The sequence below is a fragment of the Bradyrhizobium sp. LM2.9 genome, from assembly GCF_054056555.1.
Genome location: NZ_JBSRYJ010000001.1, coordinates 115,343 through 173,013 on the forward strand (window position 1 = coordinate 115,343; position 57,671 = coordinate 173,013).

The 57,671-nt window shown below is 59.6% G+C and carries 40 protein-coding genes, 15 pseudogenes and 1 other annotated feature (2 of these 56 running past the window's edge); of the genes and pseudogenes, 34 read left to right on the forward strand and 21 right to left on the reverse strand.

The genetic code is table 11. The features are described from left to right. The 9 genes and pseudogenes from ACVWW3_RS00485 to ACVWW3_RS00525 all read left to right on the forward strand — a co-directional run. On the forward strand, positions 1-1,304 hold the 3' portion of the coding sequence (locus tag ACVWW3_RS00485; protein WP_456647551.1) for an ABC transporter substrate-binding protein. The gene continues 298 nt to the left of window position 1, outside the view; 1,304 of the gene's 1,602 nt are visible here — the last part of the coding sequence; its start codon lies off the left edge, out of view; its stop codon occupies positions 1,302-1,304. A gap of 8 nt (positions 1,305-1,312) precedes the next feature. Beyond that, positions 1,313-2,254, forward strand: coding sequence for an ABC transporter permease (locus ACVWW3_RS00490; protein ID WP_456647419.1), 942 nt, complete (start codon positions 1,313-1,315; stop codon positions 2,252-2,254). A 1-nt stretch (position 2,255) separates the two neighbouring features. Continuing rightward, entirely contained in the window at positions 2,256-3,137 is an 882-nt protein-coding gene (locus ACVWW3_RS00495) for an ABC transporter permease (protein ID WP_456671801.1), read from the forward strand. Position 3,138: 1 nt separating this feature from the next. Then, positions 3,139-4,146 carry an ABC transporter ATP-binding protein gene (locus ACVWW3_RS00500; RefSeq protein ID WP_456647420.1) on the forward strand — a complete coding sequence of 336 codons (1,008 nt, stop codon included), beginning with the start codon at positions 3,139-3,141 and terminating at the stop codon, positions 4,144-4,146. Next, on the forward strand, positions 4,143-5,171 hold the full coding sequence (locus ACVWW3_RS00505) for an ABC transporter ATP-binding protein (protein ID WP_456647421.1): 1,029 nt from the start codon (positions 4,143-4,145) through the stop codon (positions 5,169-5,171). Before ACVWW3_RS00500 ends, ACVWW3_RS00505 begins: the two co-directional genes overlap by 4 nt. Before the next feature lie 63 nt (positions 5,172-5,234). Continuing rightward, positions 5,235-6,644 (forward strand): CapA family protein, encoded by a 1,410-nt coding sequence (locus tag ACVWW3_RS00510; protein WP_456647422.1) that lies wholly within the window; start codon positions 5,235-5,237, stop codon positions 6,642-6,644. A 107-nt stretch (positions 6,645-6,751) separates the two neighbouring features. Further along, entirely contained in the window at positions 6,752-8,059 is a 1,308-nt protein-coding gene (locus ACVWW3_RS00515; protein ID WP_456647423.1) for a serine hydrolase domain-containing protein, read from the forward strand. Between the two features lie 225 nt (positions 8,060-8,284). Then, positions 8,285-8,779 (forward strand): annotated as a pseudogene (locus tag ACVWW3_RS00520) (aminotransferase class III-fold pyridoxal phosphate-dependent enzyme); the annotation flags it as partial. Positions 8,780-8,977: 198 nt separating this feature from the next. After that, on the forward strand, positions 8,978-10,477 hold the full coding sequence (locus tag ACVWW3_RS00525) for a M81 family metallopeptidase (protein WP_456647424.1): 1,500 nt from the start codon (positions 8,978-8,980) through the stop codon (positions 10,475-10,477). Between the two features lie 555 nt (positions 10,478-11,032). Here ACVWW3_RS00525 and ACVWW3_RS00530 read toward each other — a convergent pair. Beyond that, a protein-coding gene (locus tag ACVWW3_RS00530) for an IS3 family transposase (protein WP_456647380.1) occupies positions 11,033-12,165 on the reverse strand; the annotation gives its coding sequence in 2 pieces (ribosomal slippage) (positions 11,033-11,910 and positions 11,910-12,165; 1,134 coding nt in all). 913 nt (positions 12,166-13,078) lie between these two features. Between ACVWW3_RS00530 and ACVWW3_RS00535 the strand changes: the two are divergent. From ACVWW3_RS00535 to ACVWW3_RS00565, 7 genes and pseudogenes are all read left to right on the forward strand, one after another. Continuing rightward, positions 13,079-14,684, forward strand: a pseudogene (locus ACVWW3_RS00535) (ABC transporter substrate-binding protein). 1,175 nt (positions 14,685-15,859) lie between these two features. Continuing rightward, on the forward strand, positions 15,860-17,056 hold the full coding sequence (locus tag ACVWW3_RS00540; protein ID WP_456647426.1) for an IS256 family transposase: 1,197 nt from the start codon (positions 15,860-15,862) through the stop codon (positions 17,054-17,056). 418 nt (positions 17,057-17,474) lie between these two features. Further along, positions 17,475-18,564, forward strand: a pseudogene (locus ACVWW3_RS00545) (ABC transporter ATP-binding protein). Between the two features lie 88 nt (positions 18,565-18,652). Continuing rightward, complete coding sequence (locus ACVWW3_RS00550; RefSeq protein ID WP_456647428.1) at positions 18,653-18,814, forward strand: hypothetical protein; 162 nt, start codon at positions 18,653-18,655, stop codon at positions 18,812-18,814. Positions 18,815-18,950: 136 nt separating this feature from the next. Beyond that, complete coding sequence (locus ACVWW3_RS00555; protein ID WP_456647429.1) at positions 18,951-20,201, forward strand: ABC transporter permease; 1,251 nt, start codon at positions 18,951-18,953, stop codon at positions 20,199-20,201. Positions 20,202-20,206: 5 nt separating this feature from the next. Beyond that, a pseudogene (locus tag ACVWW3_RS00560) lies at positions 20,207-21,038 on the forward strand (ABC transporter permease). A 703-nt stretch (positions 21,039-21,741) separates the two neighbouring features. After that, entirely contained in the window at positions 21,742-22,806 is a 1,065-nt protein-coding gene (locus ACVWW3_RS00565) for an ABC transporter substrate-binding protein (protein WP_456647431.1), read from the forward strand. 269 nt (positions 22,807-23,075) lie between these two features. On the opposite strand, the pseudogene ACVWW3_RS00570 reads toward ACVWW3_RS00565, so the two are convergent. From ACVWW3_RS00570 to ACVWW3_RS00580, 3 genes and pseudogenes are all read right to left on the reverse strand, one after another. Continuing rightward, positions 23,076-24,169: pseudogene (locus tag ACVWW3_RS00570) on the reverse strand (IS5 family transposase). A gap of 147 nt (positions 24,170-24,316) precedes the next feature. Continuing rightward, positions 24,317-25,053 (reverse strand): annotated as a pseudogene (locus tag ACVWW3_RS00575) (IS5/IS1182 family transposase); the annotation flags it as partial. 354 nt (positions 25,054-25,407) lie between these two features. Next, positions 25,408-26,454 (reverse strand): ABC transporter substrate-binding protein, encoded by a 1,047-nt coding sequence (locus ACVWW3_RS00580; RefSeq protein WP_456647432.1) that lies wholly within the window; start codon positions 26,452-26,454, stop codon positions 25,408-25,410. Positions 26,455-26,756: 302 nt separating this feature from the next. Between ACVWW3_RS00580 and ACVWW3_RS00585 the strand changes: the two are divergent. After that, positions 26,757-26,954 (forward strand): annotated as a pseudogene (locus ACVWW3_RS00585) (IS3 family transposase); the annotation flags it as partial. On the opposite strand, the pseudogene ACVWW3_RS00590 reads toward ACVWW3_RS00585, so the two are convergent. Further along, positions 26,952-27,115: pseudogene (locus tag ACVWW3_RS00590) on the reverse strand (IS110 family transposase); the annotation flags it as partial. The pseudogenes ACVWW3_RS00585 and ACVWW3_RS00590 overlap by 3 nt on opposite strands. A 224-nt stretch (positions 27,116-27,339) precedes the next feature. Here ACVWW3_RS00590 and ACVWW3_RS00595 point away from each other — a divergent pair. Both ACVWW3_RS00595 and ACVWW3_RS00600 read left to right on the forward strand, forming a co-directional pair. Continuing rightward, positions 27,340-28,215, forward strand: a pseudogene (locus ACVWW3_RS00595) (IS3 family transposase); the annotation flags it as partial. A 140-nt stretch (positions 28,216-28,355) separates the two neighbouring features. Then, positions 28,356-29,441, forward strand: coding sequence for an IS5 family transposase (locus ACVWW3_RS00600; protein ID WP_456647433.1), 1,086 nt, complete (start codon positions 28,356-28,358; stop codon positions 29,439-29,441). 274 nt (positions 29,442-29,715) lie between these two features. Here the strand turns inward: ACVWW3_RS00600 and tnpC (ACVWW3_RS00605) are convergent, their stop codons facing one another. Genes tnpC (ACVWW3_RS00605) through tnpA (ACVWW3_RS00615) form a run of 3 tightly spaced genes read right to left on the reverse strand, consistent with a single transcriptional unit; the run spans position 29,716 to position 32,161 of the window. Then, a complete protein-coding gene (gene tnpC / locus ACVWW3_RS00605; RefSeq protein ID WP_456647434.1) occupies positions 29,716-31,368 on the reverse strand; it encodes an IS66 family transposase in 1,653 nt (550 codons plus the stop codon). A 47-nt stretch (positions 31,369-31,415) separates the two neighbouring features. Then, positions 31,416-31,736, reverse strand: coding sequence for an IS66 family insertion sequence element accessory protein TnpB (gene tnpB, locus ACVWW3_RS00610; RefSeq protein ID WP_430642467.1), 321 nt, complete (start codon positions 31,734-31,736; stop codon positions 31,416-31,418). A 23-nt stretch (positions 31,737-31,759) separates the two neighbouring features. Then, on the reverse strand, positions 31,760-32,161 hold the full coding sequence (tnpA, locus tag ACVWW3_RS00615) for an IS66-like element accessory protein TnpA (RefSeq protein ID WP_247442931.1): 402 nt from the start codon (positions 32,159-32,161) through the stop codon (positions 31,760-31,762). Positions 32,162-32,247: 86 nt separating this feature from the next. Here tnpA (ACVWW3_RS00615) and ACVWW3_RS00620 point away from each other — a divergent pair. Then, positions 32,248-32,421 (forward strand): annotated as a pseudogene (locus ACVWW3_RS00620) (IS3 family transposase); the annotation flags it as partial. A gap of 431 nt (positions 32,422-32,852) precedes the next feature. Here the strand turns inward: ACVWW3_RS00620 and ACVWW3_RS00625 are convergent. The 4 genes and pseudogenes from ACVWW3_RS00625 to ACVWW3_RS00640 all read right to left on the reverse strand — a co-directional run bounded on the left by ACVWW3_RS00625 (position 32,853) and on the right by ACVWW3_RS00640 (position 36,793). Further along, positions 32,853-33,614 carry a class II aldolase/adducin family protein gene (locus ACVWW3_RS00625; RefSeq protein ID WP_456647435.1) on the reverse strand — a complete coding sequence of 254 codons (762 nt, stop codon included), beginning with the start codon at positions 33,612-33,614 and terminating at the stop codon, positions 32,853-32,855. A 573-nt stretch (positions 33,615-34,187) separates the two neighbouring features. Next, a complete protein-coding gene (locus tag ACVWW3_RS00630; protein ID WP_456647436.1) occupies positions 34,188-35,324 on the reverse strand; it encodes an acyl-CoA dehydrogenase family protein in 1,137 nt (378 codons plus the stop codon). A 4-nt stretch (positions 35,325-35,328) separates the two neighbouring features. After that, a pseudogene (locus tag ACVWW3_RS00635) lies at positions 35,329-36,512 on the reverse strand (acyl-CoA dehydrogenase family protein). Beyond that, positions 36,509-36,793: a hypothetical protein gene (locus ACVWW3_RS00640; RefSeq protein ID WP_456647438.1), complete on the reverse strand. Its 285-nt coding sequence runs from the start codon at positions 36,791-36,793 to the stop codon at positions 36,509-36,511. Before ACVWW3_RS00640 ends, ACVWW3_RS00635 begins: the two are co-directional and overlap by 4 nt. A 348-nt stretch (positions 36,794-37,141) precedes the next feature. Between ACVWW3_RS00640 and ACVWW3_RS00645 the strand changes: the two are divergent. The 3 genes and pseudogenes from ACVWW3_RS00645 to ACVWW3_RS00655 all read left to right on the forward strand — a co-directional run. Then, positions 37,142-38,335, forward strand: a pseudogene (locus ACVWW3_RS00645) (IS3 family transposase); the annotation flags it as partial. Next, positions 37,425-37,541: a sequence feature (AL1L pseudoknot), on the forward strand. Its footprint overlaps the pseudogene before it by 117 nt. Positions 38,336-38,351: 16 nt before the next feature. Next, positions 38,352-39,332, forward strand: coding sequence for a CoA transferase (locus ACVWW3_RS00650; protein WP_456647439.1), 981 nt, complete (start codon positions 38,352-38,354; stop codon positions 39,330-39,332). A 392-nt stretch (positions 39,333-39,724) separates the two neighbouring features. Further along, positions 39,725-41,281 (forward strand): ISL3 family transposase, encoded by a 1,557-nt coding sequence (locus tag ACVWW3_RS00655; RefSeq protein WP_456647552.1) that lies wholly within the window; start codon positions 39,725-39,727, stop codon positions 41,279-41,281. Between the two features lie 52 nt (positions 41,282-41,333). Here the strand turns inward: ACVWW3_RS00655 and ACVWW3_RS00660 are convergent. Together ACVWW3_RS00660 and tnpA (ACVWW3_RS00665) are read right to left on the reverse strand one after the other, a co-directional pair. Continuing rightward, positions 41,334-41,543: pseudogene (locus ACVWW3_RS00660) on the reverse strand (transposase domain-containing protein); the annotation flags it as partial. Between the two features lie 131 nt (positions 41,544-41,674). Further along, on the reverse strand, positions 41,675-42,085 hold the full coding sequence (gene tnpA, locus ACVWW3_RS00665) for an IS66-like element accessory protein TnpA (protein ID WP_407062495.1): 411 nt from the start codon (positions 42,083-42,085) through the stop codon (positions 41,675-41,677). Between the two features lie 126 nt (positions 42,086-42,211). Between tnpA (ACVWW3_RS00665) and ACVWW3_RS00670 the strand changes: the two genes are divergently transcribed. The 4 genes from ACVWW3_RS00670 (at position 42,212) to ACVWW3_RS00685 (ending at position 45,195) form a co-directional block, all read left to right on the forward strand. Then, positions 42,212-42,475: a transposase gene (locus tag ACVWW3_RS00670; RefSeq protein ID WP_456647440.1), complete on the forward strand. Its 264-nt coding sequence runs from the start codon at positions 42,212-42,214 to the stop codon at positions 42,473-42,475. 174 nt (positions 42,476-42,649) lie between these two features. After that, positions 42,650-42,979 (forward strand): IS66 family insertion sequence element accessory protein TnpB, encoded by a 330-nt coding sequence (tnpB, locus tag ACVWW3_RS00675; RefSeq protein WP_456647553.1) that lies wholly within the window; start codon positions 42,650-42,652, stop codon positions 42,977-42,979. A gap of 51 nt (positions 42,980-43,030) precedes the next feature. Further along, complete coding sequence (gene tnpC, locus ACVWW3_RS00680; RefSeq protein ID WP_456647441.1) at positions 43,031-44,596, forward strand: IS66 family transposase; 1,566 nt, start codon at positions 43,031-43,033, stop codon at positions 44,594-44,596. Then, positions 44,593-45,195, forward strand: coding sequence for a plasmid pRiA4b ORF-3 family protein (locus ACVWW3_RS00685; protein WP_456647442.1), 603 nt, complete (start codon positions 44,593-44,595; stop codon positions 45,193-45,195). The genes tnpC (ACVWW3_RS00680) and ACVWW3_RS00685 overlap by 4 nt, the downstream gene beginning before the upstream one ends. 53 nt (positions 45,196-45,248) lie before the next feature. On the opposite strand, the gene ACVWW3_RS00690 is transcribed toward ACVWW3_RS00685, so the two are convergent. Both ACVWW3_RS00690 and ACVWW3_RS00695 read right to left on the reverse strand, forming a co-directional pair. Next, the gene (locus ACVWW3_RS00690) at positions 45,249-45,530 is read right to left on the reverse strand and encodes a hypothetical protein (protein ID WP_456647443.1); all 282 of its coding nucleotides are present in this window, start codon (positions 45,528-45,530) and stop codon (positions 45,249-45,251) included. A 38-nt stretch (positions 45,531-45,568) separates the two neighbouring features. Next, a complete protein-coding gene (locus tag ACVWW3_RS00695) occupies positions 45,569-45,727 on the reverse strand; it encodes a hypothetical protein (RefSeq protein ID WP_456647444.1) in 159 nt (52 codons plus the stop codon). Between the two features lie 146 nt (positions 45,728-45,873). Between ACVWW3_RS00695 and ACVWW3_RS00700 the strand changes: the two genes are divergently transcribed. The 5 genes from ACVWW3_RS00700 to ACVWW3_RS00720 all read left to right on the forward strand — a co-directional run bounded on the left by ACVWW3_RS00700 (position 45,874) and on the right by ACVWW3_RS00720 (position 52,994). Beyond that, complete coding sequence (locus tag ACVWW3_RS00700; protein WP_456647445.1) at positions 45,874-46,203, forward strand: hypothetical protein; 330 nt, start codon at positions 45,874-45,876, stop codon at positions 46,201-46,203. 302 nt (positions 46,204-46,505) lie between these two features. Then, on the forward strand, positions 46,506-48,584 hold the full coding sequence (locus tag ACVWW3_RS00705; protein WP_456647446.1) for a 3-hydroxyacyl-CoA dehydrogenase NAD-binding domain-containing protein: 2,079 nt from the start codon (positions 46,506-46,508) through the stop codon (positions 48,582-48,584). A 60-nt stretch (positions 48,585-48,644) separates the two neighbouring features. Beyond that, on the forward strand, positions 48,645-49,850 hold the full coding sequence (locus tag ACVWW3_RS00710; RefSeq protein WP_456647447.1) for an acetyl-CoA C-acyltransferase: 1,206 nt from the start codon (positions 48,645-48,647) through the stop codon (positions 49,848-49,850). A gap of 524 nt (positions 49,851-50,374) precedes the next feature. Further along, a complete protein-coding gene (locus tag ACVWW3_RS00715) occupies positions 50,375-51,877 on the forward strand; it encodes an AMP-binding protein (protein WP_456647448.1) in 1,503 nt (500 codons plus the stop codon). 404 nt (positions 51,878-52,281) lie between these two features. Beyond that, positions 52,282-52,994, forward strand: a protein-coding gene (locus tag ACVWW3_RS00720; RefSeq protein ID WP_456647449.1) for an IS5 family transposase whose coding sequence is annotated in 2 segments (ribosomal slippage) — positions 52,282-52,573 and positions 52,573-52,994 — 714 coding nt in all. Because the reading frame shifts where the segments join, the coding sequence is not laid out codon by codon here. A 232-nt stretch (positions 52,995-53,226) separates the two neighbouring features. Here the strand turns inward: ACVWW3_RS00720 and ACVWW3_RS00725 are convergent. After that, a pseudogene (locus ACVWW3_RS00725) lies at positions 53,227-53,441 on the reverse strand (IS3 family transposase); the annotation flags it as partial. Positions 53,442-53,632: 191 nt separating this feature from the next. Between ACVWW3_RS00725 and istA the strand changes: the two are divergent. Both istA and istB read left to right on the forward strand, forming a co-directional pair. Next, positions 53,633-55,165, forward strand: a pseudogene (istA, locus tag ACVWW3_RS00730) (IS21 family transposase); the annotation flags it as partial. A gap of 21 nt (positions 55,166-55,186) precedes the next feature. Then, positions 55,187-55,930, forward strand: a complete 744-nt coding sequence (gene istB, locus ACVWW3_RS00735; RefSeq protein WP_456647451.1) for an IS21-like element helper ATPase IstB — start codon at positions 55,187-55,189, stop codon at positions 55,928-55,930. A 220-nt stretch (positions 55,931-56,150) separates the two neighbouring features. Here the strand turns inward: istB and ACVWW3_RS00740 are convergent, their stop codons facing one another. The 4 genes from ACVWW3_RS00740 to ACVWW3_RS00755 all read right to left on the reverse strand — a co-directional run. Then, on the reverse strand, positions 56,151-56,732 hold the full coding sequence (locus ACVWW3_RS00740) for an IS3 family transposase (RefSeq protein ID WP_456647554.1): 582 nt from the start codon (positions 56,730-56,732) through the stop codon (positions 56,151-56,153). Further along, complete coding sequence (locus ACVWW3_RS00745; protein ID WP_456647452.1) at positions 56,639-56,851, reverse strand: hypothetical protein; 213 nt, start codon at positions 56,849-56,851, stop codon at positions 56,639-56,641. The genes ACVWW3_RS00740 and ACVWW3_RS00745 overlap by 94 nt, the downstream gene beginning before the upstream one ends. Next, a complete protein-coding gene (locus tag ACVWW3_RS00750; protein WP_456671802.1) occupies positions 56,848-57,168 on the reverse strand; it encodes a transposase in 321 nt (106 codons plus the stop codon). Before ACVWW3_RS00750 ends, ACVWW3_RS00745 begins: the two co-directional genes overlap by 4 nt. A gap of 236 nt (positions 57,169-57,404) precedes the next feature. Then, a protein-coding gene (locus ACVWW3_RS00755) for a MaoC/PaaZ C-terminal domain-containing protein (protein WP_456647454.1) crosses the window boundary here: on the reverse strand, positions 57,405-57,671 show its 3' end. Its footprint extends 639 nt past the window's final position; 267 of the gene's 906 nt are visible here — the last part of the coding sequence; the start codon falls outside the window, past its right edge; the stop codon is at positions 57,405-57,407.

The window sequence follows — 57,671 nt, forward strand, 5'->3', positions numbered from 1 at the left end:
ATGGACTTGGCTGGCACGATGGCACCCCGGTCAACGCGGCAGACTGTGTCGCCTCGATCCGTCGCTGGGGCCAAGTGGACTCCGGCGGCCAACTGCTTATGGAGCGGACCAAGGATATCTCGAAGAAGGACAACATGACTTTCGCGATCACTCTCAGGGAGCCGTACGGGTTGTTAATCGATCAGCTGGCGAAAGTGTCCGAGCCATGCTTGTTCATTATGCGTGAGAAGGATGCGAATCATCCTGCAACGGAGCAAGTGATCGCGAACATCGGATCCGGGCCGTTCAGGTTCAATGAGTCTCTCGCTAAGCCCGGCGCGAGCTTTACCTACGACCGCAATGAAGAATATGTTCCCCGCAGTGAGGCAGCCGATGGCTTCGCCGGCGGTAAAACCGTTAAGGTCGAGCGCGTCATTTGGGACAATATCGCCGATGAGCAGACTGCCTTTGCCGCCCTCCAAGCGGGAGAGGTCGATTTGCTAAAGGCACCACCGGCCGATCTTTACCCAATGATTGAAGGCGATCCCAGCCTTGCACTCGAAGTGCTCGACAAGGGAGGCAACGACATGTGTCTGCGGATGAACTGTCTGCAGAAGCCGTTCGATAACGCGAAGGCGCGGCAAGCGATGCTTTACCTAGTCGACCAGGAGGCGTTCCTGCGAGTTATGTGTCCCGATCCAAAATACAGGCGCACCCTCACTACTATCTTTGGAAATAGTACCCCATACTCAAATCATGAAAATACTGAATGGTACAAGAAGGGTGGTGACGTAGAAAAGGCCAAACAGCTCTTCAAGGAGGCTGGATATGCCGGCGATAGGGTCACCATTCTCCAACCCGCGGACTGGCCGGCGGTCAGAGACGCCGCACAGCTTCTCGCGGCCACTCTGCATAAGATCGGCGTTAATGCTGAGCTTGCCCCAAGCGACTGGGGCGGAATTGCCGCTCGTCGCGCGAACAGGGGCTCAGTTGAGAAGGGTGGCTGGAGTATCTTCATCACGAGCGACGCCGATTACGTGCAAAGCGATCCCATTGCTGCGCCTTTCCTGACTGCCGCGGGCGAAAAAGCCTGGTTCGGTTGGCCGCACAACACCGAATATGAAGCTCTCCGAGCGCAATGGGCCGATGCGGAAACACTCGACGACCGCAAGTTGCTGGCCCACAAGATGCAGTGGGCGTGGTGGGATTTTGTGGGCGATGTAAGACTGGGCCAGATAGTCTCGCCGATTGCCCGCCGCAAGACGCTCAGAGGTCTCATTGGAATGCCGCAGCTGCTTCCAATGTGGAACATGCAGAAGGGCTAAAGCTCGCAATGGCCACTTATATGTTGCGTAGGATGGTCTCGACCATCGCCGTCATGGCGATGGTCGGAATCTTCGTTTTTCTGCTTCTCAGGCTCGCGCCTGGTGACCCAGCATCCATCATTGCCGGCGACACGGCGACCCCACAGATGATCGCTGGCATTCGCGAGAAGCTCGGCTTAGACGACCCGCTACCAGCCCAGTTCGTACGTTGGGCGCTGGCCATTCTTGGCGGGGATTTCGGAACATCAATTTTTGCTGGTCGACCGGTTCTCCACCTGATCTCACAGCGGTTGGAGCCGACGATATCCCTCTCGATCTTGACGCTAGTTTTTTCGGCCACGATTGGAGTTACTTTTGGCGTACTTGCCGCATGGCGAACTGGCGGCATCGTTGATCGCGTCCTTACGGCCTTCGCAGCAGTTGGCTTCTCTGTCCCGGCGTTTGTTATCGGCTATTTTCTTATATACTGGTTCGCTATCAGCGCTCATTTGTTACCAGTCCAAGGATACCAACCGATAGACCACGGCCTCTCGGCCTGGTTTGTGCACTTGATCTTGCCGGCCGTGACTTTGAGCTTTGGCTATATAGCTCTCATCGCACGGATAACGCGGGCGAGCATGCTTGAAGTTTTGTCAGAAGACTATATGCGAACGGCCGCCGCAAAGGGTGCCTCGTCATTTTCCCTACTTTTCCACCACGCTCTGAAGAATGCGGGTGTCCCAATCCTTACAGTGATCGGCCTTGGCTTCGCATATCTGATCGGTGGAGTCGTAATCACAGAAACGGTGTACAATATACCTGGTGTCGGCCGCTTGACTGTCGACGCTATCAACAATCGCGACTATCCCATCATCCAGGCCGTGCTGATCCTCAGTTCGGGCATGTACGTCCTTGTCAACCTTGCGATCGATCTTGCCTACACCATGATCGATCCCCGCATTCGGTATTGATATGACTCTCCTCTCTGCTCCGGCCGCAACCGTGCCGATGGGCCTGCCGCGGGCGTCCGCTTTTTCTCACGTGGCAAGGCGGCACCCTCTGGTTTTGGTGGGCGGTGGCCTATTGACGCTCCTGATAGTTCTGGCCCTCGCCGCACCACTTTATGCTGGCGATCCACTGAATATGGATCCATTCAAACGGCTGCAGCCGCCTTCCGCCGAGATGTGGCTCGGTACCGATAATCTAGGCCGAGACGTGTTTGCGCGAACAGTGTTCGGTGCCTGGATCTCTTTGGCGGTCGGATTGACGTCGGCGGCAGGAGCGGTTTTCGTGGGGCTACTGATTGGTGTCCTCGCCGGCTACAATCGCCGCTTCGATAATATCGTGATGCGCATTATGGACGGGCTGATGTCGATCCCAACAATTCTGCTGGCCATCGCCCTAATTTCTCTGACGCGCCCTGGCGTCGGTATACTTATAGTCGCAATCACCATCCCGCATACACCAAGCACCGCGCGGCTGGTCCGTTCGGTGGTGCTAAGCGTCCGGGAGCGTCCTTATGTAGAGGCAGCGCTGTGCGGTGGTGCACGCCTGCCGAAGGTGTTGTGGCGGCACATCCTCCCAAGCACCATTCCGGCGCTCATGGTCCAAAGCGCCAATCTCTGTGCCAGCGCCATTCTGACCGAGGCCGGGCTGAGCTTCCTGGGGGTTGGCGTACCGCCCGAGATCCCAAGTTGGGGCAACATGATCGCAACTTCACGCTTGTATCTCGCTATTGCCCCGTGGTCGGTCTTTGCACCTGGCATTTGCCTTGCGGTAACGGTCCTTGCCGTCAACTTGCTTGGCGATGGGATGCGCGACCTGTTCGATCCACGCTCAAAGCGGAGGCTCTGACATGGAAACGCAGAAACCTGCAGCAGATGAGGTGCTTCTAGATGTCCGAAATCTTGAGACGCATTTTTATGGCGAAGAAGGGATTGCCCGCGTTCTGGGCGGCATCAGCTTTCAGGTAAAGAGTGGCGAAATACTTGGCATTGTCGGCGAATCCGGATGCGGCAAGAGCGTCACCGCCCTCTCCATTCTTCGCTTGTTGCCGAAATTAACTGGCAAGACCATCGGCGGGGAGATCCACTTTCACGGGCGGGACCTCCTGAAACTCTCAGCACGGGAGATGAGAAAGATCCGCGGTGGCCAGATCGCCATGATCTTCCAGGAGCCGATGACGAGCCTGAGCCCGGTGCACACCGTCGGTCGCCAGATTGCTGAAGCGGTGCAAATCCACACAAATGCCTCCCGATCAGAAGCAATGGCAAGATCGCGAGAGATGCTCCATCTCGTCCGCATCGCGGATCCGCACCGACGTGTGAACAATTATCCCCACGAAATGTCGGGCGGCATGCGTCAGCGTGCCATGATCGCCATGTCCCTTGCCTGCTCACCGAAGTTGCTTATTGCAGACGAGCCAACGACCGCGCTTGATGTCACGATCCAGGCTCAGATTTTGCGGCTGATCGTCGATCTGAAAGAACGCATGGGGACGGCCGTGATGCTCATCACGCATGATCTGGGCGTCGTAGCTGAGACATGCGAACGAGTGATTGTAATGTATGCCGGCCGAATCGTAGAGCAGGCAACCGTAAGAGATCTGTTCGCGCGTCCCACGCATCCTTACACTCAAGGACTTATGCGTTCGGTGCCCGATCCGCGAAAGGGCCGGCCACGGCGGCTTCCCGAAATTCCAGGCATTGTACCAAACCTACGCGAGCCCATCATCGGATGCAGCTTTGCCCCTCGTTGCGCGTTTGTCCAAGACATCTGCCGTCAACGAACGCCTACCTTGGATGACGTCGCTCCAGGCCATGCCGCGGCATGCTGGCGCTCTGAAGAGGTGGCAGGCGCATGACAGGTCCTCTGCTAAAAATCGAAAATCTCACCAAATACTATTCGCTCGGTTCTGGCTTCCTGAAGAAGACCATCCCAGTAGTGCGAGCGGTTGAGGATGTATCCTTTTCCGTCGAGCCGGGTGAGACGCTCTGCATCGTCGGCGAATCGGGCTGCGGCAAGTCTACCATTGCTCGGCTTTTGATGCGGATCGTGGAACCGACGCGCGGACGTGTCTTAATCGACGGAATCGACATCGCTGGTCTTACAAGGCACGCGCTGCGTACGTGTCGCCGTCGAATGCAGATGGTCTTTCAGGATCCTTACTCGTCGCTAAATCCACGCCTAACCGCCGAACAGATTATTACCGAACCCGTCGAAAACTTCGAGCGCCTTTCCCGGAAGCAGCGCCAAACGCTTGCCACAGATCTTTTGCGAAAAGTCGGAATGTCGCCCGAGATGATGCATCGGCTTCCCTCCGAGCTGTCGGGAGGCCAGCGCCAGCGGCTTGGCATCGCGCGAGCGCTGGCGCTTCAACCCTCGATCATCATCGCCGACGAAGCTGTCTCAGCGCTTGACGTCTCCGTGCAGGCACAGATCCTGAATCTGCTTTTGGATCTCCAGCAACAGTTGGGCATCGCCTTCGTCTTCATTTCTCATGACCTCAGCGTAGTCCAGTATATCGGCCATCGCGTGGCAGTCATGTATTTGGGGCGGATCGTGGAACTCTCCGCATGTGAGACTCTCTTCGCTAAGCCCGTCCACCCCTACACCGAGGCACTGATCGCAGCAGCTCCGCGGCCAGATCCGATGTGGGTGCGTCATGAGGCGCCCGTGGAAGGTGAGGTGCCCAGTCCTATCAATCCGCCGAGCGGGTGTGCATTTCATCCACGCTGCCCCCTCGCTGTCGAGCGTTGCCGCATCAAAGTCCCCCCTTTGGTGCCGATGGCGGACGGCCGCTTGGTGGCCTGCCATGTGCGCGCTCCGGCGACAGAGACTCCGCTTCAGCCCATTGCGGCGCACGCTCGAGTGGCTCACCTTCTTTAGGCCAGCTCGGCGCCCTATAGGCGCTTCAACAATGACCCTTAAATTCGAAACGTCGGGGATAAGATGAACAAAGAGTTGTGCGACAATGGAGAGCATCAGCGTCGGGACGAGGGTGGCTTTGATAGGGTAGGCTCAACTGCCACAAACGTCCAAGACGGCTTCACTATGGCGGCAGTTGGTGACCTTCTCTTAGCACGACCGGTGACCAGAGGCCGACATCCTGGATTCCATGAAGTGGTCAAGATCCTGCACAATGCCGATGTCACGTTCGGCAACATGGAAACCAACATCTTCGACATTCGGTCGTTCAAGGGAAGTCCGCAGGCTGAGTACGGTGGTGCGTATTGCATCAGTGTCCCGGAGTTGGGACCTGATTTGAAGGCCATGGGCTTTAATATGGTTAGTCGAGCGAACAACCATACCCTCGACTGGGGCCTTGAAGGTATGCGCGAGACGACCCGGGCGCTCGATGAAAACGGGATCATCCATGCGGGTGCAGGCGAGAATCTTGCACAAGCCGGAGCCGCTCGGTTCTTGGAGACCCCTCGCGGTCGCGCGGCCCTGGTATCGTTTGCTACGACGTTCAGCCCCATGGCTCGCGCGTGCGATTCTGCTGGCGAGGCGCCAGGCAGACCAGGACTCAATGCTCTTCGATTGGCCAACAGCATCGTGGTCCCGCCGGAAATGCTCGAACATTTGAGGCGAGTACGCCAAACGTTACCAAACTACAATCCAGCCGACCAGAATCCTAGCCGGGTTACCCTAGGCGGGATGACATACAAAACGGGCGGCAAAGCAGGTTATTGCTTCGAAGCTGACCCACGCGATGTCACAGAGATTGTGCGAAACGTTCGTCGGGGCAAGCAGTTCTCCGATTTCTGCATCGTCACAAACCACGGGCACGAGCCTGGCAATTGGAGCTCTGAGCCGCCTGACTACGAACAGTTGTTTGCCCGCAGCCTAATTGATGCGGGAGCGGACGCATATGTTGCGCACGGCCCGCATCAATTAAGAGGCATAGAAATTTATAAAGGGCGGCCCATTTTTTACAGCTTAGGAAATTTCTTCTGTGAGGACCTTCGGACGCCTATGGGCGCCGATATGTTCGCCGTTTACGGTAAGGACCCAAGAGTAGACACGGAAGCAGAGGTGACGGTCGAGGAGGTATTCAATGGATATCCGTCGGCGGAAGGCTTTGTGGGAGCTCTCTCCGACCCAGTCTACTATGAGAGCATTGTCTCAATCAGCCGTTTTGAGAAGAACACACTTGCTGAATTACGGCTGTATCCAATAGAGCTCGGTCACTCGAAGAGATTCGCCAATCGGGGCGTGCCACGACTCGCTCCCGCACCGCAAGCAAACGCCGTTCTCGCGCGTTTGCAAAAACTCTCCAAGCCATTTGGCACTGAGATTGAGATTGAGAATGACGTTGGATTGATCCGGTTGCAACCCGCTCCTGCTACCCATTTCTGACGCTCTACCCATTCAAAGAACGTAGTGAGGCCCGACCTAAACGGTCGGCTCGGGCCTTACGCCCGATGGCCGTAACAAAGTAGCAAATCGAACGGAAGGACTCGCCTATGATAGAATTCGAAGCGCATGCGTTCGGCGCAACTCTTAGTGCGGAGAGGCTGTCGGCGGGCATCCTCGAATTCGATGGAAAGCGCTACCCCGACGGCCGCGCGTCCGATCCCCGTGAACTCAGGTGGATGTGCGATGCGCCACCCCCGGCGGACAAGTGCATCACGTTCGAGAGCGACAACTTTCTCGAGTTCCCGCAGATGCGCTGGGCGCTGTCACACAAGCGCGAGCTTACGCGGACCGTCAATGTGTGGCGCGGGCGGGGCGGCCCATCCCCGCTCGATCGCAGCGACAAGGCCGCCGACATCGACGCGCTCACTTTTTGCGACCTAAACGGGCGTATGCGCCGGTTTGACGAGGCGCTTTTTGACACCTACACAGATGGGATCGTGGTGCTGCATCGTGGACGTATCGTATACGAACGCTACTTCGGCGCGCTCGAAGCTCACCTGCCGCATGCCTGCTTCTCGGTCACGAAGTCATACGTTGGCACGCTCGCCGCAGCATTTGTGGACGAGGGTGTGCTCGACGACGCAAGAACAATCGCGCACTACCTGCCGGAACTGCGCGGGAGCGCATTTGAGGATGCGACGTTGCGTCAGGTGATGGACATGCAAACTGGTCTCGCGTTTACGGAGGACTATGATGACGAGCGCTCCAGCGTTAGGCAATATGTGCGCGCCTGCGGCCGACGGCCAAAGCCGCCCGGCTACACCGGGCCGGCGACGATGTGCGACTTCCTGCGCACAGTGCGCAAGGACGGGGCGCATGGCGAGACCTTCAGCTACAAATCCGTAAACACCGACGTTCTGGGCTGGGTGATCGCGCGCGCGACCGATCGCTCCTTAGCTCAGCTGCTGCATGAACGCCTTTGGAGTCCGCTCGGCTGCGAAGAGGACGGCTACATCGAGATTGATCCTGTAGGCATGCCGGCGGCCGGCGGAGGCTTGTCAGCTTCGCTGCGCGACCTCGCGCGCTTCGGTGAACTGATGCGGCGCGAAGGCGAATGGAACGGAAGGCAGCTCGTTCCTGTCTCCGTGATAGAGGATATCCAAAGGGGCGTCGACCCCACTAAATGCCCCAACATGTCGCAACCCGGTTACTCGTACCGCAGCATGTGGTGGGTGACCGGCAACGAGTTGGGGGCCTTCGAAGGCCGCGGCATGCACGGCCAGCGCCTGTATGTCGCGCCGAAGGCGGGAATGGTGGTTGGGCGCTTCTCGTCGCATCCGGTGGCGGCCAGTACAGGCAACGATCCGATCACGGTACCACAGATGTTGGCGCTTGGCAGGATGCTGCGCGAATAGCCTGAACGATCGAACCAGCGCGCCACTTTAGAATGGAGACGTACGCCGGTCAGACGTACTTAAGGCGCCCGAGAGCCACCGGGCTGGACTTGCGTTTTGTGGCTATCATGTCAGCTACGGGCAACAGGAAGGACTTTAGAAGAACCAATGTTTCGCGCTGCTCATGAGCAGCAGCTTGGAGCTGCGGTTATTTCAATGGGGACCGAACGACGAACCGGAGCTAAGATGAGTAAAATCCTTCACCGTTTCACAGGAACTCCACTGAGGAAGGCCGTGGCTGGTCACGGTATCTACATCACTGACAGTCAGGGCAAGAGCTACATTGACGCGTCGGGAGGCGCCGCAGTCTCCTGTCTGGGCCACGGCCATGTGGACGGGCTCGACGCGATGCGTGCTCAGATGAACCGGATCGCCTATGCCCACACTTCGTTCTTCACAACAGAGATTGCGGAATCGCTTGCCGAGAGCGTCACCGCGCTGGCACCAGAAGGCCTCAATCACACCTACCTGGTCTCTGGCGGCTCAGAGGCTGTCGAAGCGGCGCTCAAGATGGCCCGCCAGTATTTTGTCGAGGTCGGCCAACCCCGGCGTCGCCACATCATCGCGCGCCGCCAGAGTTACCACGGCAACACGATTGGCGCACCCGCTGTTGGCGGCAATGCGTGGCGAAGAGCGCAGTTCCAACCAATCCTGCGGCAGACCTATCACGTATCCCCCTGCCGCATCCACGCTAGGATCAAGAGAGAGGCGATGGCGCTGGGCCTCTTGTGCTACCCAATGGGCGGCACCATCGACGAAATTCACGGTGATCCCGTGCTGCTCGCCCCACCTTACATCGTTAGTCCAGAGGAGATCGATGTTATTGTCGATCGCCTAGCCCCAGCAATCGAAGCCGCGCTTCGACGGTAAGATACCCAAATGCGCCTTCGAATCGCCTTTGCGGGCTTTAATCTCGAATCCGTAACAGCCGTTCCGACATCTGTCGGCCTGCATGAATTCGAACGCGTCTGTGTGCGTGAAGAACAGATCGTTACCCGCTTCCGCGGCACCAATACGGTGCCTGGCGGCTGCATCAAGGTATGCGAAGAGATTGGCGCTGACTTCGTGCCTCTATTCCACACGTTGCTAGGTGCTCTAGGGCCTGCCACTGACGAGGCGATCGAACACTATGCCCGGGAGATCGTCGACGGCCTCCGCCGCTCGGGTCGCTTCGACGGCGTGATCCTGTTCCTGCACGGTGCCTGCTCGGCTCCAAACCACACGGACGTCGAGCGCGACATGATTGACATGGTGCGCAGCGCCGTTCCGTCGGTGCCCATCGCCGTCGCGCTCGATTACCATGGCAATGTCGACGAAATGACCCTGCGTTCGGCGGACGTCGCCGTTGCCTATCGCCACTCTCCACACATCGACATGGGCGAAACCGGCGAGCGCGCGACACGAGCGCTGCTTCGGATGATCCGCGAGTGCCGCCGGCCGGGGCTTGCTGTGGCGCGGCCGGGGATCGTCATCCCTTCGATCCTCTCGGCAACGGCGCTCGAACCGCTCGCATCGATCATCGCCGAAGCTAGAGCGTTTGAGGCAGCCGGAGACTGCGACATCTCGGTGTTGGCCGGCTTCGCTTATGCCGACGCTCCCAACACTGGCATGGCAGTTGTCTGCGTCGACTGGACAGGGCAAGAGGCGGCGGAAGAGAAGGCGACTTTTCTCGCCTCGAAGCTCTTCGAGAACCGGAAAGCGATCGCCTCGGCGCTTCCGGTCCTGACGGTAGGAGAAGCGATCGCCAACCTTGAGATGCGGCCGGCACAGGGACGGCCGATCGTCCTCCTCGAGCACGCCGATCGAATGAACGACTCGACGCATCTCCTGCGCGCCTTACTTAATCACGACGTGGGAGATGTGAACGTGCCGTTCCTACTCGACCCCGAAACGGCGGATCAGGCGCACGCGGCCGGCGTCGGTGCGGAGATCCAGATCGCACTCGGCGGCAAATCGGCGCCCGAGACAGGTGGTCCGGTGGAGACTACGGCGCGTGTTCTGTGGACGGGGCACAAGACATTTACTGTCTCTGGCAGTTATCAGCACGGCGGTTTCGTCGACCTGGGACTCACCGCTCTCCTCCAATTGCGCCGGATTCGCGTGTCAGTGGTCTCATACTTTGCGTTTGCGGTGGACGGAGATCCCTTTTACGTCTTTGGCGAACGCCCTCAAGATTACGATGTAATCCTGTTGCGCTCAAAGACCCACTTCCGCGCCTTCTATGAACCGCTCGCCGACCGCATTCTGGTGGTCGACACCCCGGACCTGGGACCGGCTGACGTGCGCCTGCTCCACTACCGGCAACTCGATACCACCAATGTATATCCCTGGTGTGCACATGAAATTATCAGGACGCAAGGACATATTAAGGAGAAGTGATATACAAAAACGCCAAATCAGCGCATAGGTCCTTGCGGCGCCATTTTTAAAACAGTTACGGCGGCAGACGAGCTATGATGACGTGGACGTCGGAGATCGCCGTTACGTTGCGGAAGATGCCTCGCGGACGTATCGGAGCTGGTCGAGGGTGCCCTTGATCCTAAGCCGGCAGCCGCGCGGCTAGAAGCCATGGTGCCTGCGCATTGAGGGCGGCTCGGGCACTACGAGTTTATCCTTATCGCAGGAGGGCAACCCCTGGCAGGCTATGAGGCGACGCGTGGGCGGCCAGCATGCGCGATTATTAAGCGAATAGCTGCCTCATTTTATTCGAGTGCGTTTCTGTTGCGAATCCGATTTGCCGTTTGTGGCCCTTATGACTTGATCCGATCGCTCTGCCACAGATGCACCGGGATTGCGCCATCGGTTATGACGAGGCGGGCGAACGCGTGAGGACGAGCCACCGTTCCGACCCGTTGCTCCACCGATCGCTCCTAAGAGCTGGTCCCGGTTGTCTGAACAAAATCTCCGCGTCGATAAGTGGAGCGTCTGCCGGGGTTAGGCCGCCATGCGGATTGGCGGCTGGTTGAAGTAGGCTTGATCCGGTGTGCTGCCGTCAAGGCTCGAGTGTGGACGTCGGCCGTTGTAGAAGTCGAGATAGCGGCCAATCGAAGCTCGCGCCTCGCCGACCGTTTCGTAAGCTCGCAGATAGACCTCTTCATATTTGACGCTGCGCCACAGCCGTTCGACGAACACATTGTCCCGCCAAGCCCCTTTGCCGTCCATGCTGATGGCGATGGCTTGGTTGGTGAGCAGGCCCGTGAAGGCCGCGCCAGTGAACTGCGAGCCCTGATCCGTGTTGAAGATTTCGGGCTTGCCGTGACGCGCCAAAGCATCCTCCAGGGTCTCGACGCAGAAGGCCGCCTCCATCGTGATCGACAACCGCCACGAGAGAACCCGGCGGGTTGCCCAATCCAGCACGACAGCGAGATACACGAAGCCGCGCGCCATCGGGATATACGTGATGTCCATCGCCCAGACCTGGTTCGGCCGTGTGATCTCCATGCCGCGCAGCAGATACGGATAGATCTTGTGACCGGGCTCTGACTTGGTCGTGCGCGGACGGCGATAGAGCGCCTCTATCCCCATCCGCCGCATCAGCGTCTTCACATGCCGGCGGCCGACCTTGCACCCCTCGGCAGCCAGCAGGCCGCGCAACATACGCGAACCGGCGAAGGGATACTCCAGATGCAACCGATCGAGCCGTTGCATAATCGCGAGGTCGGCGGAGGGCACCGGACGCGGCAGGTAATAGACGCTGCCACGGCTGATGTTCAGAGCTTCCGCTTGCCTAGTGATCGACAGATCGTGCTCACGGTCGATCATCGCTTTGCGCTCAGCAACCCCGCCTTGGTGAGCGCTCCTTCTAAAAAATCGTTCTCCAGCGTCAGCTCTCCGATCTTGGCGTGCAACGACTTCACGTCGATGGCCGGCCCGGCAGATGCCGCGGGACCTGCCCCGAAAACGTCAGAGGCACCGCCCTCCAGTTGGGCCTTCCACGCCGTGATCTGATTGGGGTGGACATCAAAGTGCTCGGCCAACTGCGCCAGCGTTCGATCGCCCTTGATGGCGGCCAGCGCTACTTTCGCCTTGAAGGCCGGGGAATGGGTTCGGCGGGATCGTCTGCTCATCGTCGCTCCTGTCTGCGGCAACTATCGCCGCATTCAGGCAGAAACTCCACTTATCGCGATGTTCAGATTTCTGAGACCAGCTGTCTATACAATCGGGGTCCTTCTTTTCCGCGGACGAGATGAGGGCTCAGACCAGTTGGAGCCGGAGAGGGGGAGATGGGTGGATAGGGCACGGACATTCTCGCGCTCGATCCCGGTCTACTTTTGGACGCGCCGCGGATACATACTTATTTCCTTCGTTTTGGATCGCCGAAGCTCTTTGGGGCGACCAGCCATATGAGCCATCGCACGTGATGAAATGGCGATCCCGGTCCAACGTGATCATCGATGGAAGGCAAACCGGCGCGAGCACGAATCCGCTCAAGGAACATATGCGGTGCAGAATTTCAGCCAGGCAAGCCCACAATTAGATGAATTTAGTCTCAGGAACCGGATAAGATTTTAAGAGCACGAGTCAGGAAACGTGTCAGGGGACGCTGAGGATAAACCATGCGCCTATTACTGAGCTGCAGATGCCGCGTGCAGGTAACTCGTCCGCCCCTCGTGATTGACTGGATTTCGTCGCCGGCGCGCTTTGACGCAATCCTCTGTCGGCTGCCAATTTTGGCGAGCGTGGTTCGGCGCATGTGCATGAATCGATGAACAAGCTGATCTCTTGCCGGCATATGGGGAGGGGAGCGCGGCTGCGCTGGGCGGCCTAGCTGCGGATCGTTACCTAGCGCCTCACCGCGTCGATAGGGGGTGCCGTGGGTTTTCGCAGCAATCGAGCGTGTGAGGCTCGGGCTAGAAGCGACTGAAGTGGGCAATCGTTACAGGTGCGTCCCCCGGAAGTTCTGGTGGAACGCGTCGGCCGATATCATCCAGAAAAATGGACGCCGCTCAACCGCGCTGTGGCTTAGAAGGGAATCAAAGCATGACAATCTCTCGCCGTGATCTCATCAAGACGGGCATGGCGGCCGGAGTGGCTCTAACCCTCCCGTCGTTCTTGCGGGCACAGACGAGGCCATCCGACGAGCGGACCGTTCATATGGTGATGGGAGATCTGCAAATCTTCGATCCGATCTTTACTACGGCGGACATCACCTCCGACCATGGATTAGCGATTTACGACGTTCTGTTCTCACTAGATTCCAAGCTTCTGCCGCAGTCGCAAATGGTGGGAAAGTGGGGCGTTTCGGACGACAAGAAGACCTACACGTTTGAACTCCGGGATGGCCTGGGCTGGCATGACGGTACGCCCGTGACTGCGGCCGATTGTGTTGCCTCGATCCGTCGCTGGAGCCAGGTGGCGCCCGTTGGGCAGCTCATAATGGAGCGGGCCAAAGATATCTCGAAGCAAGACGACAAGACCTTCACGATCGCGCTCAAGGAGCCCTTCGGGCCTCTGATCGATAGCCTAGCGCAAATATCAGGGAGGATCCTGTTCATCATGAGGGAGAAGGACGCGAGCCGTCCTGCTACCGAGCAGGTAACCGCAAACATCGGATCAGGGGCCGTTCAAGTTCAATGAAGCTCTTGCCAAGCCGGGCGCGAGTTTCACTTACGATCGGAACGAAAAGTATGTACCGCGCAGGGAGGCGTCCGACGGGTTTGCCGGCGGGAAAGTCGTTAAGGTCGATCGTGTCGTCTGGAATAATATCAGCGATCAGCAGACTGCCCTAGCGGCCCTGCAAACGGGTGAGGTCGATTTCGTTAAAGCTCCACCCGTCGATCTTTTCCCATCGATCGAGAGCGATCCCCATCTCGTTCTCCAGCTTCTGAACACGACAGGTTCGGACATGTATCTGCGCCTAAACTGCCTGCAAAAGCCATTCGATAACGTGAAGGCGCGGCAAGCGATGCTTCACTTGATCGATCAAGACGCCTTCTTGCGCGTCATCTCCGCTGACTCAGAGCACACCGGCACCGTCACATCAATCTTCGGCAGCGGAACGCTTTATTCGAATGACGAGAATACGGGGTGGTACAAGAGGGGTGGCAATCCGGAAAAAGCTAAGCAACTGTTTCAGGCCGCGGGTTATGCTGGCGAGAAGGTCGTCATTCTCCAAACTACGGACATACCTTTGTTCAGCAATGCCGCGCAGCTTCTCGGGGCTACGCTGCGGAGGATCGGGGTTAATGCGGAGCTTGCGCCGAGCGACTGGGGGCGACTTGTCGTGCGCCGCGCAAACAAGGGCCCCATTGAGAACGGCGGCTGGAGCATCTTCGTATCGAGCCAGTCCGATTACAGCCTTAGCGATCCGATGGGCCACCCGTTCTTTGCAGCGAACGGCGACAATGCTTGGTTCGGCTGGCCGAAGAACGATGAGTATGAGGCTCTTCGGGCCAAATGGGTCAATGTCGAAACGCTGGAAGAGCGCAAAGAATTGGCCCGCAGGATGCAACGCGTTTGGTGGGATTTCGTCGGCGCAGTATTCTTGGGGCAAATTAGATCTCCAATTGCGCGCCGCAAGACACTCACGGGTCTCATCAGTACCCCAGGGGTATACACTGCGATGTGGAACATCCAGAAGGCCTAGGGTACCGAGCCTAGACCTGCTGAGGAGCCGATCGACAATCACTCGGTTGCCGCGACGCTTCCCAAGGCTCTGCAATAGATTGATTTTCGATCCTTGATCATTGCGGCTGCCATCCGCGTGCGGTTCAAGATCACGCCTTACGGTTGGTAACCTCTCGGCATTGCAAAGTGGAGCGCCGCAGCAACGTCGCGGAACACCCGCGTGACTTCAGTTTCGGCGAGATAATTCCCGGCAGTACACGCCGCGCTCGCGTGCAGACTTACGGAGCCAGAGTACTCTTTCGACGCGCGACTCAGTGGTTGCGCCCAGCACTTGGCAATGGCGTCAGACTTCATGGGCCTAACGCAATCGAGGACCGCCGGTCGTGCATCACGCTCGGTCCGCGCTCGCGCGGCGCTTTTCGTTGTGATCGCTACGCAGCTTCCCAGCGCTTATATCCCTCATTCTTTGTGCTCTGCGCTTTCTCTCGCCTGCGCCTCTTGCCCCTGGGCGAAATAACTCTTCGGAACGCGGAATACGGACACACAATTTGACCGATGCTGCAGCCGAGGTTGATGAAGCTTAGTGGTCCGACACCGTCCGTGAGGCGCAAGTCAAATGTACAGATGCGGGAAACAGTGACAATATCGCACCGGCGTAGTAACGGGAGTCAGAACCCGTAGGCCGAAAGAGCCAGCGATGCCAGACTCGATCCTTTGTGAAGTTTCGCGTTCGATCAATAAGATCTTGGCCGGATGCTCCGTAAAGCGCCGGAAGGGCGAGTAGGCCGAACGGGCGTGGGTACCTTTGAGGGAGGCGTACGTCCGGCGGATGAGCCTTCTCAGTAGATAGAAGATCCCGATCCACGGCCCGCACCGCTGTAGGAACCGAAGTCGTCATTTTGCGTGGCCCCTAACTGATCGCACGGGCTGGTCATGGCCGAAGCCGGCCAGCTTGGATCCGCCGACTGGTCAAGAACTACCGTTCACGTCGGGCACCCGATCTGCCCGCCCGATGAAATCCAATTGGTAGAATTGTAGGCCGTGTCCCCGGTGGTGGTGTAGCTGGGTAGAGCAAAGCCGCCCGGACGCGCGCCCATAAATAGCGCGGTAGCGGGCGGGCGGCTTTGCGGTGGTCACCGGCAGTTCTCCGGTAGGATCGGGTTGCGACACGCCAACGCAACCGAGGAACCACCGATGACCGACGACATGATGAACCTGCGCACGCTCGTGGAGAAGACCCCTGATGCCGATCTGTTGCGCGAGATGATCGGCTTTGCCGCCCAGCGCCTGATGGAGCTGGAAGTCGAAGGCCAGACCGGGGCGGCTTATGGCGAGAAGACCCCCGAGCGTCTGGCCCAACGCAACGGCTATCGGGACCGGACCTGGGAGACCCGCGCCGGCGCGGTCGAGCTGCGGATTCCCAAGCTGCGCAAAGGCTCCTACTTCCCGAGCTTCCTGGAGCCGCGCCGGATGGCCGAGAAGGCGCTCACCGCCGTGGTACAGGAGGCCTACGTGCAGGGCGTCTCGACCCGCTCGGTGGACGATCTGGTGCAGGCGATGGGCATGACCGGCATCTCCAAGAGCCAGGTCAGTCGGCTGTGCGCCGAGATCGACGACAAGGTGAAGGCCTTCCTTGGTCGTCCGATCGAAGGTGACTGGCCTTATCTGTGGATCGACGCCACTTACGTGAAGGTGCGCCAGAACGGCCGCATCGTGTCAGTCGCGGTGATCGTCGCGGTCGGCGTCAACAGTGACGGCCGGCGCGAGGTTCTCGGCATGGACATCGGACCGTCCGAGACCGAGACGTTCTGGACCGCGTTTTTGCGCAAGCTCGCCCGCCGCGGTCTGGGCGTCAAGCTGGTCGTGTCCGACGCCCACGAGGGCATCAAGGCCACCGTCGCCAAGGTGCTCAACGCCAGCTGGCAGCGGTGCCGCGTCCACTTCATGCGCAACGCGCTGGCGCATGCCGGCAAGAGCGGGCGGCGCGTCGGCTCCGCCTTCATCGCCACCGCGTTTGCCCAGGACGACGCCGAGGCCGCGAAGACGCAGTGGCGCAAGGTCGCCGACCAACTCCGCCCCAAGCTGCCGAAGCTTGCTGGCTTCCTCGACGAGCCCGAGACCGATGTGCTCGCCTACATGACCTTCCCGCTCCAGCACCGGACCAAGCTGCACTCCACCAACCTCATCGAACGCCTCAACGGCGAGATCAAGCGGCGGACCGAGGTGGTCGGCATCTTCCCCAACGAGGATGCGATCGTTCGCATGATCGGCGCGATCCTGCTCGAACAGAACGATGAGTGGGCCGTGCAGCGTGCCCGCTACATGACGCTGGAAACCATCGCGTCATTGAGCGATGATCCGATCGTCAGCCTTCAGGCTATTGCCAGCTGACCGGCTCGGCCCTTGCCGGCGACCGCGGTGACCCGCCGCCAGCTACACCACGCCACGGGACGCGATCCGGTAGTAAGTGTCTGACGAGCGAAATATGGCTTTCTGCGGCGTCTAGTTTGCCTCAGCTGGGCGTTCCGAACCGGACTCACACGAATCTTCTGAACATCCGGATGGAATGCACAATTCCACCGATGAGGCGGCTTATAATGATGAAAACCAGCTCTATGCTCCGCTAACGTTTGGAAGACCGAGAGTCAGGAAACGCAGGTGGGAAACGGTGGTGCTTCCGCAGGGCCACTGCAGGAATGCACCTCAGCACCTCGAACGTGCGCATGTGTGCAATCCCGCAAGAACCATTCTCTTGGTTGCGGCGCGGCAACGGGACCGCAAGGACGAGTAGGCGAGGAAACAAGGGGCGATGCCAGGTTCGAGCTTTGTTAAGTTTTGCAACGTTCAGAAAACCTATGACGGCGAAACGCTGGTCGTAAAGAATCTCGACTTGGGCATTGGCAAGGGTGAGTTTTTGACGATGCTTGGGCCGTCCGGCTCAGGAAAGACGACCACACTCATGATGCTTGCCGGCTTCGAAGCGCCGACCCATGGCTCCATCCTGCTGGCGGGGCGCTCGATCGATAAGATGCCGCCGCACAAGCGGGACATCGGGATGGTATTCCAAAACTACGCGCTCTTTCCGCATATGACTGTTCAGGAGAACCTCGCCTTCCCACTCAAAGTTCGCAAGATTGGCAAGGCCGAGACCGAGGAGAGGATCAAGCGGGTGCTCGAAATGGTCCGGCTCGGCGCCTACGGAGGGCGTCGGCCCGGCCAGCTTTCCGGTGGACAGCAGCAGCGTGTCGCGCTCGCCCGCGCGCTGGTCTTTGATCCGAAGCTCGTGCTGATGGACGAGCCGCTAGGCGCGTTGGACAAGCAGTTGCGCGAGCACATGCAACTGGAGATCAAACACATTCACGAGACTCTTGGTATCACGGTCGTCTATGTGACGCATGATCAGATCGAGGCTCTCACCATGTCGGACCGTATAGCGGTCTTCAACGAAGGGGTCATCCAGCAGCTCGCAGCGCCCGGCGAGCTTTACGAGCGGGCCTCAAAATGCTTTTGTCGCCCGATTCGTCGGCGAGAACAACCGATTGCATGGCCAAGTCGTGGCGATGAATGGCGCCGAGTGTACGGTGGAGATTGCTGGCGTTGGCAACGTGCAGGCGCTCGCCGTCAATGTAGAGGCGATCGGTCGGCCGACGGTGCTGTCGTTGCGGCCAGAGCGCGTGAAGTTGAATCCGACACCAGGGTCGTTGCCCAATGTCTTCAGCGCAAAGGTTGCGGAGATCATTTATCTCGGCGACCACCTGCGGGCGCGGCTTTCGGTCTGTGGCAATGATGATTTTGTGGTCAAGTTGCGGAATTCCGAAGGCATGCTTCAGGTTGAAGCCGGTGCGCTGATTACTATCGGTTGGGATACCGAGGATTGTCGGGCGCTCGATGCGCCGTGAGGATGACCACGGCTAGGCCGCAACTCGACTCGGCTCGGTCTTCCGCAGAGCTGCCTCCAAGTGGCGGAGCGTAGAGAAAAAGTATCGAATGGCGACAGCACTGACGATCTCGTACACTTTGGCCATCATCGGTCTCACAGAGGGTATGCTCGCGCCGTTGAAGCCCGCCGTTGCCGGCGACCGGCTCACGGTAGCCGCTGCGGAGCGGGAGGCATATGGGACTGCGCTGCTGTTGGAGGCCAGCTTTTGAAGCGAGATGGTTCAATGAACTGCGCCAGCGCGTCACCGCCTGGCTCGAGTAAGACTAGAAAGCGGCCTGGAGTCTTCGAAGCTCCTGGTCGACTTTGACCATGGTCTTGAGAGTAGAAAAAGTTAGAGGGGAGCATATGACGACGATGGCGGTCCAACTCGCCGGCAGTCCCGACGGCATTCCGTTGCGCACGAAACTGCAGCGATTAGAGTACCGGCGCAAGCTGAAGGCTTTCACCCTCGTCCTGCCGCTTCTGCTGTTTATCCTGGTCACTTTCGTGCTTCCGATCGGACGGATGCTGATCAACGCTGTCCACGACAATACACTGTTGAACTTAATGCCGCAGACGATGACGGCTCTGAAAGAATGGGACAGCAAAGACCTGCCGGACGAGGCGGTGTATTCTGCGCTGGCAAACGACCTGAAACAGTCTTGGGCTCTCAAGAGTGCGGCCTCCATCGGCAAGCGAATGAATTACGAGCTGCCCGGCTCCCTCGGGGAGGTGGTATTGAGCGCGCGCAAGGCGAGCAGGCTTTCCGCCGGCCCCTACAAGGAGACGCTAATCGAAATTAGTCCACTCTGGGGACGTCATGACGTCTGGGACCTACTGAAGCGCGGAACCTCGGCCTACACGGCGTACTACCTGCTACGTTCAGTCGATTACCAGTATGGTCCCGACAGCCAGATTGTCGCCTCACCACCGGACAACGCGATCTTCCGCGGCGTTTTCTTGCGCACGCTCGGCATCAGCATCGCCGTGACCGCTGCGACCCTGCTGCTCGGCTTCCCTGTGGCCTATCTCTTGGCGACATTGCCGAGCAAGTCGAGCAATCTCCTGATGATCATGGTCGTCCTGCCATTTTGGACATCGTTGCTGGTGCGTACTACCGCTTGGGTTGTGCTCCTGCAGCAGCACGGAGTCGTCAACGAAACTTTGATAGCCCTGCATGTCATATCGCAGCCAGCGGAGCTTATTTACAACCGGATCGGGACCATCGTGGCAATGACCCACATTCAGCTGCCCTTCACGCTCTTACCCATCTACAGCGTTATGAAAACAATCTCACCGACCTATGTTCGAGCCGCTCGCTCGCTCGGTGCCGGACCCTTTTACGCCTTCTGGAAGATCTACTTCCCTCAGACCCTCCCAGGCATCGCTGCCGGCTGCCTCCTAACCTTCATTCTGTGTCTGGGCTACTACATAACGCCTGCGCTGGTGGGGGGACCGGCTGACCAAATGGTGAGCTCTTTCGTTGCCCACTATACGAACGAGGAACTCAATTGGGGCATGGCGTCGGCGCTTGGCGCCATTCTGCTCACCGCGACGCTGCTACTCTACTACTTTTTCAACAAGCTGGTTGGCGTCGACCGGATCAAGATGGGATGAGAGCGATGGCTGCGTCGGTCTATACCTCTCCGGTGGAGAGGGCCTGGTATTACTTGCACCGGCTGCTCTGCGGAGCGGTGCTGCTGTTTTTAATCGCGCCCATCTTGGTGGTCCTTCCGCTCTCATTCAATTCCGTACCCTTCTTCACCTATCCGTTGTCTGCGCTTTCACTGCGCTGGTATCAGGAGTTCTTCCTCACAGCTCGATGGCAGGGCGCGCTGCACAATTCTATCTTCGTCGCGTTATCGGTCACGCTGCTGTCAACTGTCCTAGGCACGCTAGCCGCGCTCGGGCTGAGCCGGCCGAACTTCCCCTGGAGAACGGCGGTAATGACTATCCTGATATCGCCTATCGTCGTTCCGGTGGTGATCACAGCAGTGGGCGTATATTTCTTCTATGCCGATGTTGGGCTGCTCAACAGCTTCAGCGGGCTGATATTGGCGCACACGACTTTGGTCAACTCCCTTTGTTGTCATCACCGTAACCGCTGCACTGACGGGCTTCGACCACACCCTCACACGTGCAGCCGCTGGTCTCGGTGCGCCGCCGGTCACCGCCTTCTTCAAGGTCACTCTGCCGCTCATACTTCCGGGTATGATCTCGGGCTCCTTATTCGCCTTTCTTACTTCCTTTGACGAGGTGGTGGTCGCTCTTTTCGTGGCTAGCGCCGATCAGCGCACTTTGCCGAAGGTCATGTTTTCTGGGATCCGTGAGGAGATCAGCCCGACGATCATTGCGGCCGCGACCGTACTGACACTGTTCTCGATCATCATGCTAACCACTGTCGAGCTGCTACGGCGGCGCTCGCAGCGGCTGCGAGGGATAAGATCTACCTAACGGATAGGATCGCTCATAAGCCTATCTAAGGCATCGAAGACCCGACCAGGTCAGCTACCGGGGGAAGCCTCAGTTATGCGTTCCACTCCGAGTGACCACAGGATGACGCCCAAAGGTGGGATGACAATTGCGCGTTGTGTTGGTCAATACAGTGACGCGGCTAACCCATCTCAACTCGGTGCTTCGGTTGAGCAGGACACGGCCGGCCATTGCTCTTCTGGAGAGCGTTTCATGACACCGGACCAGCGCCTGGACGTATTCCGCCTGAGAACTTTGAAAGCCTAGGGCCGGCACAATATCAACGCGCGAGAGCCGAGATCGATGAAGAGCAGCTCCGGCTTCCCACTCAGGGTTTGCAAGATAGGGCAAGCCGAAGCGAGGGCAGGATTAGGCGGGTGCCGGAATCGTCAGCCTCGGCGCCTGCACACGTCCACTGCTTTCAGGGGCGGTCACAGAGCTCATCTCCTTCGGTGGACCATGTGCCCAGCCGCAGTTCAATGGTGGCTATAGTGATTTCGTGCTCTCACTGCCGGATTTGGAATGTCTTGCCCAGGTCGAGTGCGGCGCAGAAGTCACGACCATTTGGAACGGAGGCTTGCCGGTACGCTCGACCCGCCAGGAGAACGCCAAAGTTTTGTCGAGCGAGCGACGCTGCGTCTTCGGAAACCCGCCTCCACCCTGGGGCATAGAAGGAGAATGGACGATGAGAAAGCCATCCATAACGGCGAGCGCTCTGGCCTTAACTGGTCTCGCGGTAAGCGTGCTGATGACCATAAACCCTGCTTTCGCGGGCGATCAGCTCACGATTGCCGCTGGAGGCGGAGCCCTCCAGGCCAGCCAGCGCAAGGCTCTATTTCAGCCCTTCTCGAAGGAGTCCGGGATCAAGATCACCGAAGACGAATACAATTATGAGGCCGACAAGATTCGAGCAATGGTCGAGACCAAAACGGTGAGCTGGGACGTTGTCGATATGTATCAATCGGGGGCCATAAGGCTATGCGATGAGGGGATCCTTGAAACTCTCGACTGGGAAAAACTGGGCCTCGACCGGTCCAAGTTCCTCGGAGACGGCAAGTATGATTGCGGCGTGCCGACTCAGGTCTCCGCGACAGTTGTCGCCTATGACAAGGACAAGCTGCCGAATGGCCCGAAGACCATCGCCGACTTGTTTGACCTGCAAAAATTCCCCGGTAAACGAGGACTGTATAAGGACCCGTACACCAATCTCGAATGGGCGCTGGTCGCCGATGGCGTGGCCAAAAAGGACGTCTACAATGTCCTCAGGACCTCTGAAGGTGTGGAGCGCGCGTTAAGGAAGCTCGACACGATCAAAAAGGACGTCATCTGGTGGACGAGCGGCGCCCAGCCGCCCCAGTTACTGGCCGACGGGCAGGTCGTCATGACTTCAGCATGGAACGGCCGCATCTATGATGCAGTTAAAAACTCAGGAAAGCACTTCCAGATTATGTGGGATGGCGAAATCGCCTCATTCAACCTTTGGTCGATCCCAAAGGGCGCACCGCGCCGAGACGAAGCCTATAGGTTCATTGCGTTCGCCGCTTCAGCGAAGTCTCAAGCTGAAATGACGCGATACATCGCGTATGGTACCGGCAACACGGACTCGACCAAGCTGGTCGATCCGACAATCCTGCCCGACCTCCCGACTGCGCCGGAGCATGCGGCCCAAGCAATTGATTTTGACGTTGTCTTCTGGATCGAAAAAGGTGATCAGTTGCGTCAGCGCTTCACCGCTTGGCTTACGAAATAATAATGAAACAGGAAGGGGAGGACATTTGTTCTCCCCTCGTGTCCGCGGGACAAAGACAGCCAACGCTGAATATCGATTATGGCGGTGGGTGTTGTCGATGTTTTACGCAATCATTCTGCCATTGAACTAGAGCGGCGCTCTGATCTAACAGTCTGCTGAAAAACCTTGAAATGGAGAATTTTCATTTTTCCGCCGGTCGTTTTTGGAGCGGCGCGGTAGAGTTGGATGTAATTTCTAGCTTGTTATTGAGTGTGCCCGGCGCGGGGTGGCTATGCGGCGAGCAGTTTTGGAATTCGGATCAGGTTATAGGCGATCAGATTAAGCAGGAAGTCGGCGGCGACGCGAGCGATGCCCCGATGTTTGGTCTTGCGCATGGTGCCATGCTGCTTGCCCCATCCGAAAATGCACTCGACCATCGCCCGGCGCGATTGCGACATGCCGTATCCCGGATGCCGCGTGGTTCGTTCGTCGATCGCGCTGTTACGGTTGTCGCCGGTTTTGGTGATGGCCTGGTTCTGTGTCACATGCGGCGTCACGCCGATGGCGCGAAGATTGGCGACATGATCGGCCGTATCGTACGCCTTGTCCTCACCAGCCGTGATGCGGCGACCTGCGGCTTTGCGTCTCGCCTTCAGCATGACCTCCAGCATGACCTCCGCAGCCCGGCGTTCGGCGGTGCCATTGGCATGCGTGACCCTGCCGGCCACCGCCAGCCCATGCCGGTTCTCCATGGTGGCGTGGCCCATATAGCAAAGCTTGGCCTCCCGTCCGGCCGCCGATAAAGCCTGCTGTCCGGGTCACTGGTGCTCGCATGGGTGTCGTTCTTGCGTTTCTGGCCATGGAAGTTGGCGCCGTCATCATCGTCGCCGCTGCCGTCCTTGGGACGAAAACTCTTCTGCGAAGCCCAGGCTTCGATCAGCGTTCCGTCCACCGAAAAATGCTCGTCCGACAATAGCGGCTTGACCTGAGAATGGTTCAGAAGCCTGGTCATGAACTTCGTGAACACATCGCCGTTCTGCAGCCGCTCCCGGTTCTTGGTAAAGGTGGTCGGGTCCCAGACCGGATCGTCCGGCGACAGTCCCACGAACCAGCGATACAAAAGATTGTAGTCCAGTTGGTCCATCAGCTGGCGTTCCGAGCGGATGCCGTAGAACACCTGCAGCAGCAAGGCGCTCAGCAATTGCTCCGGAGGGATCGAAGGACGTCCCTCGCTGGCGTATAGCTTTCCAAGGCTGCGGTTCAAATCACTCAAAACATCCCGGACAAGTTCCCGGACCTTCCGCAGCGGATGGTTCGCTGGCACACGTTTATCCGGCGCGATGTACGAAAACAGGCCGCCCTGATCCGTAAACCTGCCGCGCATGATCGTCTCCGCCGATTCGAGATGATAAAGTGAATCATCAAGTCCCCTCCCTGGCGAGGGGATTTTTCAGCAGACTGCTAAGCGGGCTGCCGCAAGTTGACGACTATCGTCGCTCGACTCTTCCGAATTTGTTGTCCGTTAAGAAGGTCACTTGAGTGGGGCTGCACAGGCGAGCAGGCGCCACCAGGAGAGTTTCTGCCAGGCGAAGACGCGGCGGAAGTTGTGCCCCGCGGCTGAGAGGATCACGTTAGCGGCGTCTCCGACAGGGCCTTTGGTAGCAGCGGCCAAGGTGACCTTCGGATTTCATGTGCCCGATGATGGGCTCAATGGCGGAGCATCGGCTCAGCGCGCGCTTGATGACGCTGAGGACGCCGCGCTTCTGGCCGGAGATGAAGACGCGACGGGAGTTTTCTGCGTCTTGGCCGCGGTATCCCTTCTCGACATAGGCCCCCTCGATCGTCGTACGGATTGGGGCAACGACTCGGCGTGCAGCACAAACAGGCGGCCCGGAGCCCGGCGGTTGTGGGCAACTATGGAGGCCTTCACGCCAAACTGGTAACTGGCTGAGCTTCCACGCTGGCGCTGCGGCTGTGAGCGGATCTGGCTGGCGCGACCAAGCGGGAAGGCGAACGCCTCCTCCAGGTTCGGCTGGCGCTCGATCTTGCGGCAAATGTCGCGGATGACCGGATGATCCTGCCGAGCTGGCTGCGCAGGATACGCAATTGCCGCTGATGCCGCTTGAACTGCTCGGCATGGGCGTTGCGTGAAGCTATCATTGCCGCTGTCTTGGCACTGCGACGATAGGACTGTCGCAGCTTGACCCCTTGCTTCCTCGCCAGGCGGTTGAGTCCGTTGATCGCCGCACGCAAGAGCGTGGCATCCGATCATGAAGCGGGTCTCGATTCCCGGCCGGGTCGTTCTCGCTGTCGATCCAACCCCAATCGATCGTGCAGACACGCAGCACAAGCTCGTTTCATGTTGATGATCTGGTCCAGCCGTGCCCGGAACAGGTCATCGTCCCCTCCCATGCGCCACAGAATCATGGCCCCCAGCGAGATGGGCCACAAAGCTAGTCTGTAGGGTTTGGCGGCCTCAAGCTCCAAATCCCTGCAATCTCAGACGGCCCGTAATCCGAGCAACAGACTCCCGCTCAATCGCCAGCCTTGTTCACGCACGACGAATTAGCTTGAAGAGACGAGTAGAGCGGACACCTCCACTCGCGATTTGTTCATCGACCGCTACTTCGCGAGCCAAGCAGAGAAGCGCTGCCGCAGCTCATCACCTCTCTCAACCCGAAAAATCGGATCTGGCATAATGGCCTTGGCCAAATTGTCCGGCGCAGTCGGAAGGTAGGGCATGATTGCTGGGTCCACCAGAGCCATCGCGTCCGTGTTGCTGGGCGCGTAAGCAATATAGCGCGTCTGGTCGGCCTGCGCACGGGCCGAGGCAGCGAAGGCAATAAATTTATATGCCTCCTCGCGTCGTGGAGTGCCCTTGGGAATCACCCAGGCATTCGCTGAAGTCGTAGCAGCATCCCACATCATCTCAAAATGCTTACCGGAGTTCTTAATGGCATCGTATATGCGGCCACTCCAGGCCGCGGTCATAACGACCTGTCCGTCGGCCAGTAGCTGCGGCGGTTGAGAGCCGGAAGTCCACCAGATGACGTCCTGCTTGATCGTGTCAAGCTTCCTGAAGGCACGGTCAACCCCCTCTGGCGTACGAAGGACTTTGTAGACTTCCTTAACAGGCACACCATCTGCCACCAGCGCCCATTCGAGAAGTCCATCTGGACTCTTATATAATCCCCGTTTGCCCGGGAACCTCTTGGTGTCGAAAAGGTCAGCGATGGTCTTAGGACCATTCGGCAGCTTATCCCTGTCATAGGCAACCACTGTTGCCGAGATATGGGATGGCACGCCGCAGTCAAACTTGTCGGCTCCGAGGAACTTGGACCGGTCAAGGCCCAACTTCGTCCAATCAATCTCTTCAATGTCCCCCTGATTGCACAATTCGATGGACCACAACGCGAATTCGTCGATTACGTCCCAGCTCACACTTTTGGATTCTACCATTGCGCGAATTTTTGCGATTTCACCGCTATACTCATCTTCCGTGATCTTGACGCCGGTAGCTTTGGTGTAGGGCTCGAAGAACGCTTGGCGCTGGCTCGTTTGTAGGGAGCCCCCCCAGGAAACGATCGTGAGTTGATCATCTGCCAAAGCAGGCTTTTGCACAAAGAATGTCATTGCTGCCAAGGTGGCGATCACTAAGAATCGGATCATGGTTCGACGTCTCCTCAATCGTCCGCCTAACTGCGGCACTAAATTGGCCAGCAGCCCGCCGTTGCTCGCGCAGCAGCTTGGGTGCCATTTTACGCGCGCCAAGCGTACGTCGCTCTTGTGGTTCGGACTGTTTGCGAACAACAGAACGCCCCTGCCTTAAGCACGACGCTAACATCCGCCAGAGCTGGAATTCTTCAATGTGGCCCGGCCTCTTCGTCAGAATCATGCAACAAACGGCCGGAATGCGGTGTTGAACCGCCCCGGGTTTGCCGGGAGGCTCCAAGTCCTGAGAGGATGGAGCCATGACGAACAAGACGACGAACAAGTTTTCACCCGAGGTCCGGACCCGAGCGGTTCGGATGGTTCTGGATCACGCCGGCGAGCACCCCTCGCGCTGGGCGGCGGTGACATCGATTGCGGCCAAGATCGGCTGTACGCCGCAGACGCTGCATGACTTGGTCAAGAAGGCCGAGGTCGATCGCGGGCAGCGGACCGGCATTGAGATCAGCCGTGAAGGTGCCAACACTGCGTACTGGCTCAAGTGCGTGATCAGTTCCTACGGCAGCCATGTGCATAGTCGCACCAACATCGATGGCAGCCGCGTTCGCGTGCACCATGGGCATGGTACGTCGACCTTGGACTTCGACTCCTTGCGGTTCATCTCCAATCCTCCTGCTGGCAGAGAAGGGCTGAGCTGCGCAATTGATCAGATTCCTAAACGGGATCGCCTTTGCGGCGTCACCACTCTCAAGTCCGCAACGGCTCATGGACCAGGTTTTTTGACGAGGTTAAATGCCACCAAAATCGTATCGGCCGCTCCCTTCCGAACGCAGTCTATCGCCAATCCGTTTCTATCCCACAGGGGACGTGCAGCGCCGAGATCAGTTTTTTAGAAGGAGCGCTCACCAAGGCGGGATTGCTGAGCGCAAAGCGATGATCGACCGTGGACACGATCTGTCGATCACCAGGCAGGCGGAAGTTTTGAAGATCAGCCGCGGCAGCGTTTATTATCTGCCGCGTCCGGTGTCGTCTGCCGACCTCGCGATCATGCAGCGGCTCGACCGGTTGCATCTGGAGTTTCCTTTCGCCGGTTCGCGCATGTTGCGAGGCCTGCTGGCTGCCGAGGGGAGCAAGATCGGCCGCCGGCATGTGAAGACGCTGATGCGGCGGATGGGGATAGAGGCGCTCTATCGCCGTCCGCGCACCACCAAGCCCGAACCGGGCCACCAGATCTATCCGTATCTGCTGCGCGGTCTGGCGATCGAGCGGGCCAATCAGGTGTGGGCGATGGATATCACCTACATCCCGATGGCACGTGGCTTCGTCTATCTCGCCGTGGTGCTCGACTGGGCGACCCGCCGGGTTCTGTCATGGCGCATATCGATCACCATGGAGGCGGCGTTCTGCGTCGAGACGCTGGAGGACGCGATGGTCCGTCACGGCAAGCCGGAGATCTTCAACACCGACCAGGGCAGCCTGTTCACCGGGGCGGCCTTCACCGGCGTCCTCGCCAGCCACGGCATCGCGATCAGCATGGACGGCAAGGGCGCCTGGCGGGACAACGTCTTCGTCGAGCGGCTATGGCGCAGCGTTAAATACGAGGAGGTCTATCTGCGAGCCTACGAAACCGTCGGCGAGGCGCGACATTCGATCGGCCGGTATCTCGACTTCTACAACGCGCGAAGGCCCCATTCGAGCCTTGACGACATGACCCCGGATCAAGCCTACTTCAACCTTCCGCCGCTCCGCGTGGCGGCCTAATCTCGGCAGAGGCTCCACTTATCGACGCGGAAAGTCTGTTCAGACAAGCGGGACCAGCTCTAGCAGTCTGCTGAAAAACCCCCTCGCCAGGGAGGGGACTTGATGATTCACTTTATCATCTCGAATCGGCGGAGACGATCATGCGCGGCAGGTTTACGGATCAGGGCGGCCTGTTTTCGTACATCGCGCCGGATAAACGTGTGCCAGCGAACCATCCGCTGCGGAAGGTCCGGGAACTTGTCCGGGATGTTTTGAGTGATTTGAACCGCAGCCTTGGAAAGCTATACGCCAGCGAGGGACGTCCTTCGATCCCTCCGGAGCAATTGCTGAGCGCCTTGCTGCTGCAGGTGTTCTACGGCATCCGCTCGGAACGCCAGCTGATGGAGCAACTGGACTACAATCTTTTGTATCGCTGGTTCGTGGGACTGTCGCCGGACGATCCGGTCTGGGACCCGACCACCTTTACCAAGAACCGGGAGCGGCTGCAGAACGGCGATGTGTTCACGAAGTTCATGACCAGGCTTCTGAACCATTCTCAGGTCAAGCCGCTATTGTCGGACGAGCATTTTTCGGTGGACGGAACGCTGATCGAAGCCTGGGCTTCGCAGAAGAGTTTTCGCCCCAAGGACGGCAGCGGCGACGATGATGACGGCGCCAACTTCCATGGCCAGAAACGCAAGAACGACACCCATGCGAGCACCAGTGACCCGGACAGCAGGCTTTATCGCAAGGCGGCCGGACGGGAGGCCAAGCTTTGCTATATGGGCCACGCCACCATGGAGAACCGGCATGGGCTGGCGGTGGCCGGCAGGGTCACGCATGCCAATGGCACCGCCGAACGCCGGGCTGCGGAGGTCATGCTGAAGGCGAGACGCAAAGCCGCAGGTCGCCGCATCACGGCTGGTGAGGACAAGGCGTACGATACGGCCGATCATGTCGCCAATCTTCGCGCCATCGGCGTGACGCCGCATGTGACACAGAACCAGGCCATCACCAAAACCGGCAACAACCGTAACAGCGCGATCGACGAACGAACCACGCGGCATCCGGGATACGGCATGTCGCAATCGCGCCGGGCGATGGTCGAGTGCATTTTCGGATGGGGCAAGCAGCATGGCACCATGCGCAAGACCAAACATCGGGGCATCGCTCGCGTCGCCGCCGACTTCCTGCTTAATCTGATCGCCTATAACCTGATCCGAATTCCAAAACTGCTCGCCGCATAGCCACCCCGCGCCGGGGCACACTCAATACCAAGCTCGAAATTACATCCAACTCTACCGCGCCGCTCCAAAAACGACCGGCGGAAAAATGAAAATCCTCCATTCCAAGGTTTTTCAGCAGACTGCTAGGATGCTGCTCTGAAGATCGCGGTTCGACGCGTCTTTGACGAGAACTTCTCCGTCTACGGCGTGCGCAAGGTCGTACGCATACGACGAAGGCCGCCTGATTGACGCATGCGCGCGGGCACAGCGAGCTCTATGATCGGTTAGGTGAAGGTCAGGCGGCCTGCTGACCGGCGGACTTGTCGGTTTGGCCCAGGAGCTTCCATTCCCAGGGCAGCAGTTCGTGCAGGCGCGACGCGCGAAGATCGGCGATACGGGCGAGGATGTCGGCGAGCCAGGCCTTGGGATCGACGTCGTTGAGACGACAGGTCGTGATCATTGTCAGCATGATGGCGGCACGGTCGGCACCATGCTGGCTGCCGGCGAAGGTCCAGTTGCGCCTTCCCAAGGCGATGCCTCTCAATGCGCGCTCAGCACAATTGTTGGTCAGGCAGATCCTGCCATCGTCGAGGAAGCGGCCGAAGTCGTCCCAGCGCCTGAGCATGTAGTTCATGGGCTTCAGGACCTCGGAGGAGCGCGAGAGGGTTTCTCGCTCTCGGAGCAGCCAGGCGTGCATGTCGTCGAGCAGCGGCTTGCTTTTCTCCTGGCGCACGGCTCGCCGCTCGTCGGTGCTGCGGCCGTTGATGGCGCGTTCGATCTCGAACAACGCGTCAAGGTGTCTGACCGCCTCCAGCGCGATCGGAGAGACTGGTTTGCCCTTGCGGCCTTCCCGGGCGGTTTTCTCGATGTCAGCCAACTCGAAGAAGCCCCGCCGCGCATGGGCGAAGCAGAATGCCGGCGTGATCGGTAGCACCTTCCTCTTCGGGTCGAACAGGGGTTCGAAGCCGCTGTAGCAGTCCGCCTGCAGGATACCGGTGAAGGTGGCCAGATGCTTCTGTGGATGCGCGCCGCGACGGTCGCCCGAAGCGTAGTAAACCGCCGCCGGCGGCGCAGGCCCGGCGAACGGCTGGTCATCCCGCACATAAGTCCAGATCCGCCCAGTCGTGCACTTGCCCTTCGCCAGGATGCGGATGGTGGTGTCATCGCCATGAAGGCGCTCGGCCGCGAGCACATGGCGTTCGATCAAGTGGAAGAGGGGCATGACGGCGAAGGTCCCGTGCCCGACCTGGTCGGCCAGCGTCGACAACGGCAGGTCGATCCCCTCGGCCTTGAAGCGCGCACTCTGGCGGTTGAGCGGGATATGCATGCCGAACTTGTCGAACAGGATCGTCGCCAGCAATTGTGGGCCGATGAACCCGCGCGGTGTGGCATGGAACGGCGCGGGCGGCTGGCTGATCTTCTCGCAATCGCGGCAGGTGAACTTCTCGCGTACCGTCTCGATCAGCTTGAAGCGGCGCGGGATCTCCTCCAGCGTCTTGGTCACATCCTCACCGATCTTCGCCAGCCGCGATCCACCGCAGCAGGCACAGGTCGTTGGAGCCTCAATGACGACGCGCTCGCGTTCGATGTCATCCGGCCATGGCTTGCGCATCGGTCTCTTGCGCATGAAGGGGCGGACGTTCTGCGTCTTCGCCGCTGTGGCCTGCGCGGCAAGCTCATCCTCGCTCGCTGTGGTGACGAGTTCTTCGAGCTCCAACTCCAGCTGTTCGAGCAGCCGTGCCGAGCGCTCGGAGCGCTGCCCGTACAGTTCGCGTTTGAGCTTCTCGATCCGCAGCTCGAGATGCGCGATCAGTGCCTCGTTGTCCGACAGCTCCGCCTGCGCACTGGCAGCCACCGCCTCGGCTCGCAGCCGCGCCTCACGCTCGCCCTGCAGCGCCGCCAGGGCACTCGCAAGGTCCGATGGAAGATCGTCCGGCTTCGGTATCATGAAGCCATTGAATCAGATCAAGCAGCAGATTCAAACCGTAAAAGCGGCTATCCGACCCGCGTCGGCCGATGGGTTTCTTGAGGGTTGCGCCAATCGATCCCGGACAGCAGATAGCTCAACTGCGCCGGCGAGATCGTTACCGATTCACCGGCAACCGATGGCCAGATGAACTTTCCTCTCTCGAGTCTTTTTGTGAACAAGCAGGCTCCCTGGCCATCGTGCCAGATCGCCTTCACAAGATCGCTGCGGCGACCGCGGAAGACGAACAGATGACCGCTGAGCGGGTCTTTGTGCAGCACCTCCTGCACTTGGAGCGCCAGCGACGGAAAGCCTCTGCGCATATCCGTGTAGCCTGTCGCGAGCCACACTCGCACATTCCCCGGTATAGCAATCATCGGCGTCCAAGCACATCGAGGACCCGCGCCAGCGCGTCCGGATCGACGTGCGCATCCACCCGGATGCACCGTCGGTTGCCAAGATCGATCTCTATCAATCCAGTACGCGCGGCTGCCGCGGAGCGAACTCGGCCATCAACCGTAGGCAAAAGCTTCGGAGCTTCCTCAGCCGAGGCCGCTACGGCGGCGATCTGCACCGGCGTAAAAGATGGTATAACTTGTTCCGATGTTCGTGCTTGTCGACGCCAGGTAAACACCAGGCTGGCCGCTACTCCGTTGCGACGCGCAACCTCAGTCACCTTCGCGCCCGGCGCCAACGTCTCCTCGACAATCCGTGCCTTGTCGTCCTGCGACCAGCGCCGCCGCCGCTCCAGCCCGCCCAAAACCTCGACCCGCATCGCCTGATGACCTTAAAGCTCGACTTAAGGTCACACGCTTCGCGAATTACCATCCGTCACGCAAGACGGCCCCCGTCGGATGCGTACGCAAGGTCTGGCGCCAACTCAAGCGCGAAGGCTTCGATGTCGCCCGTTGCACAGTGTCGCGGCTGATGCGGGACATGGGCCTACAAGGGGTCATCCGCGGCAAGCCCGTCAAAACCACGATCAGCGACAAGGCTGCGCCATGCCCGCTGGATCGCGTCAACCGCCAGTTCCGAAGGCTCCTCGAGCCCACCGGCAACATCCCGCCTGCCGAAGCCGAGCAACGCTACTACGCCATGCTGGAACAACCCGCCATGGCGGCATAACTTAAACCAAATGGCCTCCGGCAAACCCGGAGCGGTTCAATGTTGATGCCGAGTTATCGTTCGGTAGGGCCCCGCTAGATAACGTTGACGGTCGAACGTTTCGGAAGCAGTTGCTGGTATGGCGCTTCCTACGAGGGGAGACCCTATTCCTCCAGAACCCTGCTCATGTCGCTGCCGCGATCTCTCCGGCTTTTGGCCAGCGCTCAAGCTGGTTAATTAAATTCGTAAAGCCCTGTACGGCCGCAGAGCGGTATCGCACAGGACACACAATTGCGCGGACTCCCGGTAAATGACCGCCGTGGTACGCGCCTGTACCGGCGCTACGTCAGTCAACTACCAACTTATAGCCTCCATTCCGTACCACGAGCTTCAATTTGGCGCATCGCGGCGCGCCACTCTAGCACTCCGAATTCAGGCTTTGCCCGCCGCTTCTTCGCTCGCCTTGCGTATTCCGCAACCACCTCCGGCTCGATGGGTGTGGGATCCTCACGAAGGCTGCGTGCAATTATCTCTATCTCACAGGCACGGTTCAGCATATACATGCGATGGAGCGCACCGGGAATGGTGGCTCCGACCGTGAGCAAACCGTGGTTGCGTAGCACGATCGAATCACCTTGCTGGCAGCTCAGGCCTAGTGCCACACCTTCCGCCTCTTCGCTCGGCTGACCGTACTCATGATACGCGAGCTCGTCATAAACCTCGAGCACGTCCTGAGATATGGGACGCAGACCCTTCTTCAGGACCGCGATACCGGTGCCTGGTCGCGTGTGGGTGTGCATCACGCAATTCACGTCAGACCTAGCCTTGTATATCGCGCCGTGGATGGTGAAACCTGCCGAGCTGATGGTCGTTGGTCCGGAGCGAATGCTACCGTGAACGTCCACTTTCACTAGGCTTGAAGCCGTAATTTCGCTAAACAACCTGCCGTAATTGTTGATCAGAAAGCACTCAGGCTCCCCGGGAACGCGCGCGGACAGGTGAGTGTTAATCGAGTCCGTCCAGCCATAAAGGTCGCAGATCCGGTACAGCGCCGCTAGGTCGCAGCGGACCTGCCATTCGGCACCCGATCTATTTGAGGGATCATGCTGGACGACTGTATTCATCACGCGGGCTCCTCTTGCGTCAGTCACTTTGGCGATAGCAATGGGTGTTCTGAAGATCTCCCGACAGAAACGATTCGTGCGACATCCGCTCGCGCTTAGGCCGCCACTTCCCTATGATACCTCGTGGAGATCCATCACAATTGCGCGCCGCGTTGCTCGTTATAAGCTCGGGACTGAGGACCTCCTAAGCTTCGATTCACTTTCCTGTCCGGATCAGGCGCGTGGATGCGTAGCTAGTGAGATTATCAAATACGAAGCGCCGGGAGGCACCCAATAAGAGGGCCTTGGAGACAGGCCAACTTGATCTGGCGCATATCACTGCCCGGAACAAAGAGCTCGTTTTTCGACGCGATCATTTCTGACATTCACTTGGACCCTTCAACTTCCGACCAGGGCACGCTTCAGCTTCAATTAGCAGAATTCGAAAGCGCCTTTTATGCAAAAGCGGACGCGTGAACGCTTGAATTGACCATTTACTCTCTTCGAAACATCTATCGTTTCGACCTGAAGCTGATCGCGTTTGCGAGCATTAATTTTGAATGGTCCCCCCCCCCGTGCTTTGATCTTGAAGATCTAGTACCCCGCAATCTGTGCCAATCGGTTCGCATGGTAGTCAGCGTCGCCAAACAACTCGGCGAGCACTCGCTGTCGTTTCATATAGAATCCGACCTCATACTCGTCAGTCATGCCGATGCCACCGTGCATCTGAATGCCCTCCTGAACAGCTAGGGCGCTAGCCATAACGGCGATCGCCTTGGCTACCATCACAGCCTGCTCGGCGCCAAGCTTTTCGCCATCAAGCAGCTGCTGCGCCTTGAGCACTGCGGCGCGCGCGACCTCCATCTCCGCGTAAAGATGAGCGGCGCGGTGTTGCAGCGCTTGGAATGACCCAATCAGACGCCCAAACTGCTTTCTTTGTTTGAGGTAGTCGGCGGTCATGTCCATCGCGCGGGAGCCAAGGCCTACCATTTCAGCCGCGGCCCCGGCGCGCAATGCGCTGAGCGTTTGCGTCAGAACCCTAAACCCGTTGTCAACTTCACCGATGACTGCATCTGCTATGACCCTCAGGCCATCGAACTTCACTCGGGCGCTGAAGCTAGAGTCGATGAGCCGGTCGACCTCTGCCGAGAGATTTGCTGCGTCGCATTCGATGAGAAAGAGCGTGACACCCAGCTCCTCGTCGCAAGCTCCGGCGGTCCTGGCCGCCACGATCAAGAAGTCAGCCACGTGCCCGTATGCCACAAAACGTTTTTCGCCCGTCAGCCGAAAGCCGCTGCCGACGCGCTCGGCCCTTAATCCGATCCGTTCCGGCCGATGACGCACCGACTCATCGACCGCGAGCGTGCCCACAGCGTTGCCGGCACAGATCCGAGGCAGCCACGTTTGACGTTGATCTACCGAGCCGTTCTTCAAGGCCGTGACCGCCCCGATGGCCGTCAAGAGAAACGGCGAGGGTGTAAGATTGCGGCCAATCTCCTCTAGCACGATTCCAGCCTCGACGTGGCCGAGGCCAGAGCCCCCGTCGGTCTCGTCCAACAGGACACCATTCAGCCCAAGCTCGGCGAAGCGCTTCCAGAGACCGGGCGAAAAGCCAATCTTGTCATCTGCATCCCGCAGCGCGCGCATATGGCGGACCGGCGCTTGTTCTGCAAGAAACGATCGAACGGTGTGGGCAAGCATCGTTTGATCTTCGGTGTGGAAGAGGGGCACGATGTCAACCTCCGGGGAGCTGAAGAATGCGCTTAGCGATGATGTTGAGCTGCACCTCTGACGTGCCGCCTTCGATGGAGTTGGCTTTGGTGCGGAGCCAAGCACGGGCTTCAGCGCCATGTTGTGAGCGCTCGCTGTCCCATTCCAGCGCATCCGATCCACCAGCGGCCATGATCAACTCATAGCGGAGCTTGTTCAACTCTGTTCCGAAGTACTTGATCATCGATGCCTGCGCCGGATGGCCACGCCCATGCTTTAGCTCGTCGGTAAACCGCTCGGAGGCCGCTTTAAACGCCTGAGCGCGGACCTCGAAGAGAGCAATGCGGCTCCTCAGGATCGGATCGTCCAGTCGGCCCTCCGCTTCGTTTCCGATAATCAGTTTGGCTCTTTCGCCGAGTGACGCCCCCGGACTTTCTAAGCCAGTCCCGGAAATATTTTCTCGTTCGTGAGCCAGCAAATATTTGGCTATCTCCCAGCCGTTGTTCAATTGACCAACCAAGCTGGCTTTCGGCACCTTTACGTCGTCGAAAAAGGTCTCGCAGAACGGCGAGTACCCCGAAATCAGCTTAATGGGCTTGACGGAGACCCCAGGCGTTTCCATGTCGAAAAGCAAGAACGAGATGCCGTTGTGCTTGCTCGAGGTATCAGTTCGCACGAGACAAAAGATCCAGTCGGCCTTGTGGGCGTTGCTGGTCCAAATCTTCTGACCATTTACGAGGAAGTAGTCGCCCTTATCCTCTGCCCGGGTCGCCAAGGAGGCGAGGTCCGACCCGGCGCCCGGCTCGGAATAGCCCTGGCACCAATTGATTTTGCCGCACGCCATCTTTGGCAGGTGTTGCCGCTTCTCTGTTCCTCGGTCCCGTACTTCAGCAACGTTGGGCCAAGTGTTTCGAGACTGAATGGATCCAATGGACTGCGGCAGCCGAGGCGGTCCATCTCCTCGCGGAGGACCTTCGTCTCGTCGTGCGAAAGCCCTGCGCCGCCGTATTTCCTCGGCCAGCTTGGCGCAGTCCAGCCCTTTTCGGCCATCCGCTCCAACCAGATCTTTTGCGCCGGGTTCTTGAACACGGCGCGACGGCCGCCCAAGACGTTGTCGTCCGCGGAGCGAACAGGCTCGCGCATTTCCGAGGGGCAGTTGGCCACAAGCCATGCGCGCGCCTCTTCTCGGACCGTCTCAAGTTTGGTCACCGTCGTACATCTCCCACCATTAATTGCGGCCGTGCAACAATACGAATTCCTTTAGTCCACTCTTCGACGACGGCTACAGCCGCCCTTTCATCGCATTCGTCGGTGTAGAGAAAGCGCTGTAGTTCAAAGCACGCAACGAGCGTACTGGCTACAGCCACTTGTTGCTCCGGCGCTGCCGACACCAGAAGCCCTTCTTCAACACCGACGCCGCTTCCTTGGGCATCGAATATTTTCGCATTCACGTAACCATCGCCGGATTGCGCCAACCACCACAGGAGCATCCTAGTGCGCCAATGGCGACAAAAGTCGCTAAGAAGAGGCCGTCGAAGCGGAATTTCCCCGAAAACCGTGCAACTCGCGCCGTTTAGCGCAACGACCTGTTTGCACCCTCTGCCACGGCGAGGAGGTAAATTGAGTTGGACGCTCTCAATGTGCGGTGCCGCATGCCAAGCCTGCCCAACCGCACGCTGCGTCTTGATGACGCTACCGCACAGCTCGCCGGCGAGCTCCGAATCGGTTGGCGATCGACCATTTCAGCCCGTCCTCCCAATCGCTGGTGTGCGCTTACGCCTAGGAACCCTGAACCGCCTGGGTTTGCCGGAGGCTCTAACTCCTGAGAGGATGGAGCCATGACGAACAAGACGACGAGCAAGTTTTCAGCCGAGGTCCGGGCCCGAGCGGTTCGGATGGTTCTGGATTACGCCAGCGAGCACCCTTCGCGCTGGGCGGCGGTGACATCGATTGCGGCCAAGATCGGCTGTACGCCGCAGACGCTGCATGACTGGGTCAAGAAGGCGGAGATCGACAGGGGCAGCGGGCCGGCGTTCCGACCGACACGGCCGAGAAGCTGAAGGCCCTGGAACGGGAGAACCGCGAGCTTCGACAGGCCAACGAGATCCTGCGCAAGGCGAGCGCTTATTTTGCGATGGCGGAGCTCGACCGCCGGTCCAAGCCATGATCGCCTTTATTGACGATCATCGTGGGGCGCATGGGGTCGAGCCGATCTGCAAGGTGTTGCCGATCGCCCCCTCGACCTACCACGCCCATGTCGCCAAGCGGCGCGATCCGGCCACGCTGTCGGCCCGCGCCAGGCAGGATGCCGCGCTGAAGATCGAGGTTCGGCGCGTGTTCGATGAGAACTTCCGGGTCTATGGCGTGCGCAAGGTCTGGCGGCAGCTCAAGCGAGAAGGCTTCGATGTTGCCCGTTGCACGGTGTCGCGACTGATGCGGGACATGGGTTTGCAAGGGGTTATCCGCGGCAAACCGGTCAAGACCACGATCAGCGACAAGGCCGCGCTATGCCCGCTGGATCACGTCACGCCAGTTCAAGGCGCCAAGGCCGAACGTTCTTTGGCTCTCCGACTTCACCTATGTCGCGACCTGGAGCGGCTTTGTCTATGTCGCCTTCGTCATCGACGCCTATGCTCGCAGGATCGTGGGCTGGCGGGCCTCGCGCACGGCGCATGCGGGCTTCGTGCTCGATGCGCTGGAGCAGGCACTGCATGATCGACGGCCGGTCCATCGCGGCGGGCTCGTGCATCATAGCGACAGGGGCAGCCCAATACGTCTCTATCAAATACACCGAGCGCCTGGCCGAAGCCGGCGTGGAGCCCTCTGTCGGGAGCGTCGGAGATTCCTATGACAATGCTCTCGCCGAAACCATCAACGGTCTCTACAAGGCTGAGGTGATCCATCGGCGCGGGCCATGGCGCAGCTTTGAGGCCGTCGAGTTCGCGACCCTGGAATGGGTGGATTGGTTCAACAATCGGCGGCTCCTCAAGCTCATCGTCAACATCGCGCCTGCCGAAGCCGAGCAACGCTACTGTGGAACAACCCGCCATGGCGGCATTACTTAAACCAAACGTCCCCCGGCAAACCCGGAGCGGTTCAGTCAAGCTCATGGGTCTCGACTTGCAGGGCTTGCAAGCCCTTAATCCAGGTGCGATCTTTTGCCAACTTGATTGCTTCGGCGGAATCCGTCGCGGACCACGCAGTGATTATCTTGGTTATGAAAACAACGTCCAGGCGGCGACTGGCATCATGGTAAGGTATGGTGGTTCCGCCCAAACGCCTGAGGAACACGTGCCGATCGGGACGCTCGACGTGATGGCCGGGTTCAGCGCCGCTTTCGGGATTGCTGCCGCGCTCTACCAAAAGGCGAAGACGGGGCAGGCGAGCCGGGCAAGGACGTCGCTGTCGGCACTTTCAGGTCTGGTGCAGATGCCCTTCTATTACGAATCTGAAGGGCGCGGACCCTCCGACGAGCCGACCGGGGCAGATCCGAAGGGGTCTGATGCTCTGACCCACCTCTACGAGACGGCTTCAGGCCGCACGATTCTACTCAGCGCGTTAGAAGACGATCTGCCTCGCCTAGCCCAGATTGAGGGGCTTGAAGGCTTTGCCGATGTACCGAATGTGGGCCGGATTTCTTTCCTTGCCGGCGCGATCGCGAAGGCTTCCGCTGAGCAATGGGTATCGAGATTTATAGAAGCCGATATCGGTGTCGCAATCTGCGAAACTATCGCGTCCGTCCAATCCGCAAATTCGACGTCTGTCAATGCCGCTCCTGGGCCCCGACAGGGTAGCTACTCGTTCTCCACACGTCCTTACCATCCCAGCGGACATGCCGTCAGGCAGGTCAATCCCTGTGCCGTCCGCTTGGCTGTCGCAAAGGTTTATGCGTTGGATGCTGCGGAAAAATACGGCTCCTCGACACGGCGGGTACTGAGCTGGCTGGAATACACCGAAGCCGAAATCGACGACTTACTCGCCGCAGGCGCCATAAGCGAAAGGTGGAGTAGCGAGTATTTACCTAGTTGAGAGTACAAAAATCCGATCGAATGACTTCAATTTTCCTTCACTGGGCCTCTGGCAGTCATGCGATCAAATGCGCACGGATGCGAGCTCGACTATTGCTTGATCTTTTTGAGAACCGCTCGAGCACGTTGCGGGCTGGGTACAGGTAGGGATGAGGCAGCTAAGTCCCTGCGATTGCGCTTCGGCGGGATGTTTGCCCCCGCGCCTCGTTTGACGAGCTATCCCCATCCAGTCTGCGTCGTATCGACGATCCGCGAGTAATATCGCTTCTTCAAGTGTCATTCGGCCTGCAATATGACCCCTAAGCCGGGGATCGGCGTCCAAAATTGGCTCTGACTCACTTTTGATGAAGTTCAAGCGCCGGCTCGCGTTGGTTTCACAAAGGAATCAACATGATGCAGCGTGCCCTGCGACCGTCGGTCCTGATCCCTCCTGGGTTTGACGTGGAGCGCGCCGTCTGTGATGGCGCCACGACCGTGATCACCGTCCGTCCCACGAGCGACAAGAGTCTCTGTCCCGGATGCGGAGCCAGTTCTGGGCGGATTCATAGCCGATATCAGCGATGCCTCACCGATCTGCCGCTGGCGGGGCGGCCGGTTCGCCTGATGGTCGTGGCGCGCCGCTTCCGCTGCGTCACTGTTATGTGCGGGCGACGTATTTTCACCGAGCGCTTCGATGACGGGGCTCTAGCGCCGTGGGCGCGGCGAACGGCGCGGCTCGATCTGCTGGTCCATCACCTTGGGCTCGCCCTAGGTGGCCGCCCGGCCGCGAGTTTCGCTCGCCGACTTATGCTGCCCGTGAGCAACGATACATTGCTTCGGGTGGTGCGAAGGCGCGGTTGCCAGCCCTTTGCTGCGCCGAGCGTGATCGGTATCGATGACTGGGCATGGCGGCGCAATCAGCGGTACGGAACAATCATCTGCGACCTCGAGCGGCGACGACCGATCGCCCTGTTACCCGACAGAGAGCCAGCTACTGCACAGGCCTGGCTCTCGGGGCAGCCGCAAATTGCTGTCGTCGCGCGCGATCGCGGCGGTGGTTACGCCCTTGCTGTAGCCAAGGCGCTTCCGCAGGCCACCCAGGTCGCTGACCGCTGGCATTTGATGGAGAATGCCAGCCACGCATTTCTCGATGCGGTCCGCAAATCAATGCGCCAGGTTCGTGTGGCGGTCGGCTCCGCCACAATAAATCCTGCCTTGCTGACGGCCGCGGAGCGGATCCAGTACGAGGGCTATCTACGGCGTGAGGATACCAACGCGGCAATCCTCAGACAGGCGGAGACGGGCGTCTCCATAAAGGAGATCGTACGACTTATGGGACATAGCCGAGGCCTCGTCCGCAAGGTGCTCCGAGGTCAGCGAACGGATGTATTCAGAGTGCGTGAGAGTTCTCTCGAACATCATCTGTCTTGGCTTGATGCCCAGTGGACGAGTGGTCATCACAACAGTGCCGACTTGTGGCGTCGCCTCAGGAGGCTGGGTTTTAGGGGCTCCGAGCGGGTTGTTAGAGAGTGGGCGACACGCCATCGGCGCGCCGAAACGCCCGATGCTCAAAGTGTACAGCGCGTGCCGTCCGCCAGAACCATTGCCCGCCTGATGACTAATGGCCGCGATGCGCTATCAAAGTCTGAGACCGTTACCATCGCGGCGATCGAGCAAGGCGTTCCTCCCCTGGTGGAAGCTCGCGAAATCATCGCAGCTTTCCACACGATGATCCGCAAGAAGGCTCACGTAGATCTTGACCCTTGGCTGGAACGAGCATGCGCAAGTCTCGTCGGGTCCTTCGCCAACGGTGTCACCAGAGACAAGGCCGCCATCAACGCTGCGATTAAAACATCTTGGTCCAACGGGCAGACCGAGGGCCAGATTACCAAGCTCAAGCTCGTCAAGCGTCAGATGTACGGGCGCGCCAAGCTCGATCTTCTGCAGGCCCGCTTGATCGGTGCTACATGATCCCGATGCACCAAAATTGCGTCAGAGCCAAAGTTGCAAGCCGATTGACACTTCAAGTAATGTGCCGAGAAGGACCGAAGGTGCGGTAGGGCCAGGGCAGGAGCAGGCCTATGTCACGGTTCGGATGACCACTAACGATCCTGGTCATGACGTCGCTGAGATCGGCCGTCGTTGAGCTTGCAGGTCTCGAAGGGTCGCGCGACGGCCGCCCATTGTTGGGCACCGTCTCCGATCCGGCAAACAGCGCGATCTTGCGACTGAGGTTGATACCGATTGCCGCCGTGCGGGTCTCGCGTGAACGCTTCCCGTACCAGCACGCCAGCGAGTTCATGCCGCGACGCATATCTGTGTGGCCGGTCGCAATCCAGACCCGTACGCCTGACGAAATAGGAATCACCGTATGCGTCCATCTGCCAGCGCCGCCACCGCGGCCTTCAGCGTGGCCGCGTCGACTGTACCCGTGATCCGCATCCGAGCCCCGGCAGCAAACTCGATCTCGATCGTCCCGCCGCTGCTGGCCGGCGCGACTGGACAGGGCGCCGGACCTGATTCCGCGACCACCATTGCCGGTACGAAGCCAGGTTGATGGGCGGCATCCTTCGGCTCAGGCCGAAACGACCGTCGCCACCGCAGTAGCAATGAGCGCGAAACGCCATACCTCCGCGCTGTTGCCGCGACTTGGCGCGGCGCTTGTAAGCTCTCCAGGACGATCTTGAGCTTCTCGTCCTCGGACCAGCGCCGCCGCCGGCCCGTGTCCACCACCTCAAGCCGTTCGACTTGGGCACTGCGCCTATCACTGTCCATAAGGACAGTTCTCAACAACACGCCTCATTCGGCAAGGCGTAAGCGCAGCGCCGCGGCGCTTTAGATTGTCTGTGCGCGATCTTGGGAGCACCGCTAGAAGAATCATCTTCTGCAAGGGTGCTCACAATGGACGACCATTCGGACGACATAAGACGACCATTGACACAGCGTATCGAAGTGTACGCCGGCGCAGGCCGCAAGCAGTGGCCGGATGATTTGAAGGCCCGGATTGTCGCGGAAAGCCTTGAGCCGGGCGCGGTTGTAACAGATATCGCACGCCGGCATGGCTGCCGGCCACAGCAGGTGCATGACTGGCGGCGCCGCGCGTCTAGGTCAACTGGTGCTGCCAGCTGCGGCGGGTGCACTGTCGTTCGTGCCGTTGGTGTCTGAATCGTCACCATCGGCGGCTGCCGCGCCCTCCGGATCGCCGGAAGCTGCCGCTGTTACGGTTGAGTTCCTGGGGGCCCGGGTTGAGGTGCGCGGAACACCTGGACTTGCCGTGCTGAGTGATGTGTTTGTTGCGTTGCGCCGGACACGTTCATGCTGACGGCTCCCGCTGGCCTCATGATTTACGTTGCGACCCGACCTGTAGACTTCAGGAAGGGCGCGGATGGCCTGGCGCTGTTGGCGAAGGAGACGCTCGGCCACGATCCGATGAAGGGCGTGGCGGTGGTGTTCCGTGCGAAGCGCGCTGATCGGGTGAAGATCGTTGTCTGGGATGGTAGTGGCCTTGTGCTGTATTGGAAGCGGCTTGAGGGCAGCACCTTCAAGTGGCCGCCGGTCGTTGACGGCGTCATGCGAGTGAACGCCGCGCAGTTGTCGGCGCTTCTGGCCGGCATGGATCGGACACGCATGCATGCGCCTCGGATCCCGCAGCCGAAAGCGCTTGCGTAGAAAATAAAATCTTCGCTGCATCGGGGCGCGAAGCATGGCAGACTCGGGCCAATGAGTGATTTGCCTGATGAGCTGCCGAGCGATCCAACCGAGCTGCGTGTCTTTGCCGCGGCTCTGCTGGATCGTTGCGCCAGGCTCGAGCGGTTGCTCAAGCTTGCGAAAGATGCGCAGTTCGGTCGATCCTCGGAAAAGCTGGACGCTGATCAGCTACAGCTTGTTCTGGAGGACATCGAAGAGGCCGTCGCGGCTCTCGAAGCAGCTGAGGATCGCGCCAATCCCAGAGCCCGCGAGAAGAGAACTACCAAGCGCAGAGCCAACCGTGGTCAGCTTCCGGAGCATTTGCCGCGCATCGTCGAAACCCTGATGCCGGCTGCAACCTGCTGCCCGTGCTGCAAAGGCGATCTCGTTGAGATTGGTCACGATGAGAGCCAGAGGCTCGACGTCGTTCCGGTGCAATACAGGGTGATCGTCACCCGCCGGCCCAAGCTGGCCTGCCGCGCCTGTCATGGCGTCGTCCTCCAGCACGCTGCGCCCGAGCGATTGATCAAGTGGGGACTGCCCACCGAGCGTCTCGTCGCGCATGTAATTGACGCCAAGTATCATTGGCATTTGCCGCTCTATCGTCAGGCGCAGATGCTGGCGACCCACGGCATCGCCATCGACCGTTCCACGCTCGCCTTCTGGGTCGGCTACGCCGCCCAGGAATTGAAGCCCTTGTGGCATCGTCTGCGCCAGCTTCTGCTCGCCTCTTCGAAGCTCTGTGTCGATGAGACCCCGGCGCCGGTGCTGGATCCGGGGCGCGGCAGGACCAAAACCGGCTACTTCTGGGCGCTGTCACGCGATGACAGGCCCTGGGCCGGACCTGACCCACCTGGCGTGGTTTACGCCTATGCACCGGGCCGTGGAGCCGTTCATGGCTTGCGGCTGCTCGAGGGCTATCGCGGCATTATCCACTGCGACGGCTATCAGGCTTACAAGACCATGACCCGAGAGGCGCGTGCGGGCGCACTGTCCGGTACGCTCGCCTTCTGCTGGTCGCATCTGCGGCGCCAGTTTGTGAAGATCGAGCGGGAAGCTGCTCCGGCGCCAGCTCCGGTTGCCCGCGAGGCTCTTGAGCGCATCGCCCAGCTTTTCGCGGTCGAGAAAGCGCTCCGCGGCCGATCTGCTGCCGAGCGCAGCGCCGGCAGGCAGGCGCATGCCCGGCCTCTGGTCGCAGCTTTGAAGCAGTGGTTTGAGGCCAAGCTTGATCACCTTGCGCAGAAGAGCGACACGGCGAAGGCCTTGCGTTACGCGTTGCGTCATTGGGACGGCCTGACGCTCTACCTTGATGACGGGCGCATCGAGATGGACACGAATGCTGTCGAGCGTGCGATGCGGCCGATCAAGCTCAACGCCAAGAACTCCCTTTTTGCCGGTTGCGACGAGGGCGCCGAGAATTGGGCAGTACTAGCCTCGTTAATCGAGACCTGTAAGCTCAATGGCGTCAGTGCCGAGCATTGGTTCGCTGACGTTCTCGCGAAGCTCATCAATGGTTGGCCTGCGGCGCGACTGGACGAACTGCTTCCCTGGGCATCGACCTACACGATGGATGCTCACGATCCGAGACTGGCGGCATGAGCCTGAACACGACCGCGGTCCGGATCAAGGTGACCCTCAAGGACGTGAAACCGGAGGTGATGCGATGCCTTGTCGTGCCGCTCACGCTGCGCCTTGATCGGCTGCATCTGACGCTTCAGGCGGCGTTTGGCTGGACCAATAGCCATCTCTTTGAGTTCCTGGCTGGCGAAGGACGTTGGGGTATCCCCGATCCCCATGGGGATTTTGGTCCCCAGCCCATCGATGCCCGCAAGGCGCGGCTCTCCGATATCGTTCACGAGACGGGCGCCAAGACGATCCATTATCTCTACGACTTCGGCGACAGCTGGGACCATGTGATCAAGCTCGAAAAATGGTTTGACAACACGACGACAGATGGACTTCCCCTCTTGCTCGAGGCCGCCGGTCGTTGTCCTCCGGAGGACGTCGGCGGTGCGCCCGGCTATGCCGAATACCTAGATGCCGTCCGCGATCCCACCCATCCGGAGCACGAACACATGCGCCTTTGGGGGCCCAAACAGTTCGATCCCGACGTCGTCGACCGGAAGGCGCTCGAGGCCGCCGTTAACGCATTGTCCGGAATTTGGAAGCCACGACGGCACAAGCTGCCATCAAAATAGACGCAAGCGTCAATCGAAAGGGCCACAGAGCTACGCTTACGGCAAGGCGGCCTTCACCGGCTTTCATTACCCACAAATTCTCCTCCGACCAAGGCGCCTATCGCGATGTCGGTGAGGCGCGACAGCCCGCGCCACATAACCGTATTGCCGGGAGGCGGCTCGCTGGCGCGGGCGAGATAACCGCCGAGTCGGGCGATCTTGATGAGATAGTGCGAAAGCGTCTTCTGTCTCGCTTTAGGTTTGTCGTTGACGGGGAGATCGAGCACGCCGATTTCGGTCGCGGTCAACGCGAGGGTTGGCGGCGCGTCTGGAGCGGAACGGTTGAGCATCGTCATCCAGAAGACCCGCCAACTCAGGATGCAAAAGAACGAGTTCAGATGGTCAGACGCTGGGCGGTCCTAAGCTTCGACTCCTCAGCTTTGCAGCCTGATTTGAGGATCTTGTGGAACACCTCGATCTTCCATCTCAAAGCATACCATTCGAGCTTCTCAATGGCGTCGGTGCGGGAGCTAACAGGCAGATCAGCTTCCACTCGATTTTCTTTCTGTTCTTCACCCTCAAGCTCAGCGCGGGATAGCGCTTCTGCTTTCCGATCGGCGGCAAGACGCGTATCTTGCGATATCTGATCTCCAGGACGGCTTCATCCGAATCGCCGTTGCTGTTTCTGACGTCTATGCAATGCCGTCCTTTGACGGCGACCTCGTCCATTTCGTCGGCGATCGTGTGATCTCCATCCCCAGCCAAACGGCTAACGCAAGTCCTAATCACGAAATGCGTTCCAGCTTCTCGAGCCGCGCAGAACAGCTCATAGATGTCGCTCTCGCGATCACCGACATGAACGCATCGTCCCGGATCGCCAAGCAACTCCGTGGATTGCCGGACATTGTCCAGCCATGCAGTGCTCAGGTGAACGGTTGCAGGTTATTGAGACTGGCCGGCGTCGTCGGTGAACCAACAGTGGAAACAAAGATTGGCATACAGCCAAATACCTTGTTGGCTGACGAATGAGAAAACATCTCTGCCGTGTTCGCTAGCTAGCGGGCATTGATACCTCCAGCACAGCGGCGGCGTACCTTGCAGAATTTCGCCACCCATCGGCAAACATCCGCAGAATTTGTGCGGTGGCCAGAGCTATGCTGCTCGCTTCCAATTGAGATCTCGTTAGCCCCAGCAATTGTTGGGCCGGCACAACGATTCTCTGGAGACGCGGCTCGATCAGTCTGCGCTCGTTTGACACAAATAGGATGACTTGGCTGGAAGCGAATTGAGGACTCGATGGGGCAGTTAATTATCAGAGAGCGATGGTGAACATGGAAAAAGGTGTCCAAACCGAACTTCACGGCAAGATCGCGGTCATCAGGATCAACAATCCACCGGTAAATGCCCTCTCAGCCCATGTGCGCGATGGACTGCTCGAGAATTTCCAGCGTGTTCTCGCGTCGGATGCCGAGGCTGTGGTCCTGATCTGCGAGGGGCGCACCTTTATTGCCGGGGCCGATATCACCGAATTCGGCAGTCAGATAAAGGGCGCGAGCCTTTTTCAGGTGCAGGCGGCGCTGGAAAATTCGACGAAGCCGGTTGTTGCGGCGATCCACGGCACCGCTTTGGGCGGGGGGCTAGAGGTCGCGCTGTGCACTCACTACCGTGTGGCGGTGGCCTCAGCCAAGGTGGGGCTGCCGGAGGTGGCGTTGGGTCTCATTCCAGGCGCAGGAGGCACTCAGCGGCTGCCGCGTATCGTGGGCGTCGAGAAGGCGCTGGACATAGTAACCTCTGGCCGCCATGTCACCGCCATCGAAGCACTGGCCATGGGATTGGTCGACGAGATTGTCGAAGAAGGCAAATTGAAGCAGGGCGCCATCGCGTTCGCGCTCAAGGTGCTGGCCGAAGGCGGGCGGCTGGTAAGGATCCGCGATAAAACTGCCAAGCTCGAGACGGCCAAAGGTCATCCCGAAATCTTTGATAATTTCAGGAAAGCCAACGCGCGGAAATTCCGGGGGGTGATGGCGCCCGAATACAACATACGCAGCATTCAAGCTGCAGTGAATTCAAGCTCATTTGATGAGGGCCTGCGGGTCGAGCAGCAACTCTTCGCAGAGCTGCTGTCCGGTCCCCAATCGCGAGCTCAGCGTTACTACTTCTTTGCCGAGCGTCAGGCGCGGAAAATTCCGGATGTTCCGGACGGCACGTCGACACGGCCAATCAATAAGGTCGGCATCCTGGGCGGAGGCACTATGGGTGGCGGTATCGCCATGAATTTCGCCAACGCTGGCGTGCCGGTGACAATAGTTGAGGTCAAGCAAGAGGCGCTCGACAGGGGCTTGGGCGTGATCAGATCGAACTACGAGCGTACAGCCGCTCGCGGCGGATTAACGCCCGCACAGGTGAGACAGCGCATGGACCTGCTGAGCGGTTCCCTCGCGATGGAAGATTTCGCTGATTGCGACCTGATCATCGAGGCGGTGTTCGAGCGTATGGACATTAAAAAGCAGGTGTTCGCGAAGCTGGACAGCATCTGCAAGCCGGGCGCGATCCTGGCCACGAACACTTCGGAGTTGAACGTTGACGAGATCGCCGCGGTGACGACCCGGCCCGAGGACGTGATCGGGCTGCACTTCTTTTCACCGGCCAACGTGATGAAGCTGCTCGAGGTGATCCGCGGTGATAAGACCGCCAAGGATGTTATCGCGACCTCGATGGACTTGGCCAAGAAGATCGGGAAAATCGCGGTGCTCGCCGGCGTCTGCCACGGGTTCATTGGCAACCGCATATTGACGCCACGCGAGCGAGAGGCCAGGAAATTGGTTCTGGAGGGAGCGAGCCCCTGGGACGTGGATCGCGTGCTCTACGAGTTCGGCTTTCCGATGGGCTCCTTCCGCATGGCCGATCTGGCTGGATTAGACCTCGGGTGGGTGAGGGAGGAATCAACAGGCTCCACCTTGCGTGAGGTGCTATGCGAGATGGGCCGTTTCGGCCAGAAGTCTGGCGCCGGCTACTATGACTACGACGATAACCGCAACGCCAACCCCTCGCCGGTCACAGAAAGGATCATTCGCGACTTCATCGCCAAATCTGGCAAGATCCCGCGCACGATCTCTGATGGAGAGATCATCGAGCGCTGTCTTTATCCGATGATTAATGAAGGCGCGAAAATCCTGGAAGAAGGCAAGGCGCTTCGTGCTTCCGACATAGATGTAGTCTGGGTCAACGGCTACGGGTGGCCAGTCTACCGCGGCGGCCCAATGTACTATGCCGACCAGATCGGTCTGGATAAACTCCTCGGAAAGATGAAGGAACTGCAGCTCCGTCTAGGCGACGACTTCAAGCCGGCGCACTTGCTGGAGAAGCTGGTTGCTGACGGCAAGACCTTCGCCAGCTTTGATCAACGCTAGACTCCTTTCTTCCTGACAGGAGCTGGTCGGGCAGATCCAACCGAAAGAACAACTCTTCCCATGCGTGAAGCCATCATTGTCGCCGCGAAACGGACCCCTCTTGGCAAAGCCTACCGGGGCGCGTTCAACAACACCTACGGCGCAACTCTAGCCGCAGAGTCGATACGCGCAGCTGTAGTCCAGGTTGGTATTGACCCCGGCGAGATCGACGATGTCGTCATGGGCACGGCGCTGCCGCAAGGCACTACCGGCTATAACATCGCTCGTCAGGCCGCACTCCGTGCTGGTCTGCCGGACACGGTTTCCGGCATGACTGTTGACCGGCAATGCAGCTCGGGGCTTATGGCTGTAGCGACGGCGGCCAAGTACATCGTAAACGACGGCGCCTCGATCGCAATCGGAGGGGGCGTAGAGTCGATTAGCCTGGTGCAAAACGATAAGTCGAACCGCTTTATGACTGTTGACCCCTGGCTAGAGGAGCGCATCCCTGAAATTTGGATGTCCATGATCGAAACCGCCGAACTTGTTGCCGAGCGCTATGGCGTCAGCCGTGAGGCTCAGGACGAGTACGCTTACCACTCACAGCAGCGTACCGCAAAGGCCCAAGCAGAAGGACGCTTCGCTCACGAGATCGTCTCGGTCACTACCACCATGAAAGTGGTAGTCGACAAAGACTCTGGCCAGACGGCGGATAAGAAAATTACTATCTCCGCCGATGAGGGCAATCGTCCGCAAACCACGCTCGATGACCTTAAGAGGCTTAAGCCCGTTTTCAAAGGCGGTCGCCACCTGAAGGAAGGCAAATTTGTCACAGCGGGCAATGCCAGCCAGCTCTCTGACGGCTCGGCCGCCGTCCTGATGATGGAACGCAAGGAGGCCGAGAAACGTGGTCTGCAGGCGCTAGGCGCCTATCGCGGTATGGCCGTGGCGGGTTGTCGTCCTGAGGAAATGGGCATTGGTCCGGTCTTTGCCATCCCGAAGCTCTTAAATCGTAACGGTCTCAAAATCGAGGACATCGACATCTGGGAGTTGAACGAGGCTTTCGCGTCTCAGGTGCTCTATTGCAGGGACAGGCTCGGCATCCCGTACGAGAAACTGAACGTCTCGGGTGGTTCGATCGCCATCGGTCACCCCTACGGCATGACGGGCGCACGATGCGTTGCGCACGCCCTGTACGAAGGAAAGCGCCGTGGCGCGAAACTTGCTGTAGTCACGATGTGCGTTGGCGGCGGCATGGGCGCGGCCGGTCTTTTTGAGATATTCTGAAACCATCGATGCGATCACCAACTTGATCTCCGGCAAAATCCAGCCCCGGAGCCCCAGCCGTCGCTCGTCCCAGAGGGGCTCCTATGGCAACGCCGGTCCCACGGAAGGCTCAACCGAAGCGCTCCCATTATCTGTGTCGGTTCGACATTCTTCCATTAGGCATCACAGGTGTGGGTCGGTGATCCTGCAATTTGATTGCCACCGAGACGGCTTGACCAAGCTGATCGCAGCTTCGCGTCCGAGGCGGGTAGTGAGCGACGCTTAAGCGAGCGGCTCGCAAGCTGGGGGATGGACCAAGCGCTGGCTGCGCCAGTCCGGCAGGCTGCCCGAGGCTGCGAGCCAACCGCATTCACATCGTGGATCCGCCACGAGAGCAGATATTTTGGCCGATCGATGCGTCACGGCCGTCGAATACGCTGCCTTTCCGCGCGAACAAAAACCATACTTCTGAAGGCTTGAGTGTGGTCATAAGCAGATGAATCCACGTCCAAACTGGGACGGAAGAAGCGCGGCGATGAGGGAAGATGGCTGAAGACATGATTCCATTGGGCGAGAAATTGTCTCGCTCCGCCCAAATGATGTTCGATAAAACAGCAGTCAGTTGCGGCGAGACCACAATTACTTGGGGTCAGCTTGAGGCGCGCGCGAGGCGGATCGCGCGTGCCTTGGAAGGGCTGGGTGTCAAGTTCGGCGATTTAGTTACGATCGGACTACCGAACAGCGTCGACTTCATCGAGGCTTGCTGGGGGGTCTGGAAATTGGGCGCGACACCGCAGCCCGTTTCCTTTCGACTGCCGCGGGCCGAGTTACAGGCCATAGTCGAGCTCGCGGATCCGTCCGTGGTCATCGCCTTGCCCGGCATGGAAACCGACCGGCCTCGCGTCACCGTGCCGGACCTGCTTAAGCTCTCGGAGGATGACAGTCCGTTAAAGTCGGCCGCCGCTCCTGTCTCGGTGGCTATAACGTCGGGAGGGTCTACCGGGCGGCCTAAGCTGATTCTCTCCGGAAAACCTGGTCTGACGGCCGCCGAGCCCAGTCGATCGGGTCTCTCTCGGTTTGGTCTGGGCGATACGGCTTTAATCCCTGGGCCGCTTTATCATAGCGGCCCCTTCACGTTCGCCAAGGACGCCTTGGCCTGCAACGCGCAGATCGTGCTGATGCCGCGCTTCGATGCGGAGGGCGTGCTGGCGGAGATAGAGCGGCGAAGGGCGACATGGGTCTATTTGGTGCCCACCATGATGAGCCGCATCTGGCGGCTGCCGGATGAGGTGCGGGCCCGCTACGATCTATCGTCGCTGAAAACGCTCTGGCACTTCGCGGCCCCTTGTCCGCCTTGGTTGAAGGAGGCCTTCATCAACTGGCTTGGGCCTGAGGTCATATTGGAACTCTATGCCGCGAGCGAGAACCAGGCGGGCACGATCGTTACTGGCAGCGAATGGCTAGAGCATCGGGGTTCCGTTGGCCGCGTGGCCTGGGGTGAAATCAAGGTCGTTGACGCTGAGGGAAACACTCTGCCGCCCGGCGAGACAGGCGAGATATACTTGCGCGAAATCGATGGGGCAGCGCGCGCCTACGCCTACCGCGGCGCCACTGCGCGTGCGCTTCCCGGCGGTTGGGAGAGCGTCGGCGACATCGGTCACTTCGACGAAGACGGCTATCTCTATCTCGCCGACCGGCGCACCGACATGATTCTCGTGGGCGGGTCAAACGTCTATCCAGCTGAAATCGAAGCTGCAATAGAGGAGCATCCCTTGGCGATCTCGTGCGCCGTGGTGGGTCTGCCGGAAGAAGATATGGGCTCGTCCGTCCACGCTATCGTCCAGGCTCGCGCCGGCCTCTCCGCCGAGATGCTACTGGCGCATTTAGCTGAGCGGCTGGTACCCTACAAACTCCCGCGCTCCGTAGAATTTGTTGACGAACCGCTGCGCGATGAGGCAGGAAAGGTGCGCCGGACCCAGCTTCGCAAGGAGCGGATCTCCCGAGCGAAGGCGGCCGAGACCAAAACGCGAAACAATTCGATCGTCTGAGTAACGGCTGTGGCAGCCCCTACCTTCCACGTGAATAAGAGTTTAGATCGAGCAATGCGCGGCTAGGGAAGGGCGCCTTGCCGGGGGCCGGTCACCCCGTGGCGATCACATCAACAACGCGCTCTGTGACAACAAGTCGTGTGCTGACGATGGCTGCCGCAAGATTCGAGTGCGAAGCTGAAATTGCTGGCCTTGTCCTGGGTGGGATTGAGTCATTTGTGTTCAAAGGACGCGAGTGAGTTCGTCCTCGCGCCGCGAAGTCAGGGGGCAGATCCGACACGACTAACCCGGATCTCGCCCGAATGAACTAGGGTCTGTTGGGATTCAGGATTCTCATGCGGGCCTGGTTGTGATTCAAGCTTGGGATGGACCGATTCGTTTTGACCGACGCCCAGTAGGCGAAGATGGAGCCGCTTTGTCTTGGAAAGCCGGGCGATCCCGGCCGCCGCGGCAAGGACAACCGACTATTTGTCGAAGCCGTGCTGTGGATCGCCCGAACCGGCAGTCCCTGGCGGGATCTGCCAGTCTCGTTCGGCCACTGGAACAGCGTCTTCACGCGCTTCCGCGACTGGGTAAGGGCGGATATCTGGAAGCGGCTGTTCGAGGCTGTCTCCGACGATCCCGACATGGAATACGCCATGGTCGACGCCACCATCGTCAAGGTCCACCGCCACGGACAGGGCGCAAAAGGGGGACGCAAAGCCAGGCGATCGGCCGTTCGAAGGGCGGCATGACCACCAAAATCCTGGCGCTCACTGATGCGCTTGGCAATCTCGTGCGCTTCGTGCTGCTGCCCGGACAGCGCTTCGACACGGTGGGTGTGCCGCCGCTCATCGAGGGATTGATCTTCGACGCGTTGATTGCGGACAAAGCGTTCGACAGTAACGCCATCATTGCCGAACTCGACACGCGCGGCGCCAAGGCTGTCATCTCCCAGCATCCGCGTCGGGCAAAGCCTCTCGCCATCGACAAGGAGATGTACAAATGGCGGCATCTCGTCGAAAACTTCTTCGGCAAGCTCAAGGAATTCAAGCGCATCGCAATGCGCGCCGACAAGACCGATCAGAGCTTCGCCTCAATGATCCATCTGGCCGCAGCCGTGATAAACTCCCGATGAATCCCAACAGACCCTAGGTGACGATCTCCACTATCGCGCTTACCAGGCGGCGCTCGCCACGAGGCCGTGTACGGAACCTTCTCTTCTATGCTTGCAATCGCGTCACGATTTCGGCGACCTCCGTTCACCCTCTACTCAGCAACGGCTCCGCGCCGGAGTGCGAGGAACAACTCAGCGGCGCTTGCCGCGGCGGTACAACGCAACTGATCTTCCACCGAAAAAATGGACAGGGTTAAGCTGCTTTTAGCTCCATCTCGATCGGGCTGATATAGCCGATCGCGGAGTGACGGCGCGTTCGATTGTAGAAGCCTTCGATGTAAGCAAAGACATCACGAGTAGCCTCTGTTCTTGTTGCATAGTGCCGGTGATGGATGAATGGATGAGCTCGGTTTTCAGCGTGTGGAAGAAGCTCTCCATCGGAGCATTATCATAGCAGTCAGCCTTGCGGTGCGTGTTCCAGCCGATCGTGATCACGGATTCCAGGCCATCGTGATCACCCATTCCAGAGCATCGTGATCACGGTTTCCAGCGGATCGTGATCGCTATTTCCAGCGATCGCGATCGGGGCAGGAGGCGCGCGCCGCTGACAGTCTGCAACCCGGGTAGCTTGGTCTTTTGCCTAACCGCAGAGGATCGAGATGCCGACCGAGAGACTGTCCATGCGCCACATCCGTGAAGTTCTACGCCTGCACTACAGCGTCGGCGTGTCGCAACGCGCCGTTGCCCGCAGCCTGGGCTTGGCCCAGGGCACGGTCAGCAAGTACCTCAACCGAGCCCGCCGCGCCGGTCTGACCTGGCCGCTGCCGCCGGAGCTGGACGACGACGTCCAGCTCGACAACCGCCTGTTTCCGCCGCCTTCTGATCGGCCCAGCGACGAGCGTCCGCATCCAGACTGGGCGCTCGTGCATCGCGAGCTGCGGCGCCCGAACGTCACGCTGATGCTGTTGTGGGAGGAGTATTGCGACGCAAACTCCGACAGCTTCAGCTATGCGTGGTTCTGCGAACGCTACAAGGAGTGGACCGGCCGCCTCAAGCCGACCCTGCGCCAGGTCCATGTCGCCGGCGAGAAGCTGTTCGTCGACTATTCCGGCCATACCATGGAGGTGGTTGACGGGCTCAGCGGCGAGGTGCGCAGCATGCAGATCTTCGTCGCCGTGCTCGGCGCCTCGAACTACACCTATGCCGAAGCCAGCTTCAGCCAGAGCTTGCCGGACTGGATCGCCTCGCACGCTCGGGCCTTTGCCTATTTCGGCGGCGTGGCGCGGCAGACGGTGAGCGACAATCTCAAGGCCGGCATCACCCGGGCTTGCTTTCACGAACCGATGGTCAACCGGACGTATGCAGATCTCGCCCGCCATTACCGCACCGCCATCGTCCCGGCGCGACCGTATCGTCCACGCGACAAAGCCAAGGTCGAAGTCGGGGTCCAAATCGTCGGACGATGGATTCTCGCGCGTCTGCGCAACCGCCGATTCTTCTCCCTCGCCGCCCTCAACGAGGCGATCCACGCACTCCTGGTCGAGCTGAACGACCGACCTCTCCGGAGTTGGGGACGAAGTCGGCGCGACCTGTTCGAAGAGCTCGATCGTCCGGCGCTCACTCCCTTGCCGGATGAACCGTACCAGTATGCCGAGTGGAAGCGCTGCCGGGTCAACCTCGATTATCACATCGAGATCGCCAAGCATTATTACAGCGTCCCTCACAACCTCGTGCGTCAAGAGGTCGAGACCCGCGTCACTCAAAAGACCGTCGAGATTTTCCTGCGCGGCAAGCGGGTGGCGTCGCATCTACGCAGCACCTTGCAGCATCGCCCGACGACGATTGCCGAGCATATGCCGAGCTCGCATCGTCGTTATCGCGACTGGACCCATGAGCGTATTCGTTCCGAAGCCGCCAAGGTAGGCCCCGACGTCGACACCCTGGTCGACGTCATCCTGCGGTCGCGACCGCACCCGGAACAGGGCTTCCGCTCCGCCATCGGCATTCTCGGGCTGGTCAAGCGCTATGGCCAGGAGCGCGTCGACGCCGCCTGCGCCCGTGCCCTGCTGCTCAACGCCCGTTCGTACAAATCGGTCGCCGCCATCCTCAAGAACGGCACCGACAGGACCGCTCCGCCCGCCGACGAGACACCCATCCTCTTCCACGCCAACATCCGCGGCCGCAGTTACTACACAATTGATCAGGAGATCAGCATGCTCATTCACCCGACCGTCGATCGCTTGCGCGCCCTCGGCCTCACCGCCATGGCCGATGGCCTCACTGAACTGCAGAATAATCCCGAGGCTGCCGGAATGCCGCATGCCGATTGGCTCGGCCTCCTCGTCGATCGCGAGGCCACCGCCCGCGACAACCGTCGCATCACGCGTCGCTTGACCAGCGCCAAGCTCCGTCAAGCCGCCGCCATCGAGAACGTCGACTATCGCACCGCTCGCGGCCTTGACCGTTCGCTCTTCCAGAACCTCGGCACCTGCCAATGGATCCGCGATGCCAACCACCTGGTCATCGTCGGCCCAACCGGCACCGGCAAGTCCTGGCTTGCCTGTGCACTCGGCAACAAGGCCTGCCGCGATGGCTTTTCCGTCCTCTACAAGCGGGCACCCCGCCTGTTCGCAGATCTCGCGCAGGCGCGCGGCGAAGGCCGTCTGGCGCGCCTGATCGCAGCCCTCGAGCGCGTCAATCTCCTCATTCTTGATGACTGGGGACCCGAACCGCTCACCGCCGAGCAGCGCCGTGATCTGCTCGAGATCGTCGACGATCGCTACGACAAGGGATCGCTGTTGATCACGAGTCAGGTGCCCGTGTCGCAATGGCACGATGTCATTGCCGATCCCACCCTCGGCGATGCGATTTTGGATCGCATCATTCACAATGCCCACCGCATCGAACTCAAGGGCGACAGTCTGCGGCGCCAAGCCGGCGAAAAGAAAAAGCCGTGAGCACCTCGCGCACGATCGTCCCGCCGGCCCACAGGTCCCTCCCGCGCGCGTCGCTGCGTCGCTCGTGGGGGCACTCCGCGCCGCGCACGGGGCCCTCCCATGGACCGCCGGAACGATCTTCGAACCAGCCCGCCAGCCTTGACGAGGAGGCCGTTTGCAGCACACATAAACTCGTCAGTCGTGTTCGTCTCCAGTGATCGCCATCATCTGGAATCCGTGATCACCATCGTCTGGAACGCCTGATCACCATCCCTGGAATGCGCACCTTGCGGCTCATCGAGGCCCGGAAGCCGGCGGACTGCATAAGCTTGCGGTAATCCGCAGAGGCATGAACGCCGCGATCGGAGTGGTGGATGAGGCCAGCACCAGGCTGCTGCGTCGAAATGGCCATCCGCAAGGCTGTTAGCGGCAGGTCGGCTCGCAAATGATCCGCCATCGCCCAGCCGACGATCTTGCGGCTGTACAAATCCATGACGGTGGCCAGATAGAGCCAGCCTTGATCGGTCTCGATGTAGGTGATGTCGGCGAGCCAGATCCGGTTCGGCGCGGCGGCGCTGAAGTTCCGCTCGATCAGGTTCGGCGCGATCGGGAAGTCGTGACGGCTATCGGTGGTACGCACCCTCCGTGGCCGCGCCATGATGGCCCTGATACCTTGACGGCGCATCAATCGCTCGATGCGACCGCGGCTCGCCCCGCGGCCTTGAGCCCTCAGCTCGGCATGAATGCGCGGGCTGCATAGCGTCCCCCTGTGTCGCAGTGAACCCGTTTGATGTCGTCGACGAGCGCACGATTGGCGACGGATCGCCGGCTCTCCGGGCGCGCGCGCCAGGCATAGTAGCCGGCCGGCGAAACACCGAGCACGTCGCACAGGATCGTCACTGGATAGTCGGCGCGGCGATCTTCAATGAAGCGGAATCTCATTTCGGAGCTCCAGCAAAGATCGCGATCGACTTTTTAAAAATGTCACGCTCCATGCGCAATCGCTCGTTCTCTCGCTGCAAACGAGCGATCTCCGCCGCGTGGTCCGCCGACGGCAGCGTCGCCTGCGTTGTGGGGCGCCACGACGCCGCCGTCGGCTCCAGCCGGGCCCCACGTTGCTCCACCCAACGCCGCAACACCGAATCGCGCAGGCCAAGCTCCTTGGCCACCGATCCGACCGCGCGGCCACTCGATGCGACCAGATCAACTGCTTGCCTCTTGTAGTCGTCCGTAAACGAGCGACGTTGACGTCCTTCCATCCGACACCTCCTGGCTCATCGAGCCTACTACAGGTGTCCATCAATTCGGAGGAGGTTCACAACCGCACACGAGCAGGCCGCCGTAGGAGCCGAGCCTTTCCATCATTTAGGGTGTTTCGATCTTCTGGCACGATCGTCCGCGGCATCCCAGCCTGAGAGCATGACCGGACAAACCGTTCTTCTGCGTTGGGCGGGCCGGTAGAAGCTCCCAGCCACGACTGAGCAGAGAAGCGCTTCTATTTGGCGCGCAGCACGGTCTTGCCATTCTTAATCACTGTCGCTCCGCGATCAATCACACGGGCCCCGAACGAGACCACGTTACCGTCTTGCCACAGATCGACAGTAATCGCATCGCCGGGGAACACCGGTGCAGAGAAGCGTGCCTCGTGACTCAGGATTCTCATGGGATCGTAGTGGCAGAACTCCTGCAGCACCGCTCGACAGGCGATGCCGAAAGTGCAGAGGCCATGCAGGATGGGCCGCGAGAAGCCGGCCCGTTTGGC

Coding starts and splice junctions, on each gene's coding strand:
- ACVWW3_RS00490 (WP_456647419.1), top strand. CDS start 1,313: ATGGCCACTTATATGTTGCGTAGGATGGTCTCGACCATCGCCGTCATG.
- ACVWW3_RS00495 (WP_456671801.1), top strand. CDS start 2,256: ATGACTCTCCTCTCTGCTCCGGCCGCAACCGTGCCGATGGGCCTGCCG.
- ACVWW3_RS00500 (WP_456647420.1), top strand. CDS start 3,139: ATGGAAACGCAGAAACCTGCAGCAGATGAGGTGCTTCTAGATGTCCGA.
- ACVWW3_RS00505 (WP_456647421.1), top strand. CDS start 4,143: ATGACAGGTCCTCTGCTAAAAATCGAAAATCTCACCAAATACTATTCG.
- ACVWW3_RS00510 (WP_456647422.1), top strand. CDS start 5,235: ATGAACAAAGAGTTGTGCGACAATGGAGAGCATCAGCGTCGGGACGAG.
- ACVWW3_RS00515 (WP_456647423.1), top strand. CDS start 6,752: ATGATAGAATTCGAAGCGCATGCGTTCGGCGCAACTCTTAGTGCGGAG.
- ACVWW3_RS00525 (WP_456647424.1), top strand. CDS start 8,978: ATGCGCCTTCGAATCGCCTTTGCGGGCTTTAATCTCGAATCCGTAACA.
- ACVWW3_RS00540 (WP_456647426.1), top strand. CDS start 15,860: ATGACCGACGACATGATGAACCTGCGCACGCTCGTGGAGAAGACCCCT.
- ACVWW3_RS00550 (WP_456647428.1), top strand. CDS start 18,653: ATGGCGACAGCACTGACGATCTCGTACACTTTGGCCATCATCGGTCTC.
- ACVWW3_RS00555 (WP_456647429.1), top strand. CDS start 18,951: ATGACGACGATGGCGGTCCAACTCGCCGGCAGTCCCGACGGCATTCCG.
- ACVWW3_RS00565 (WP_456647431.1), top strand. CDS start 21,742: ATGAGAAAGCCATCCATAACGGCGAGCGCTCTGGCCTTAACTGGTCTC.
- ACVWW3_RS00580 (WP_456647432.1), bottom strand. CDS start 26,454: ATGATCCGATTCTTAGTGATCGCCACCTTGGCAGCAATGACATTCTTT.
- ACVWW3_RS00600 (WP_456647433.1), top strand. CDS start 28,356: ATGCGCGGCAGGTTTACGGATCAGGGCGGCCTGTTTTCGTACATCGCG.
- tnpC (WP_456647434.1), bottom strand. CDS start 31,368: ATGATACCGAAGCCGGACGATCTTCCATCGGACCTTGCGAGTGCCCTG.
- tnpA (WP_247442931.1), bottom strand. CDS start 32,161: ATGCGGGTCGAGGTTTTGGGCGGGCTGGAGCGGCGGCGGCGCTGGTCG.
- ACVWW3_RS00625 (WP_456647435.1), bottom strand. CDS start 33,614: ATGAATACAGTCGTCCAGCATGATCCCTCAAATAGATCGGGTGCCGAA.
- ACVWW3_RS00640 (WP_456647438.1), bottom strand. CDS start 36,793: ATGCTCCTGTGGTGGTTGGCGCAATCCGGCGATGGTTACGTGAATGCG.
- ACVWW3_RS00650 (WP_456647439.1), top strand. CDS start 38,352: ATGGCGGCATTACTTAAACCAAACGTCCCCCGGCAAACCCGGAGCGGT.
- ACVWW3_RS00655 (WP_456647552.1), top strand. CDS start 39,725: ATGCAGCGTGCCCTGCGACCGTCGGTCCTGATCCCTCCTGGGTTTGAC.
- tnpA (WP_407062495.1), bottom strand. CDS start 42,085: ATGGACAGTGATAGGCGCAGTGCCCAAGTCGAACGGCTTGAGGTGGTG.
- ACVWW3_RS00670 (WP_456647440.1), top strand. CDS start 42,212: ATGGACGACCATTCGGACGACATAAGACGACCATTGACACAGCGTATC.
- tnpB (WP_456647553.1), top strand. CDS start 42,650: ATGATTTACGTTGCGACCCGACCTGTAGACTTCAGGAAGGGCGCGGAT.
- tnpC (WP_456647441.1), top strand. CDS start 43,031: ATGAGTGATTTGCCTGATGAGCTGCCGAGCGATCCAACCGAGCTGCGT.
- ACVWW3_RS00685 (WP_456647442.1), top strand. CDS start 44,593: ATGAGCCTGAACACGACCGCGGTCCGGATCAAGGTGACCCTCAAGGAC.
- ACVWW3_RS00690 (WP_456647443.1), bottom strand. CDS start 45,530: ATGACGATGCTCAACCGTTCCGCTCCAGACGCGCCGCCAACCCTCGCG.
- ACVWW3_RS00700 (WP_456647445.1), top strand. CDS start 45,874: ATGCCGTCCTTTGACGGCGACCTCGTCCATTTCGTCGGCGATCGTGTG.
- ACVWW3_RS00705 (WP_456647446.1), top strand. CDS start 46,506: ATGGAAAAAGGTGTCCAAACCGAACTTCACGGCAAGATCGCGGTCATC.
- ACVWW3_RS00710 (WP_456647447.1), top strand. CDS start 48,645: ATGCGTGAAGCCATCATTGTCGCCGCGAAACGGACCCCTCTTGGCAAA.
- ACVWW3_RS00715 (WP_456647448.1), top strand. CDS start 50,375: ATGGCTGAAGACATGATTCCATTGGGCGAGAAATTGTCTCGCTCCGCC.
- istB (WP_456647451.1), top strand. CDS start 55,187: ATGCTCATTCACCCGACCGTCGATCGCTTGCGCGCCCTCGGCCTCACC.
- ACVWW3_RS00745 (WP_456647452.1), bottom strand. CDS start 56,851: ATGAGATTCCGCTTCATTGAAGATCGCCGCGCCGACTATCCAGTGACG.
- ACVWW3_RS00750 (WP_456671802.1), bottom strand. CDS start 57,168: ATGGAAGGACGTCAACGTCGCTCGTTTACGGACGACTACAAGAGGCAA.